The sequence below is a fragment of the Streptomyces sp. Ru72 genome, assembly GCF_002920635.1.
GTDB lineage: Bacteria > Actinomycetota > Actinomycetes > Streptomycetales > Streptomycetaceae > Streptomyces.
The window spans coordinates 57,672-113,443 of record NZ_PQSR01000008.1 but is presented as its reverse complement, the minus strand read 5'-3'; the positions used below and the strand labels follow the sequence as shown (position 1 = coordinate 113,443).

The 55,772-nt window shown below is 71.1% G+C and carries 55 protein-coding genes and 2 pseudogenes (2 of these 57 cut by a window edge); 33 read left to right on the top strand and 24 right to left on the bottom strand.

Translation table 11 applies throughout. The features are described 5' to 3' along the window. Together C3488_RS06310 and C3488_RS06305 are read left to right on the top strand one after the other, a co-directional pair. Positions 1–478, top strand: partial view of a ribonuclease Z gene (locus C3488_RS06310; RefSeq protein ID WP_103838301.1) — the 3' portion only. Its footprint begins 428 nt before the window's first position; the window shows 478 of its 906 coding nt (coding positions 429–906); its start codon lies off the left edge, out of view; its stop codon occupies positions 476–478. Between the two features lie 20 nt (positions 479–498). Further along, positions 499–1,491, top strand: coding sequence for an adenosine deaminase (locus C3488_RS06305; protein WP_181138899.1), 993 nt, complete (start codon positions 499–501; stop codon positions 1,489–1,491). Here the strand turns inward: C3488_RS06305 and C3488_RS06300 are convergent. Next, positions 1,455–2,705, bottom strand: a complete 1,251-nt coding sequence (locus tag C3488_RS06300; RefSeq protein ID WP_258053306.1) for an MFS transporter — start codon at positions 2,703–2,705, stop codon at positions 1,455–1,457. The genes C3488_RS06305 and C3488_RS06300 overlap by 37 nt on opposite strands. A gap of 202 nt (positions 2,706–2,907) precedes the next feature. Next, positions 2,908–3,690: an IclR family transcriptional regulator gene (locus tag C3488_RS06295; RefSeq protein WP_103838300.1), complete on the bottom strand. Its 783-nt coding sequence runs from the start codon at positions 3,688–3,690 to the stop codon at positions 2,908–2,910. A gap of 177 nt (positions 3,691–3,867) precedes the next feature. Between C3488_RS06295 and C3488_RS06290 the strand changes: the two genes are divergently transcribed. From C3488_RS06290 to C3488_RS06280, 3 genes are all read left to right on the top strand, one after another. Further along, positions 3,868–4,764: a 5-dehydro-4-deoxyglucarate dehydratase gene (locus tag C3488_RS06290; RefSeq protein ID WP_258053310.1), complete on the top strand. Its 897-nt coding sequence runs from the start codon at positions 3,868–3,870 to the stop codon at positions 4,762–4,764. Further along, on the top strand, positions 4,761–6,056 hold the full coding sequence (locus tag C3488_RS06285; protein WP_103838298.1) for a glucarate dehydratase family protein: 1,296 nt from the start codon (positions 4,761–4,763) through the stop codon (positions 6,054–6,056). The genes C3488_RS06290 and C3488_RS06285 overlap by 4 nt, the downstream gene beginning before the upstream one ends. A 94-nt stretch (positions 6,057–6,150) precedes the next feature. Next, positions 6,151–7,266 (top strand): carbohydrate kinase family protein, encoded by a 1,116-nt coding sequence (locus tag C3488_RS06280; protein ID WP_181138898.1) that lies wholly within the window; start codon positions 6,151–6,153, stop codon positions 7,264–7,266. Between the two features lie 301 nt (positions 7,267–7,567). On the opposite strand, the gene era is transcribed toward C3488_RS06280, so the two are convergent. Continuing rightward, the gene (era, locus tag C3488_RS06275; RefSeq protein WP_181138897.1) at positions 7,568–8,518 is read right to left on the bottom strand and encodes a GTPase Era; all 951 of its coding nucleotides are present in this window, start codon (positions 8,516–8,518) and stop codon (positions 7,568–7,570) included. Positions 8,519–8,703: 185 nt separating this feature from the next. Here era and C3488_RS06270 point away from each other — a divergent pair, with 185 nt between their 5' ends. Both C3488_RS06270 and C3488_RS06265 read left to right on the top strand, forming a co-directional pair. Next, on the top strand, positions 8,704–10,014 hold the full coding sequence (locus C3488_RS06270; protein ID WP_103838295.1) for an ammonium transporter: 1,311 nt from the start codon (positions 8,704–8,706) through the stop codon (positions 10,012–10,014). Then, positions 10,011–10,349 carry a P-II family nitrogen regulator gene (locus C3488_RS06265; RefSeq protein WP_103838294.1) on the top strand — a complete coding sequence of 113 codons (339 nt, stop codon included), beginning with the start codon at positions 10,011–10,013 and terminating at the stop codon, positions 10,347–10,349. The genes C3488_RS06270 and C3488_RS06265 overlap by 4 nt, the downstream gene beginning before the upstream one ends. 397 nt (positions 10,350–10,746) lie before the next feature. Here the strand turns inward: C3488_RS06265 and C3488_RS06255 are convergent. The 3 genes and pseudogenes from C3488_RS06255 to C3488_RS06245 all read right to left on the bottom strand — a co-directional run. After that, positions 10,747–11,157 (bottom strand): annotated as a pseudogene (locus tag C3488_RS06255) (beta-xylosidase); the annotation flags it as partial. Between the two features lie 145 nt (positions 11,158–11,302). Beyond that, complete coding sequence (locus C3488_RS06250; RefSeq protein WP_103838293.1) at positions 11,303–11,656, bottom strand: cytidine deaminase; 354 nt, start codon at positions 11,654–11,656, stop codon at positions 11,303–11,305. An 82-nt stretch (positions 11,657–11,738) separates the two neighbouring features. Next, entirely contained in the window at positions 11,739–12,608 is an 870-nt protein-coding gene (locus C3488_RS06245; protein WP_103838292.1) for a helix-turn-helix transcriptional regulator, read from the bottom strand. A gap of 90 nt (positions 12,609–12,698) precedes the next feature. Here C3488_RS06245 and C3488_RS06240 point away from each other — a divergent pair, with 90 nt between their 5' ends. Further along, entirely contained in the window at positions 12,699–14,162 is a 1,464-nt protein-coding gene (locus tag C3488_RS06240; protein ID WP_103838291.1) for an MFS transporter, read from the top strand. On the opposite strand, the gene C3488_RS06235 is transcribed toward C3488_RS06240, so the two are convergent. From C3488_RS06235 to C3488_RS06220, 4 genes are read right to left on the bottom strand one after another with little or no spacing between them, the layout of a single operon-like run. Beyond that, positions 14,124–14,483, bottom strand: a complete 360-nt coding sequence (locus tag C3488_RS06235; protein WP_103838290.1) for an MmcQ/YjbR family DNA-binding protein — start codon at positions 14,481–14,483, stop codon at positions 14,124–14,126. The genes C3488_RS06240 and C3488_RS06235 overlap by 39 nt on opposite strands. Then, positions 14,480–15,790 (bottom strand): hemolysin family protein, encoded by a 1,311-nt coding sequence (locus C3488_RS06230; protein ID WP_103838289.1) that lies wholly within the window; start codon positions 15,788–15,790, stop codon positions 14,480–14,482. The genes C3488_RS06235 and C3488_RS06230 overlap by 4 nt, the downstream gene beginning before the upstream one ends. After that, positions 15,787–16,284 (bottom strand): rRNA maturation RNase YbeY, encoded by a 498-nt coding sequence (ybeY, locus tag C3488_RS06225; protein WP_103838288.1) that lies wholly within the window; start codon positions 16,282–16,284, stop codon positions 15,787–15,789. The genes C3488_RS06230 and ybeY overlap by 4 nt, the downstream gene beginning before the upstream one ends. A 14-nt stretch (positions 16,285–16,298) precedes the next feature. Continuing rightward, positions 16,299–17,369, bottom strand: coding sequence for a PhoH family protein (locus C3488_RS06220; protein ID WP_103838287.1), 1,071 nt, complete (start codon positions 17,367–17,369; stop codon positions 16,299–16,301). 280 nt (positions 17,370–17,649) lie between these two features. On the opposite strand from C3488_RS06220, the gene C3488_RS06215 reads away from it, so the two are divergent. The 4 genes from C3488_RS06215 to C3488_RS06200 are packed head-to-tail and all read left to right on the top strand — an operon-like array spanning position 17,650 to position 21,650. Next, entirely contained in the window at positions 17,650–18,720 is a 1,071-nt protein-coding gene (locus tag C3488_RS06215) for a M4 family metallopeptidase (protein WP_103838286.1), read from the top strand. Between the two features lie 21 nt (positions 18,721–18,741). Next, complete coding sequence (locus C3488_RS06210; RefSeq protein WP_103838285.1) at positions 18,742–19,008, top strand: protealysin inhibitor emfourin; 267 nt, start codon at positions 18,742–18,744, stop codon at positions 19,006–19,008. Positions 19,009–19,065: 57 nt separating this feature from the next. After that, a complete protein-coding gene (locus C3488_RS06205) occupies positions 19,066–20,388 on the top strand; it encodes a GH1 family beta-glucosidase (RefSeq protein ID WP_103838284.1) in 1,323 nt (440 codons plus the stop codon). Then, a complete protein-coding gene (locus C3488_RS06200) occupies positions 20,385–21,650 on the top strand; it encodes an MFS transporter (protein ID WP_103838283.1) in 1,266 nt (421 codons plus the stop codon). Before C3488_RS06205 ends, C3488_RS06200 begins: the two co-directional genes overlap by 4 nt. A gap of 15 nt (positions 21,651–21,665) precedes the next feature. Here the strand turns inward: C3488_RS06200 and C3488_RS06195 are convergent, their stop codons facing one another. Further along, the gene (locus tag C3488_RS06195; protein WP_103838282.1) at positions 21,666–22,475 is read right to left on the bottom strand and encodes an SDR family oxidoreductase; all 810 of its coding nucleotides are present in this window, start codon (positions 22,473–22,475) and stop codon (positions 21,666–21,668) included. Between the two features lie 101 nt (positions 22,476–22,576). Then, complete coding sequence (locus tag C3488_RS06190) at positions 22,577–23,431, bottom strand: NAD(P)-dependent oxidoreductase (RefSeq protein ID WP_103838281.1); 855 nt, start codon at positions 23,429–23,431, stop codon at positions 22,577–22,579. 123 nt (positions 23,432–23,554) lie between these two features. Between C3488_RS06190 and C3488_RS06185 the strand changes: the two genes are divergently transcribed. From C3488_RS06185 to C3488_RS06170, 3 genes are all read left to right on the top strand, one after another. Beyond that, positions 23,555–24,415 (top strand): helix-turn-helix transcriptional regulator, encoded by an 861-nt coding sequence (locus tag C3488_RS06185; RefSeq protein WP_103838280.1) that lies wholly within the window; start codon positions 23,555–23,557, stop codon positions 24,413–24,415. 222 nt (positions 24,416–24,637) lie between these two features. Then, a complete protein-coding gene (gene leuA / locus C3488_RS06175; protein WP_103838279.1) occupies positions 24,638–26,359 on the top strand; it encodes a 2-isopropylmalate synthase in 1,722 nt (573 codons plus the stop codon). A 184-nt stretch (positions 26,360–26,543) separates the two neighbouring features. Continuing rightward, a complete protein-coding gene (locus C3488_RS06170) occupies positions 26,544–27,251 on the top strand; it encodes a TerB family tellurite resistance protein (RefSeq protein ID WP_103838278.1) in 708 nt (235 codons plus the stop codon). Positions 27,252–27,312: 61 nt separating this feature from the next. Here C3488_RS06170 and C3488_RS06165 read toward each other — a convergent pair whose 3' ends face one another. Continuing rightward, positions 27,313–28,248, bottom strand: coding sequence for a dihydrodipicolinate synthase family protein (locus C3488_RS06165; RefSeq protein ID WP_103838277.1), 936 nt, complete (start codon positions 28,246–28,248; stop codon positions 27,313–27,315). A 212-nt stretch (positions 28,249–28,460) separates the two neighbouring features. On the opposite strand from C3488_RS06165, the gene C3488_RS06160 reads away from it, so the two are divergent. Beyond that, complete coding sequence (locus C3488_RS06160; RefSeq protein ID WP_103838276.1) at positions 28,461–28,937, top strand: protein-tyrosine phosphatase family protein; 477 nt, start codon at positions 28,461–28,463, stop codon at positions 28,935–28,937. On the opposite strand, the gene C3488_RS06155 is transcribed toward C3488_RS06160, so the two are convergent. Continuing rightward, positions 28,918–29,451 (bottom strand): GNAT family N-acetyltransferase, encoded by a 534-nt coding sequence (locus C3488_RS06155; protein ID WP_103838275.1) that lies wholly within the window; start codon positions 29,449–29,451, stop codon positions 28,918–28,920. The two genes, C3488_RS06160 and C3488_RS06155, sit on opposite strands and share 20 nt — an antisense overlap. A gap of 263 nt (positions 29,452–29,714) precedes the next feature. On the opposite strand from C3488_RS06155, the gene C3488_RS06150 reads away from it, so the two are divergent. The 6 genes from C3488_RS06150 (at position 29,715) to C3488_RS06125 (ending at position 36,342) form a co-directional block, all read left to right on the top strand. Beyond that, positions 29,715–30,518: an SCO2525 family SAM-dependent methyltransferase gene (locus C3488_RS06150; RefSeq protein ID WP_103838274.1), complete on the top strand. Its 804-nt coding sequence runs from the start codon at positions 29,715–29,717 to the stop codon at positions 30,516–30,518. A gap of 72 nt (positions 30,519–30,590) precedes the next feature. Continuing rightward, a complete protein-coding gene (locus C3488_RS06145) occupies positions 30,591–32,429 on the top strand; it encodes an SCO2524 family protein (protein ID WP_103838273.1) in 1,839 nt (612 codons plus the stop codon). A 2-nt stretch (positions 32,430–32,431) separates the two neighbouring features. Further along, the gene (locus C3488_RS06140) at positions 32,432–33,349 is read left to right on the top strand and encodes an SCO2523 family variant P-loop protein (protein WP_103838335.1); all 918 of its coding nucleotides are present in this window, start codon (positions 32,432–32,434) and stop codon (positions 33,347–33,349) included. Further along, positions 33,346–34,329, top strand: a complete 984-nt coding sequence (locus C3488_RS06135) for an SCO2522 family protein (RefSeq protein ID WP_103838272.1) — start codon at positions 33,346–33,348, stop codon at positions 34,327–34,329. Before C3488_RS06140 ends, C3488_RS06135 begins: the two co-directional genes overlap by 4 nt. Position 34,330: 1 nt before the next feature. After that, positions 34,331–35,299, top strand: coding sequence for an SCO2521 family protein (locus tag C3488_RS06130; protein ID WP_103838271.1), 969 nt, complete (start codon positions 34,331–34,333; stop codon positions 35,297–35,299). Between the two features lie 41 nt (positions 35,300–35,340). Continuing rightward, complete coding sequence (locus C3488_RS06125; RefSeq protein ID WP_103838270.1) at positions 35,341–36,342, top strand: DUF6879 family protein; 1,002 nt, start codon at positions 35,341–35,343, stop codon at positions 36,340–36,342. A 41-nt stretch (positions 36,343–36,383) separates the two neighbouring features. Here C3488_RS06125 and C3488_RS06120 read toward each other — a convergent pair. After that, positions 36,384–37,117 (bottom strand): annotated as a pseudogene (locus C3488_RS06120) (dienelactone hydrolase family protein). Positions 37,118–37,727: 610 nt separating this feature from the next. Here C3488_RS06120 and C3488_RS06115 point away from each other — a divergent pair. Continuing rightward, a complete protein-coding gene (locus tag C3488_RS06115) occupies positions 37,728–38,714 on the top strand; it encodes a VCBS repeat-containing protein (RefSeq protein WP_103838334.1) in 987 nt (328 codons plus the stop codon). Between the two features lie 61 nt (positions 38,715–38,775). On the opposite strand, the gene C3488_RS06110 is transcribed toward C3488_RS06115, so the two are convergent. Both C3488_RS06110 and C3488_RS06105 read right to left on the bottom strand, forming a co-directional pair. After that, complete coding sequence (locus C3488_RS06110; RefSeq protein ID WP_103838269.1) at positions 38,776–39,060, bottom strand: DUF397 domain-containing protein; 285 nt, start codon at positions 39,058–39,060, stop codon at positions 38,776–38,778. Continuing rightward, positions 39,042–39,875: a helix-turn-helix transcriptional regulator gene (locus C3488_RS06105; RefSeq protein WP_103838268.1), complete on the bottom strand. Its 834-nt coding sequence runs from the start codon at positions 39,873–39,875 to the stop codon at positions 39,042–39,044. The genes C3488_RS06110 and C3488_RS06105 overlap by 19 nt, the downstream gene beginning before the upstream one ends. 364 nt (positions 39,876–40,239) lie before the next feature. Here C3488_RS06105 and C3488_RS06095 point away from each other — a divergent pair, with 364 nt between their 5' ends. The 5 genes from C3488_RS06095 (at position 40,240) to C3488_RS06075 (ending at position 43,074) form a co-directional block, all read left to right on the top strand. Continuing rightward, the gene (locus C3488_RS06095) at positions 40,240–40,461 is read left to right on the top strand and encodes a hypothetical protein (protein ID WP_103838267.1); all 222 of its coding nucleotides are present in this window, start codon (positions 40,240–40,242) and stop codon (positions 40,459–40,461) included. Positions 40,462–40,505: 44 nt separating this feature from the next. Further along, a complete protein-coding gene (gene recO, locus C3488_RS06090) occupies positions 40,506–41,252 on the top strand; it encodes a DNA repair protein RecO (protein ID WP_103838332.1) in 747 nt (248 codons plus the stop codon). A gap of 86 nt (positions 41,253–41,338) precedes the next feature. Continuing rightward, positions 41,339–42,178, top strand: a complete 840-nt coding sequence (locus C3488_RS06085; protein ID WP_103838266.1) for an isoprenyl transferase — start codon at positions 41,339–41,341, stop codon at positions 42,176–42,178. A gap of 30 nt (positions 42,179–42,208) precedes the next feature. After that, positions 42,209–42,727 (top strand): YcxB family protein, encoded by a 519-nt coding sequence (locus C3488_RS06080; protein WP_258053308.1) that lies wholly within the window; start codon positions 42,209–42,211, stop codon positions 42,725–42,727. After that, complete coding sequence (locus C3488_RS06075) at positions 42,724–43,074, top strand: hypothetical protein (RefSeq protein WP_103838264.1); 351 nt, start codon at positions 42,724–42,726, stop codon at positions 43,072–43,074. Before C3488_RS06080 ends, C3488_RS06075 begins: the two co-directional genes overlap by 4 nt. A 15-nt stretch (positions 43,075–43,089) precedes the next feature. On the opposite strand, the gene C3488_RS06070 is transcribed toward C3488_RS06075, so the two are convergent. From C3488_RS06070 to C3488_RS06055, 4 genes are all read right to left on the bottom strand, one after another. Beyond that, the gene (locus tag C3488_RS06070; RefSeq protein ID WP_103838263.1) at positions 43,090–43,521 is read right to left on the bottom strand and encodes a Fur family transcriptional regulator; all 432 of its coding nucleotides are present in this window, start codon (positions 43,519–43,521) and stop codon (positions 43,090–43,092) included. Between the two features lie 74 nt (positions 43,522–43,595). Continuing rightward, complete coding sequence (locus C3488_RS06065; RefSeq protein WP_103838262.1) at positions 43,596–44,498, bottom strand: metal ABC transporter permease; 903 nt, start codon at positions 44,496–44,498, stop codon at positions 43,596–43,598. Next, complete coding sequence (locus tag C3488_RS06060; RefSeq protein ID WP_258053304.1) at positions 44,498–45,283, bottom strand: metal ABC transporter ATP-binding protein; 786 nt, start codon at positions 45,281–45,283, stop codon at positions 44,498–44,500. Before C3488_RS06060 ends, C3488_RS06065 begins: the two co-directional genes overlap by 1 nt. Before the next feature lie 17 nt (positions 45,284–45,300). After that, positions 45,301–46,260, bottom strand: a complete 960-nt coding sequence (locus tag C3488_RS06055) for a metal ABC transporter substrate-binding protein (protein ID WP_103838261.1) — start codon at positions 46,258–46,260, stop codon at positions 45,301–45,303. A gap of 161 nt (positions 46,261–46,421) precedes the next feature. On the opposite strand from C3488_RS06055, the gene C3488_RS06050 reads away from it, so the two are divergent. The 4 genes from C3488_RS06050 (at position 46,422) to C3488_RS06040 (ending at position 52,066) form a co-directional block, all read left to right on the top strand. Next, entirely contained in the window at positions 46,422–47,804 is a 1,383-nt protein-coding gene (locus tag C3488_RS06050) for a glycine--tRNA ligase (protein WP_103838260.1), read from the top strand. A gap of 173 nt (positions 47,805–47,977) precedes the next feature. After that, positions 47,978–50,380 (top strand): glycosyltransferase, encoded by a 2,403-nt coding sequence (locus C3488_RS06045; protein WP_103838259.1) that lies wholly within the window; start codon positions 47,978–47,980, stop codon positions 50,378–50,380. Positions 50,381–50,564: 184 nt separating this feature from the next. Beyond that, positions 50,565–50,972: a hypothetical protein gene (locus tag C3488_RS40055; protein ID WP_181138896.1), complete on the top strand. Its 408-nt coding sequence runs from the start codon at positions 50,565–50,567 to the stop codon at positions 50,970–50,972. Between the two features lie 122 nt (positions 50,973–51,094). After that, positions 51,095–52,066 carry a glycosyltransferase family A protein gene (locus C3488_RS06040; RefSeq protein ID WP_258053303.1) on the top strand — a complete coding sequence of 324 codons (972 nt, stop codon included), beginning with the start codon at positions 51,095–51,097 and terminating at the stop codon, positions 52,064–52,066. A 51-nt stretch (positions 52,067–52,117) separates the two neighbouring features. Here C3488_RS06040 and C3488_RS06035 read toward each other — a convergent pair whose 3' ends face one another. Both C3488_RS06035 and C3488_RS06030 read right to left on the bottom strand, forming a co-directional pair. Continuing rightward, positions 52,118–52,576: a VOC family protein gene (locus tag C3488_RS06035; RefSeq protein WP_103838329.1), complete on the bottom strand. Its 459-nt coding sequence runs from the start codon at positions 52,574–52,576 to the stop codon at positions 52,118–52,120. Positions 52,577–52,717: 141 nt separating this feature from the next. Further along, entirely contained in the window at positions 52,718–54,145 is a 1,428-nt protein-coding gene (locus C3488_RS06030; protein WP_103838258.1) for an MFS transporter, read from the bottom strand. 101 nt (positions 54,146–54,246) lie between these two features. Between C3488_RS06030 and C3488_RS06025 the strand changes: the two genes are divergently transcribed. Then, positions 54,247–55,167 carry a helix-turn-helix transcriptional regulator gene (locus C3488_RS06025; RefSeq protein ID WP_258053302.1) on the top strand — a complete coding sequence of 307 codons (921 nt, stop codon included), beginning with the start codon at positions 54,247–54,249 and terminating at the stop codon, positions 55,165–55,167. A gap of 13 nt (positions 55,168–55,180) precedes the next feature. On the opposite strand, the gene C3488_RS06020 is transcribed toward C3488_RS06025, so the two are convergent. Continuing rightward, positions 55,181–55,772: the 3' portion of an MFS transporter gene (locus C3488_RS06020; protein ID WP_103838257.1), read on the bottom strand. 854 nt of this gene lie beyond the right edge of the window; the window shows 592 of its 1,446 coding nt (coding positions 855–1,446); its start codon lies off the right edge, out of view — the gene reads right to left on this strand; it ends in the stop codon at positions 55,181–55,183.

The window sequence follows — 55,772 nt, the reverse complement described above, 5'->3', positions numbered from 1 at the left end:
CGAGTCCTACGGCTACCGGATCATCGAGCCGGACGGGCGCCGCATGCTGCCCGGACGGCTCGCGGCCCACGGCATCAAGGGCCCCGACGTCGGGCGGATCCAGCGGGAGGGATCCCTCGGCGGTGTGTCGCTGGAGGAGGTCAGCGAGGTGCGGCGCGGGCAGCGGTTCGCGTTCGTCATGGACACCCGGCTCTGCGACGGCGTCCACGCCCTCGCCGACGGCTGCGACATGCTCGTCATCGAGTCGACCTTCCTGGACGAGGATGCCCGACTCGCCGAGGAGCACGGGCATCTGACGGCCGGGCAGGCCGGACGTGTCGCCGCCGACGCGGGGGTGCGGCATCTCGTCCTGACCCACTTCAGCCAGCGCTACACCGAGCCCGACGAGTTCGAACGACAGGCCCGGGACGCCGGGTTCGAGGGGGAGTTGACCGTGGCGCACGACCTCATGCGGGTGCCGGTTCCGAAACGGCGATAAAACACCCGTACGATGCTTCGATGCCCCTCCCGAAAGCCGAACTGCACCTCCATATCGAAGGCACCCTGGAGCCCGAGCTGGCGTTCGAGCTGGCCGCGCGCAACGGCGTGAAGCTGCCCTACGCCGACACCGACGCACTGCGCGCGGCCTATGCCTTCGAGGACCTCCAGTCCTTCCTGAACCTGTACTACGAGCTGATGGCCGTCCTGCGCACCGAGCAGGACTTCGAAGACCTCGCCAACGCCTACCTCGGGCGCGCCGCCGCGCAGGGCGTGAGGCACGCCGAGATCTTCTTCGACCCGCAGGCCCACACGGCCCGCGGCGTGGACATGGGCACGGTGGTGGAGGGGCTGTGGCGCGCGCTCGGCCACAGCGAGCGGAACCACGGCGTGTCGACCCAGCTGATCATGTGCTTCCTGCGCGACGAGTCCGCGGAGTCGGCGATGCAGACCCTGGAAGCGGCGCGGCCGTACCTCGACCGGATCACCGGCGTCGGTCTCGACTCCGCCGAGGTCGGACACCCGCCGGTCACGTTCCGCGAGGTGTACGAGGCCGCCGCCGCCCTGGGCCTCAGGCGCGTGGCGCACGCAGGTGAGGAGGGGCCGCCGGAGTACATCACCGAGGCCCTCGACGTGCTCGGTGTCGAGCGCGTCGACCACGGGCTGCGATGCATGGAAGACCCGGCGCTGGTCGAGCGGCTCGTGAGGGAGCGGATCCCGCTGACCCTGTGCCCCCTGTCGAACGTCCGCCTGCGAGCCGTCGACGTCCTGGCGGACCACCCCCTGCCGGCCATGCTCGACGCCGGGCTGCTGTGCACCGTCAACTCCGACGACCCCGCCTACTTCGGCGGCTACGCCGGCGACAACTTCGACGCCGTCCGCACGTCCCTGGGGCTCGGTGAGGAGCGGCTGCGCGAACTGGCCCGCAACTCCTTCCTCGCGTCCTTCCTGGAGCACGACGAGGAGCGGCGGGCGCGCTACCTCGCCGAGGTGGACGCGTACACGTTCTCGTAGGCGTCGGGTACGTCCACGACCGGTGCGCCGCCCCCGAGCCCTTCGAGCGGGGAGGATCCCCAGCCCCGGCGCACCGGCGCCGGCCGCGGCGTGCGGCCCCCGGTGCGCAGGGCGACCGCGGTCAGCGGGCACGCGATGGCGAGCAGCCCGGCGGCGAGGATCGCGCCCATCGCGGGGAAGCCCGCCTGCGCGGACAGCACACTGCCGGTCAGAGGGCCCGCCGCCGTGCCGAGCGAGGACGCGGAGCCGACGAGGACGGCCCACCGGCCGCGCCCGTCGAGGGAGGCGGCCAGGCCGATCAGATACGACAGCACGATCGGGTAGAGCGTGTTCCAGGCGATCTCGCCGGTGGCGAAGGTACCGAGCCCGGTGGCGGACGCGCTGACCGCGATGCAGCCGGCGATGAGCGCGGTGCCCGCGCCGATGGGCACGGCACGGCCGAGGCGCGGGCCGAGCGCGCCCGCGCCCAGCACGCCGAGCAGCCCGGCGCCGAGCGCGACCGCGAAGACGGCGCCGACGGTGACCTCCGTCAGGTGCGCCTGGGTGAGGCCGATGCGCCCGCTGACGCCCCACAGGGAGTTCTGGGCGAGGGACCAGCACAGGATGCCGACGGCCAGGACCAGCCCCGAGCGCGGATGCGGCAGCCGGCCGCCCTCGAGGGTGGCCTCGGTGGCCGGGCCGTCGGAGGTGAGGCGACCGGTCGCGGGCCACACCAGCAGCGCGGTGAGGGCGATCGCGGCGAGCGGCAGGCCGTGGCCGGGGCCGAGGTGAGGGACCGTCAGATAGACGGCACCGGCCAGCGCGGACACCCCGAGCAGGCCGAGCGTGGAGGCGCGGTGGGGGTCCGGCTGGGCTGCGATGCCGGTTGCGGCGACGGTGGTGACCGTCCCCGAGCCGAATCCGCCGAGGACCGCCCCCGCGACGACCACGGGGATGCTGTGGCTCAGCGCGGCCGTGCCGTAGCCGGCGGCGGCGCACAGGAGCCCGGCGCGGGCGAGGCGGCGGGGGCCGATGCGCCGGACGTGCGCGGCGAGCAGGAACCCGGCGGTGGCCGAACTCAGCAGAAGGGCACTGCCGATGGAACCGGCCTCGGTGGCGGAGAGTGGAAGACCGGAGTCGAGCCTGCCGACGGTGGTGGGCAGCAGGTAGGAGGCCAGGTACCCGGCCGTGAAAAGGGCGACGAGAGGCCAGGGCGGGGCGGTGCGGGGGGACACGGGCGTTCCAGGGCGTGCGAGAAGAGCGGCTCAGAAAAAAAAGGGGGGTGGGGCGCCGTCCGTCGAACGACAGGAACGTGCAGGGAATTTGTATCAAGCACGCGGTTCGAGAAGAAGCGGAGAATGTGTGATGTGAGTCACTTCGAGTTTGGCTCAGGGGAGGTCGGGTAGTAGTTGCTGCTCTGTTTGTCGTCCGTAGCCCTCAGCGCCAGTGCGGAGCGCCCGCGCCGCCCACCGTGACACCTTCGATCCTGGCCCGGATCTCCCGCATCACCGCGACGATCCGCTCCTCGTGACTCGGCGTCAGCCGGGCCACCGGTACCGAGCAGCTGATGGCGTCCTGTGCCGGGGTGTCGTAGCGCAGGGCGAAGCCGAAGCCCGCGATGCCGACGACGCTCTCCTCCCGGTCGATGGAATAGCCCCGCTCGCGCGTGGCGGCGAGGTCCGCCAGCAGGGACTCCCGCGTCGTGTGCGTGTTCGCGGTCAGGGGCTCGAACGGCCCCTGCGGCACCGCCTCGTCCGGCTGCTGCGCCAGCAGTGCCTTGCCGAGCGCGCCCGCATGCGCGGGCAGTCGCCGGCCCACGCGGCTGATCGTGCGCAGGTATTCGTGCGACTCGCGCGTCGCCAGATACGCCACGTCCCTGCCGTCCAGCCGTCCCAGGTGGATCGTCTCGCCGAGCGCCTCCGACGCCTCGTCCAGGTAGGGGCGGACGATGCGCACGCGCGGGTCGGAATCCAGGTAGCCCGTGCCCGTCAGCAGCGCGTGGATGCCGATGCCGTACAGCGAGCCGGTGACGTCCGTCCGCACCCAGCCCCGTGAGATCAGGGTCTGCAGCAGGGCGTACATCGAGCTGCGCGGTACGCCGAGCTCGTCGGCCAGCTCCTGCAGACGTGCCGGACGGTCGCCGCGCGCGGCGAGCACCTCGAGCAGCTCCACCGTGCGTGCGGCCGACTTGACCTCGCGGACGCCCCCTGTGTCGGACATGCGGCGATGGTAATGCGGCGGGCGGTGCGGCACTCCTGCCGCACTCCGGGGCATTGACGGCCTCTGTTCGCGTATCTAACCTTCATCTTCATACGTGGATGACATCTAGCCAGGGAGACGACCAGGGTGAGCGGCGGTTCGGACACGGAGGCCGTGGCACGGCGGCTGCGGGACGGTATGGCGCGCGGGATCCTGTCATTCCCGCTCACGAGCTTCCACGACGACGGCTCTCTCGACCTCGACGGCTTCCGCGCCCATGTCGCGGCCCAGCTCGCCACCGGCCCCGGCGCCGTCTTCCCCGCCTGCGGCACCGGTGAGTTCTTCTCGCTGGACGAGGACGAGTACGGGCAGGTCGTCGCCGCGGCGGTGGAGGCCGCCGGAGGTGCCGTGCCCGTCGTCGCCGGCGTCGGACACGGCTGGGCGCAGGCCGTGCGGTTCGCGCGGATCGCCGAGGACGCGGGCGCCGACGCGCTGCTCGTCCTGCCGCACTACCTGGTCGCGGCCCCGCAGGACGGGCTCGTAGCCCAGCTCGAGCACATCGCCGCCCGCACCCGGCTGCCGCTGATCGCCTACCAGCGCGGTCAGGTCGACTACGGACTGCGGGCGTTCCGGCGCATCACCGAGATCCCCGGCGTCATCGGCCTCAAGGACGGCCACAGCGACCTCGACCGGCTGCAACGGCTCACCCTCGCCGCGCCCGAGGGCTTCCTGTTCTTCAACGGCGCCGCCACCGCGGAGGTCCAGGCCCGCGCGTACGCCGCTGTGGGCGTACCCGCCTACTCCTCCGCCGTCCACGCCTTCGCCCCCGAGATCGCGGGCGCCTTCTTCACCGCGCTGCGCGCCGGGGACGACGCGACGGTGGACAAGCTGCTGCGCGACTTCTACGTCCCGTTCGTCGACCTGCGCGACCGGGTGCCCGGATACGCCGTGTCGCTGGTCAAGGCCGCCGCCCGGCTGCGCGGCCGCCCGGTGGGACCGGTGCGCGCCCCGCTCACCGAGCCGTCCGCCGCCGATCTGGCCGACCTGAAGGACCTGCTGACCACCGGACTCGACCTCGTAGGAGCCGCCCTGTGAGCCGCGACCTGACCGTCTCCGAGGTACGGCTGACCCCGATCCTGGTCGCCGACCCGCCCCTGCTGAACACCCAGGGCGTCCACCAGCCGTACACGCCCAGGCTGATCGTGGAGGTGGTGACGGCCGACGGCACCAGCGGCGTCGGCGAGACCTACGGCGACACCAAGTACCTGGAACTCGCCCGGCCCCTCGCCGACAAGCTGGTGGGCCGTCAGGTGTCCGACCTGAACGTCCTGTTCACGCTCGCGGAGGAGGTGGCCGTCGACGGCGCCCGGGCCTCCGACCGGCTCGACGTCGGCGGGCTGCGCGGCGTCCAGACCGGCGACAAGCTGCGCCTGTCCGTCCTCTCCGCCTTCGAGGTCGCCTGCCTCGACGCGCTCGGCAAGGCGCTCGGCCTGCCCGTGCACGCGCTGCTCGGCGGCAAGCTGCGCGACGAGGTCGAGTACAGCGCGTACCTGTTCTACAAGTACGCCGCTCACCCCGAGGGCGTGGCGGGCGAGCAGGACGACTGGGGTGCCGCACTCGACCCGGCGGGGGTCGTCGCCCAGGCGCGCAGGTTCAAGGAGCGGCACGGCTTCACGTCCTTCAAGCTCAAGGGCGGGGTCTTCCCGCCGGACCAGGAGATCGCCGCGATCCGCGCGCTCGCGGAGGCGTTCCCCGGGCATCCGCTGCGCCTGGACCCCAACGGTGCCTGGTCGGTGGAGACCTCGGTGAAGGTGGCCGAGGAACTGCGCGACGTGCTCGAGTACCTGGAGGACCCGGCCCTCGGCACACCCGCCATGGCGGAGGTCGCCGCGCGGACCGGGGTGCCGCTCGCCACCAACATGTGCGTGACCACGTTCGGCGAGATCAAGGAGGCGTTCACTCGGGGCGCCGTGCAGGTGGTGCTCTCCGACCACCACTACTGGGGCGGGCTGCGCAACACGCGCGAACTGGCCGCGATCTGCCGCGCGTTCGGAGTCGGGGTGTCCATGCACTCCAACACCCACCTCGGTATCTCGCTGGCCGCGATGACCCATGTCGCCTCCACGGTGCCGGGTCTGCACCACGCCTGCGACACCCACTACCCGTGGCAGTCCGAGGACGTCATCACCGAGCGCATCGCCTTCACCGGCGGCCGGGTCGCCGTCCCCGACGCGCCCGGGCTCGGCGTCACACTGGACCGCGATCGGCTGGCCGCGCTGCACGAGCGCTGGCTCGCCGACGACGGCGGCCTTCGCGACCGCGACGACGCGGCGGCGATGCGGGTCGCGGACCCGGGGTGGGTGACGCCGACGGTGCCCCGCTGGTAGCGCCCCGCGACCCCGGCGGGCGCGGGCGACCGGCCCGCCCGGCGCGACACTTGGTGCACACTGGCTGGATCAGCACCACGCCAGGGAGCGCACCGTGACCGCGTCCATCGGAGAGGGACCACACCGCCACCACGCCCACGTCGACCCCCTTGCCGCGCTGCGCGCGCCCGGCGACCCGCCCTGGGACGTCTACCTCACGGGGACCGTCTTCCTCGACATCATCTTCACCGGCCTCGACTCCGCCCCGGTGCGCGGCACCGAGTCCTGGGCGCGGGGCATGGGGTCGAGCCCCGGCGGCGTCGCCAACATGGCCACCGCGCTGGCCCGCCTCGGCCTGCGGACGTGCCTGGCGGCGGCCTTCGGTGACGACCACTACGGCGAGTACTGCTGGGACGAGTTGAAGGAGGGCGAGGGCATCGACCTCTCGCCGTCCCGCAAGGTCTCCGGCTGGCACTCCCCGGTGACCGTCTCCATGGCCTACGAGGGCGAGCGCACCATGGTGTCCCACGGTCACGAGCCGCCGCCGGAGGAGCCTGCCCCGGACTGCCCGCCGCGCGCCCGGGCCGCGGTCGCCTCGCTGACGCCTGGCAGGCGCGAGCCGTGGATCGCGGAGGCCGCGAAGCAGGGCACACGGATCTTCGCCGACGTCGGCTGGGACGAGACCGGGGCGTGGGACCCGGCGGGGCTGGCCGACCTCGAACACTGCGAGGCGTTCCTGCCGAACGCCGAGGAGGCCATGCGGTACACGCGCACGGACTGCCCGCGCGCCGCCGCGCACGCGCTTACCGAGTACGTGCCGCTGGCCGTGGTCACCCTCGGCGCGGAGGGTGCGTACGCCGTGGACGGGCGTACCGGGGAGAGCGCGGGTGTGCCGGCGATCGCCGTGGAGGCGCTGGATCCCACGGGGGCGGGTGACGTCTTCGTGGCGGGGTTCGTGACCGGAACGCTGGCGGAGTGGCCGCTGGCCGACCGTCTCGCCTTCGCCGGCCTGACGGCGGCGCTGTCCGTCCAGGAGTTCGGCGGTTCGCTGTCGGCGCCCGACTGGTCGGAGATCGGGGCGTGGTGGCGCAAGGTCCAGTCCTACGAGAACCAGGACCCGGCGGCCCTGACCCGCTACGCGTTCCTGGAGGGCCTGGTCCCGGAGGAGGACATCGAAGCCTGGCCACGCCGCCGCGCCGTCCCGACGATCGGCTTCCGCCGACCGGGGTGACGTCGGCCGCCGGGGGCCGCGCAAGATGCGTTGCGCCCCCGCCGCCCCTCCCCGTCCCGGACCTGGGGGCTGCGCGCCCAGACTCCCCTTCGGCCTGAACGGCCTCGTCCTCAAACTCTCCCAAGCTCTTCGAGCAGGGGGGGACCCCCAGACGGGCTGAAAATTCAGCCCCTCCGGCGTCTGAGGAGCGGGGGGTCCGGGGGCCGGCCCCCGAACGGGGTCTGGGGCGGGGCCCCGGCGGGGTCGAAGGGGCGGAGCCCCTGGAGGACGGGAAGGGTAGGCGGCGGGGGCGAAAAACCTCTCAGAAGCCCAGGCGTCGCAGCTGCTTCGGGTCCCGCTGCCAGTCCTTCGCCACCTTCACATGGAGGTCCAGGAACACCGGCGTCCCCAGCAGCGCCTCGATGTGCTTGCGGGACTTGATGCCGACCTCCTTCAGCCGCCTGCCCTTGGGCCCGATGATGATGCCCTTCTGGCTCGGCCGCTCGATGTAGACGTTCGCGTGGATGTCCAGCAGCGGCTTGTCCGCCGGACGGTCCTCGCGCGGCAGCATCTCCTCCACCACCACCGCGATCGAGTGCGGCAGCTCGTCCCGGACGCCCTCCAGTGCCGCCTCACGGATCAGCTCCGCCACCATGACCTGCTCCGGCTCGTCCGTCAGATCGCCCTCGGGATACAGCGCCGGCCCCTCCGGCAGCAGCGGGATCAACAGATCCGCCAGCAGGTCCACCTGCTTGTTCGCGGTCGCCGACACCGGGACGATCTCCGCCCACTCGATCCCCAGCTCCTCACCCAGCCGGTCGATCGCGATGAGCTGCTCGGCCAGGGCCTTGGAGTCCACCAGGTCCGTCTTCGTGACGATCGCGACCTTCGGGGTCTTCCTGATCCCCGCCAGTTCCTTCGCGATGAAGCGGTCCCCGGGGCCGATCTTCTGGTCGGCGGGCAGGCAGAAGCCGATCACGTCGACCTCCGCCCACGTCGTGCGCACCACGTCGTTCAGACGCTCGCCCAGCAGCGTGCGCGGCTTGTGCAGACCCGGTGTGTCCACCAGGATCAGCTGCGCGTCCGGCCGGTGCACGATGCCCCGCACCGTGTGCCGCGTCGTCTGCGGCCGGTTCGAGGTGATCGCCACCTTCTGCCCGACCAGAGCGTTCGTCAGGGTGGACTTGCCCGCATTGGGACGGCCCACGAAACAGGCGAAGCCCGCCCGGTGGACGGCCTCGGTGGGCTCGGATGGCTGGGTGCGCACGCTCATGGCGCCCATTCTCCCTGATCCACGGAGCCCCTCCGCACGCCCGGCCGCGCCCCGGTCCCCGCACACACCCCGGTGAGATTCCGGAAACCTTCCCGCAACACGAAACGTCACGGAAACACACCTGTACGCAACAGGAAACGAGCGCCGGTGACCCTCGGACGAGCCCCCGGACCGTAGGAGAGCCCGTGACCCTGGCCGCGTCCCACATCAACCCCGGCGACACCGCCTGGCTGCTCGCCGCCACCGCCCTCGTGCTGCTGATGACCCCCGGCCTCGCCCTCTTCTACGGCGGCATGGTCCGCACGAAAAGCGTGCTCAACATGCTGATGATGAGCTTCGTGTCGATCGCCCTGGTCACGGTGGTGTGGCTGGCCTGCGGCTACTCCCTCGCCTTCGGCGACGACGCGTTCGCCGGTCTCATCGGCGGGCTGAAGCACTCGGGCATGGCGGGTCTCGGCCCGGACAGCGTCCACGGCACCGTCCCAACTCTCCTCTTCGCCACCTTCCAGCTCACCTTCGCGATCATCACCGCCGCCCTGATCAGCGGGGCGATCGCGGACCGCGCGAAGTTCGGCGCCTGGCTGGTCTTCGTGCCCGTCTGGGCCCTGCTCGTATACGTTCCCGTCACCCACTGGGTGTGGGGCCCGGGTGGCTGGATCCTGGACAGGCTCGGCGCCCTCGACTTCGCGGGCGGCCTGCCCGTCGAGATCACCTCCGGCGCGTCCGGACTGGCGTTGTGCCTGGTCCTCGGCCCGCGGCTGGGCTTCAAGAAGGACGCCATGCGTCCCCACAACCTGCCCATGGTGGTGCTCGGCGCCGGTCTGCTGTGGTTCGGCTGGTTCGGCTTCAACGCCGGTTCGGCCCTCGGCGCGAACGGCCTCGCCGCGGCCGCCTTCCTCAACACCCTCGCCGCCGGCTGCACCGGTCTGCTCGGCTGGCTCTTCGTCGAGCAGAAGCGCGACGGGCACCCGACCACGCTGGGTGCCGCCTCCGGCGCGGTCGCGGGCCTCGTCGCGATCACGCCCTCGTGCGGCACGGTGTCCCTGCTCGGCGCGCTGGTCGTCGGCCTCGCCGCCGGCGTCGTCTGCTCGTACGCGGTGAGCTGGAAGTTCAAGCTGGACTACGACGACTCGCTCGACGTCGTCGGCGTCCACCTGGTCGGCGGCGTCATCGGCACCCTCCTCATCGGACTGTTCGCCGTGAAGGAGATGACCGGCGGGGCCGAGGGCCTCCTCTACGGCGGCGGGATCGCCCAGCTCGGCAAGCAGCTCCTCGCGGTGGTCGCCGTGGCGCTGTACGCCTTCGCCGTGACGTACGGCATCGGCAGGCTGATCGACAGGACGATGGGCTTCCGCGCGAGCGAGGAGCAGGAGCACACCGGGCTGGACCTTACGGTGCACGCCGAGACCGCTTACGATCACGGGGTCCTGGGCCACGGCGCCCCGGTCGCCCACTCCGTCCCCGCAAGCACCCAGAAGGTCACGACCCAGGCATGAAGCTCATCACCGCGATCGTCAAGCCGTTCCGTCTCGACACGGTCAAGACGGCCCTGCAGGAACTCGGCGTGCACGGCCTGACCGTGACCGAGGCCAGCGGCTACGGCCGCCAGCGCGGCCACACCGAGGTGTACCGGGGGGCCGAGTACCGGGTCGATCTCGTGCCCAAGGTCCGGATCGAGGTCGTGGTCGAGGACGCGGACGCCGACGCCGTCATCGACGCGATCGTGAAGGCCGCGCAGACGGGGAAGATCGGAGACGGGAAGGTCTGGGCACTGCCGGTCGAGACGGTCGTGCGCGTACGGACGGGCGAGCGCGGCCCCGACGCACTCTGACCGCCGACGCTCCCGCCACGACCCCCGCGACGAACACGGCCGCGACCGCCGGCCACGGCAGCGCCAGGAACGAGGCGCTCGCCGACTCACGCGTGTCCCTCGCGCTCGCCGTCAACGTGACGTCGCCCCAGTCGAACCGGGGCGCGTCCCGCCATGGTTCGGACAGCCGCACGCGCTGACCGGGCAGCAGCTCGGAGGGGGTCCGCGACAGGGAGCGCGTCAGGAGCGTCCGGCCGAACAGGCCCGTCGCCCGCAGCTCCACCTTCGGGTCGAGGGTGACGACCAGCCCCTGGTCCTCGGACTCGGCGACAGCACGGCGACCGTCTCCTACACCCTGCACAACACCGGCTCTCCGCCGACCCCGGCCAGACCCTCAGCGACAAGGTCGCCGTCCAGAGGAGAAGGACGGGAAGGCCGCTTTCCCCGGCACCGGCGGGTTCTTCTTCGGCCCGGCGACGGTGACGTCACCGGTCTGAGCGCCACCGAGGGACACCTTCCCGGTCGGGGTCATGATGTCGGCGGGCAGCGCCAGGTCGGTCGGATTGCTCGCGGCGGCCGTGACCACCGTGTAGGTCACGGTGACCGTGTCACCGACCTTCGCACCGGCCTTGTCCGCCGTGATCTTCGCGGTGGTCGTGCCGTCGATCGGGGGGATGCCCGCGACCGCGGGCGGGATGCAGTGGGTGGGGAAGTCCACCTGCTGCGGGGTGGCGCCGGCCGGACAGGCCAGGGCACCCCCGCCGGCGACTGCGAGGGCGGTCACCGTGAGCACCGAGGCCCAGCGGCGTCTTCGAGTCGGTAAAGCCATGACGGCCCCCTCGTGTGGTTGCGGGCGCAGCGGCTCTTCTGCGCCGACAGGGGGCCATCGACGTGCGGGTTGTGTGAGAAGTCAATGGAGATGCGGCAAGTGGACTGACGGGCCGTCAGTTTCTGCCGCTCGACCGTGCCGGCCCTCAGCCCGCGGTCACCGTGACGCGGACCGTCCCGTCCGGCCCGGCCACCAGCACAGGCGTCTGAGGCCCGCCGAGGTCCCGTACGGCCGCACGGTCCTCGGCGGACGCGCCCTCGGCCTCCGTGACGACCGCCGCCGCCTCCAGCGACTTGGCACCCGACGCCACCGCCATCGCCACCGCCGTCTGCAGGGCACTCAGCTTGAGGGAGTCCAGGGCGACGGTGCCGGCGACGTACGTCCGTCCGGTCTCGTCCCGTACCGCGGCCCCCTCGGGCACGCCGTTGCGCGCCCGCGCGGAACGGGCCAGGGTGACGATCTTGCGGTCCTCGGGATCGAGCGCGTTGCTGTCGGTCATGCTCCGAGCATACGGAGAACCGCCGAGGTCATCCCGCAACGGGGTACCGACGAGGTCAGCCCGTGCCGGAACAACGCCGAGGTCATCCCGCCACGGGATACATCGCCCCGCGCCTGCCCTGCGCCGACGCCAGCCACTCCAGCTTCGCCGTGGTGTTCGCCTCGTCGAGCGGGGTGTGCAGGACGATCGTCAGGTCGGGCCGCGCCGGCACCTTCAGTGCCGTCGACTCGACGCACAGCAGACCCACCAGCGGATGGTCCAGCTCCTTGCGGATCACCCCGGCGTCCTTGATGTCCCGCCGCTCCCACAGCTCGGTGAACTCCGGGCTCACCGACCTCAGTTCGGCCAGCACCGCCCGGAACCCCTCGTCGTCGGGGCTGGCCGAGCACATCGCCCGGAACTGTGCGACGACCGTGTGCGCGTTCTGCTCCCAGCTGTGGGAGCGGGAGCGGTACAGCGGGTCGGTGAAGAAGTCGACGATGCAGTTCTGCGTGATCTCGGGCCGCATCCCGAGCACCCAGCCCGCCGCATCGTTGTACATCACGCAGTTGTAGTACCGGTCCATGATGTGGGCCGGATACGGCATCCAGGCGTCGATCAGCCGCCGCATGCCCTCACAGCCGTGGTCGGGCGCCGGTTCCGGCGCGGGCGGGTTCAGCCCGGCCAGGACGTACAGATGCCGGCGCTCGGCGTTGCTGAGCCGCAGCACCCGCGCCACCGCGTCCAGGACCTGCGGGGAGACGGAGATGTCCCGCCCCTGCTCCAGCCACTGGTACCAGGAGATGCCCACCCCGGCGAGTACGGCGACCTCCTCGCGGCGCAGCCCCGGCGTACGGCGCCGCGGCCCGCCCGCGGGCAGTCCGGCCTCCGCCGGGCTGACCCGGGCTCGCCTGCTCATCAGGAACTCGCGCAACTCCCGCAGCCGATGGCTCTTCAGCGCGTCCTCGGGCACGTACGGATCCCCCCGTCCTGTCTGGTGGTGCCACCACCACCATAAGTGCCGACTCCCCAGGGATGTTCCCGTCGCACGAGGCTCTTTCCCATGGCGATCGACACCACCACCTCCACCGCTTCGACCACTCCCGCACGCGAACCGCTCGACAACCCCCGGCTGTCGACGCGCGACAAACTCGTCCTCTTCGTGCTGTGCGCGGCCCAGTTCATGGTCGCGCTGGACTTCTCCGTCCTGAACGTGGCGCTCCCCGTCCTCGGCGACGACCTGGGAATGAGCCGTTCCGCCCTTCAGTGGGCGGTCACCGCGTTCGCCCTGCCGTCCGGTGGCTTCCTGCTCCTGTTCGGCCGGATCGGCGACCTCTACGGGCGCCGCAGGCTGTTCCTGACCGGCCTCGCCCTGTTCGGCGCCGCCTCGCTGCTCGCGACGTTCGCCTGGGACCCGACGTCGTTCCTGGCCGGCCGCGCCCTTCAGGGCCTAGGCGCGGCGGCGATCGTGCCCACCGGGATGTCGCTGCTCACCACCACCTTCCCCGAGGGCCCGGCCCGCGACCGCGCCCTCGGCATCTCCGGCACGCTGCTGTCGCTGGGCTTCACGGTCGGCATGGTCGCGGGCGGCGTCCTCACCGACGCCCTCGGCTGGCGCTCCACGATGGGTCTGCTCTCGGTCTTCGCGCTGATCGTGCTCCCGCTCGCGCCCGGCCTGCTGCCCGAGTCCCGCACCCCGGACCGCCCGCGCCTGGACGTCCCCGGCGCGATCACCGTCACCGGCGGCCTGCTCTCCTTGATCTACGCCCTCTCGACGGCCGCCGACCACGGCTTCGGGCGTGCGGACGTCATCGCGACGCTGGTCGTCGGCGCCCTGCTGCTGACGGCGTTCGCCCTGGTCGAGTCCCGCACCGCGCAGCCCCTGGTGTCGCTGCCCATGCTGCGCCGCCGGACGGTGGCGTGGGGCAACCTGGGCGGCCTGGTCACCTTCTCGATGATGTCGACGGTGATCTTCGTGCTGACCCTCTACCTGCAAGAGGTGCTGCGTCTGTCCGCCTTCGAGACCGGTCTGGTCTTCGGCTTCCAGGGGGTCCTGTCGGCGGTGGCGGGCACATACGCCCCCAAGGTCATCGGCCGCTTCGGCGCCCGCCGCACGCTGGTCGGCTCGCTCGCCGGGCAGGGCGCGCTGATCGCCGCCCTGCTGGGCCTGAACAGCCACGCCTGGTCGGTGTGGCTCGCCACGGCCGCCGTCTCCCTGGCCAGCATGTGCCACTTGGGCGCGATCATCTCCTACGGCCTGACCGTCACCTCGGGCGTCCCCGACGAGGAGCAGGGCCTGGCCACCGGCCTGGTCACCTCCACCCAGCAGGTCGGCATCACCGTGGGCATCCCGATCCTCGGTGTCCTTGCCACCACCTCGACGGACCTGCTGTCGGGCCTGCACACGGTGATCGCGCTGGACGCGGCGATCGTCCTGGCGACGGCGGCGCTGCTGGCGCTGGGCCTGCGCACCCGGCGTGCGGGCGGCTCAGGGCCGGTCGAGGCGGAGGCGGTCGGCGCGCGGTAGGCCGGCGACGACCAGGTCGTACGAGTCCTCGACGAGCTCCCGGACCAGGCGGTCCGGGAGCCCGCCGTCGACCGTGACCGTGTTCCAGTGGCGCTTGTTCATGTGCCAGCCGGGGACGATCAGGCCCTCGTAGTCGCGGCGGAGGCGCACCGCGTCGTCCGGGTCGCACTTGAGGTTGACCTTCAGGGGCCGCGCCTGAAGGGCCGTCAGCGCGAAGAGCCTGCCCTGCACCTTGAAGACCGAGGTCTCCGGGTTGAACGGGAAGTCCTCCACCGCCGCGTTGAACGACAGACAGAAGGCGCGCAGCTCCTGAGGCGTCACTCGGGCTTCTTCTCGTCGTCCTCGGCGGGATCCACCGGGCGCACCGGCTCCACCAGCACCGTCACGATCTTGTTGCGGCGGCCCGCCGCGGCCTCCGCCGTCAGGCGCAGTTCCCGGCCGTCCGGAAGCTCCACCACGGACGACGCCCCGGCGATGGGCACCCGGCCGAGGGCCTTGGCGAGCAGACCGCCGACGGTCTCCACATCCTCGTCGTCGAACGCCTCGAGCCCGTACAGCTCGCCCAGGTCGCCGATGTCCAGCCGGGCGGTGACCCGGTAGCGGTCGTCGCCCAGCTCCTCCACCGGCGGCAGCTCGCGGTCGTACTCGTCGGTGATCTCGCCGACGATCTCCTCGAGGATGTCCTCGATGGTGACGATGCCGGCCGTGCCGCCGTACTCGTCGATGACGACGGCGACGTGGTTGCGCTCCTTCTGCATCTCGCGCAGCAGGTCGCCCGCGTTCTTGGTGTCGGGCACGAAGGCGGCCGGCCGCATGGCGGTGGACACCAGCTCCGACTCGGCGTCCCGGCTGATGTGCGTCTTGCGGACCAGGTCTTTCAGGTACACGATCCCGACGACGTCGTCCTCGCTCTCCCCGGTGACCGGGATGCGTGAGAAGCCGGAGCGCAGGGCGAGGGTGAGGGCCTGGCGGATCGTCTTGAAGCGCTCGATGGTGACCAGGTCCGTCCTCGGCACCATCACCTCCCGCACGAGGGTGTCGCCCAGCTCGAACACCGAGTGCACCATGCGGCGCTCCTCGGCCTCGATCAGGGAGTCCTTCTCGGCGAGGTCGACGAGGGCGCGCAGCTCCGCCTCGGAGGCGAACGGGCCGCGGCGGAAGCCCTTGCCAGGGGTGAGCGCGTTACCGATGAGGATCAGGAGGGACGGGATCGGGCCCATGATCCGGGCCAGCGGCAGCAGGACGTACGCCGCCACCGTGGCCGTGTTCAGCGGGTGCTGGCGGCCGATCGTGCGCGGGGACACACCCACGGCGACGTACGACACCAGCACCATGACCGCGATCGCCACCAGCAGGGCCTCGGCGGTCCCGGGGAGCTCCTTCAGGCAGGCGTAGGTGACCAGCGCGGCGGCGGCCATCTCGCAGGCGACCCGGACCAGCAGCGCCACGTTCAGATAGCGGGTTGGGTCCTCGGCGACCTGGGCGAGCTTGGCGCTGCCGCGCCGGCCCGCCCTGACGGCCTCCTCGGCGCGGAAGCTGGAGACGCGCGCCAGGCCCGCCTCCGCGCAGGCGGCGAGCCAGGCGACGACGACCAGGGCGATCGCGCCGACGACGATCTGGGGGCTCATGACACGGTGGGGGCCGGGGACGGGCCGGTCAGGCCCCTCTCCGCGCGCCAGCCGTCCACGATGGCGGCCTGCAGACCGAACATCTCGGCCTTCTCGTCCGGTTCCTCGTGGTCGTAGCCCAGCAGGTGCAGCACCCCGTGGACGGTCAGCAGTTGCAGCTCCTCGTCCATGGAGTGCTGCGTCGGGGCCTCGGCGCCCTGCTTGGCGGCGACCTCGGGGCACAGCACGATGTCGCCGAGCAGGCCCTGCGGGGGCTCGTCGTCGTCCTTGGACGGCGGCCGCAGCTCGTCCATCGGGAAGGACATGACGTCCGTGGGCCCCGGCAGGTCCATCCACTGCACGTGCAGCTGCTCCATGGCGTCGGCGTCCACGACGATCACCGAGAGCTCGGAGAGCGGGTGGATGCGCATCCGCGCGAGCGCGTAGCGGGCGATGTCGAGGATCGCCTGCTCGTCGACCTCGGTTCCGGACTCGTTGTTGACGTCGATCGACATGTGGTGCTCGGTCTCTACTTCCCCTTGTGCCCGGCCTTGCCCCGGCTCTGCCCCTTGTGCGCGCCGTTCTGGGTGCCGTGCCTGCTGTCGTACTGCTCGTACGCGTCGACGATACGGCCGACCAGCTTGTGCCGTACGACATCGTGCGACGACAGCCGGGAGAAGTGGACGTCCTCGACGCCCTCCAGGATCTCCTGGACCTGGCGCAGACCGCTCTTGGTGCCGTCCGGGAGGTCGACCTGGGTGACGTCACCCGTGATCACGATCTTCGAGTCGAAGCCGAGGCGGGTGAGGAACATCTTCATCTGCTCGGGGCTCGTGTTCTGGGCCTCGTCCAGGATGATGAAGGCGTCGTTGAGCGTGCGACCGCGCATGTACGCGAGCGGGGCGACCTCGATCGTGCCCGCCGCCATCAGCCGGGGGATCGAGTCGGGGTCGAGCATGTCGTGCAGCGCGTCGTACAGCGGGCGCAGGTAGGGGTCGATCTTCTCGTAGAGGGTGCCGGGCAGGAAGCCGAGGCGCTCGCCCGCCTCCACCGCGGGGCGGGTCAGGATGATGCGGTTGACCTGCTTGGACTGCAGGGCCTGCACCGCCTTCGCCATGGCGAGGTAGGTCTTGCCCGTACCCGCGGGCCCGATGCCGAAGACGATCGTGTGCTTGTCGATCGCGTCCACGTACCGCTTCTGGTTGAGCGTCTTCGGGCGGATCGTGCGGCCGCGTGACGACAGGATGTTCTGCGTCAGCACCTGCGCCGGGGTCTCCTGCGCGCCCTCGCCGTTCTCGCCCGCCCGGAGCATGGCGATCGAGCGTTCCACTGCGTCCTCCGTCATCGGCTGCCCGGTGCGGAGCACCAGCATCATCTCGGCGAACAGGCGCTGGATCAGGGCGACCTCCGTCGCGTCGCCGACCGCGCTGATCTCGTTGCCCCGGACATGGATGTCGACCCCGGGGAAGGCCGTCTCGATCACGCGCAGCAGGGAGTCGCCGGAACCCAGCACCATCACCATCGGGTGCTGGGCGGGGACGGTGATCTGTGCACTCGCCTGCCCCTGCGCGGGGGTGTGAGCTGTGGGTGTCTGAGTCATGGGCCGGCTCTGTAGGCCTGCGATTCCTCCTCGGTACGGCCGCGCGACTGACGGCGGCCTCGCGACTTCAAGAGTACGACGCGGGGCTGACAGAGCCGTAGGGCTTTTCCTTGCGGTCTTGCACCGCCGCTCGGGTGACGTCACCGCGGGTCGCGACGGTGACATCAGGCGCGGAGACCCATACCACTTCGTCCCGGAACGCATCGCTCCGTATCCGCCTTTTCACCAATCATGGTTGCGGGGGGTGACAGGGTGGTGACTCAGTGCAATGGTGCCGTGCATGACCAGTCACGGGGGCCACGGGCCCGTCTTCTGTACCATCGTTCCACCGCATGTCCTCGACAAGCTCGCCCAGCACGAGGACACCGCGCTCGCCACTCCCGCGCGCCGCACCCTGGAGCGCGACGCCCTCGAGCGCACCCGCCGCCGGCTGACGACGGTCATCGGCGCACCCACGGCGGCCCCGCCCCAGGACACCGCCGCCCAGCCGCACCGCACCATCTACGACGCCGGGCACCGCCAGACGCTGCCGGGGAAGAAAGTCCGCGGCGAGGGAGACGAGCCCGGCAGGGACGCCACCGTCAACCGGGCCTACGCGGGCCTCGGCGCCACCTTCGAGCTGTACCGGACGGTGTACGGCCGCGACTCCATCGACGGCAAGGGCCTCCCGCTGGACGCCAGCGTGCACTTCGGCGAGGACTACGACAACGCCTTCTGGAACGGCGAGCAGATGGTGTTCGGCGACGGGGACGGCAGGGTCTTCCTCGACTTCACCCTCCCGGTGGACGTCATCGGGCACGAACTCACCCACGGCGTCACCCAGTACACGGCGAACCTGGCCTACTTCGGCCAGTCGGGTGCCCTCAACGAGTCGGTCTCGGACGTCTTCGGCTCGCTGATCAAGCAGTACACCCTCGGCCAGACCGCCGACCGGGCCGACTGGCTGATCGGCGCCGGACTCCTCGCCCCGCACGTGAACGGCACGGCGCTGCGCTCCATGAAGGCGCCGGGCACCGCGTACGACGACCCGGCGCTCGGCAAGGACCCGCAACCCGCGACCATGGCCGGGTACGTGAGGACCAGCCAGGACAACGGCGGCGTGCACATCAACTCCGGCATCCCCAACCACGCCTTCTACCTGGTCGCCACCGCGCTCGGTGGACATGCCTGGGAGCGGGCCGGGCAGATCTGGTACGACGTGCTCACCGGCGGCGAACTCCAGCAGGACGCGACCTTCGCGGAGTTCGCGAAGCTGACCGCGGCGGCCGCCAAGTCCCGCTACGGCGCCACCGGCCAGGAACAGGAGGCGGTGCTCAAGGCCTGGGAGGAGGTGGGGGTGCCGACCGCGTAGATCTGTACTACACAGACACCCATGCGTATTCACGTCAGGCGCACGGGCGGTTTCGCGGGTATCGAGCGGCAGGCCGAGGTGGACACCTCGGGGCGGCCCGACGCACCCGAGTGGCATGACCTGGCCGAGCGCGCGCTCGCGGCCGGCCAGGGCACGCCCCCCGCGGGGGTTCCCGACGGTTTCGGCTACCAGATCACCGTGGACGGCAGGACGGTGTACGCCGCCGATCCCCGGCTGACCGAGGAGCAGCGGCAGCTGGTCTCGCGGGTGCTCGAGGAAGGGGCCTGACTGCTTGTTCCCGCCTGCCCGTTGACTTCTGTTACCGACGGTAAGGATGATCCGCGCATGGCGACAGACGAGCGCATGGCGACGGACCCGATACCTCAGTTCCCGCCCGGCTTCCTGTGGGGCGTGTCCACCTCGGCCCACCAGATCGAGGGGGCGGCCGACGAGCGCGAGCCCTCGGTGTGGGACGCCTTCACCGCCGAGCCCGGCCGGGTGAAGGACGGCTCGACCGCGGAGGTGGCCTGCGACCACTACCACCGCTACCGCGAGGACGTGGCGCTGCTGGCCGGTCTGGGCGTGGACGCGTACCGCTTCTCCGTCTCCTGGCCCCGGGTGAACACCCCTGGCGGCCTCGACTTCTACGACCGCCTGGTCGACGAGCTGTGCGCGGCGGGCGTACGCCCGGTCGCGACCCTCTTCCACTGGGACCTGCCGGTCACGCTGGACTGGCTCCAGAGGGACACGGCGTCGCGTTTCGCCGAGTACGTGTCGGTGGTGGCCGGCCGTCTCGGCGACCGCGTGCACAAGTGGATCACGCTCAACGAACCCGCCGAGCACACGCTGCTGGGCCACGCCCTGGGGGCGCACGCCCCCGGCAGGCAGCTGATGTTCGACGCCCTGCCGGTGGCCCACCACCAGTTGCTGGCCCACGGCCTGGCCGTACGGGCGCTGCGCGCGGCCGGGATGACGGACATCGGGATCGCCAACTCCCACGGCCCGACGTGGCCGGCGTCCGGGGAACAGGAGGACGTGGAGGCGGCGGAGTTCTACGACGTCCTGCTGAACCGGTTGTTCTCCGACCCGCTGCTGCTCGGCCGCTACCCCGACGGAATAGGCGAGTTGATGCCGGGCGACGTGCACTGCGACCTGAAGGTGATCGCGGAGCCGGTCGACTGGTACGGGATCAACTACTACGCCCCTACACGGGTGGGCGCCCCGAAGGGCGCGGAGATCGAGTTCGGCGGCCTGACACTGCCCGCCGGACTGCCGTTCTCCGTCCGGGAGATCGAGGGCCACCCGGTCACCGACTTCGGCTGGCCGGTGGTCCCCGAGGCGCTCACCGAGCTGCTGACCGGCTTTCGCGCACGCTACGGCGACCGGCTGCCGCCCGTGGTCATCACCGAGAACGGCTGCTCCTACGAGGGCGTCGACGATCAGGAGCGCATCGCCTACCTGGACGGGCACATCCGGGCCCTGCACCGGGCGCTGGAGGCCGGTGTCGACGTGCGGGGCTACTTCGTCTGGTCGCTGCTGGACAACTTCGAGTGGGCCGAGGGGTACGCGCGCCGGTTCGGGCTGGTGCACGTGGACTACAAGACGCTGGAGAGGACCCCGAAGGCGTCGTACGGCTGGCTCCGGGACCTTCTGCGGGCGCGGGGATGACGACGGCCGACCGGGCCCTGCCCGCCGTCGACGCCCTCGCCGAGCCCGTCGAACGTGTCGGCCGGGCCTGGACCTCCGCCCTGTCGCTGGCCAACGGGGCGATCTGGGTCGGCTGGTACGGCCCGTTGCAGATCCTGCTGGCCTCCCAGGCGAAGGACTTCGCGCCCGGCTCCGCACTGTCCAAGGAGTCGATGCTGGCCTGGGTGACGGGCGCGGGCGCTGTGGTGTCGCTGGTCTCCAACCCGGTCTTCGGGGCGCTGTCGGACCGCACGACGGCGCGCTGGGGCCGCCGCACGCCGTGGATCGTGGCCGGTACCGCGGGCGGCGCGCTCTCGCTGCTGCTGCTCGCGGGCGCGGGCGGTCCCTGGACCATGGCGCTCGGCTGGTGCCTGGTGCAGCTGACGCTGAACGCGGCCTTCGCGGCGGTGACGGCGGCGGTGCCGGACCGGGTGCCCCGGCCGCAGCGGGGTTCGGTGGGCGGCTGGCTGGGGGCGGCGCAGATCCTCGGCGTGGTCGGCGGCACCGGCCTGGCCACGGTGGCCGGGGGCATCGGGGCGGGCTATGCCGCGTGCGCGGTGTTCACGGGGGCGGGCGTCCTGCCGTACGTGCTCGGCCACCGGGACCTGCGGCTACCCGTGGCGGCCCGGCCGCCCTGGTCCTGGCGGGGCTTTCTGGCCGGCTTCTGGCTGAGCCCTCGCCGCCACCCGGATCTGGGCTGGGCCTGGCTGACCCGCTTCCTGATCAACCTCAGCAACGCCCTGGTCCTGCTGTACCTGCTCTACTACCTGCGGGACCGCCTCCATTACCAGGACCCGGACCAGGGCGTCCTGATCCTCACGGCGGTGAACGGGGTGACGCTGCTGGCGACGGTGGTGGTCGGCGGGGTCTGGTCGGACCGGGTGGGCCGCCGCAAGCCGTTCGTGATCTGGTCCGGGGTGCTGATGGCGGTGGCGACGGCCGCCCTGTCGGTCTGGCAGACGTGGCCCGGGGCGATCGTGGCGGCGGCGGTGCTCGGCGTCGGCTTCGGGGTGTTCACGTCGGTGGACTTCGCCCTGATGACGGATGTCCTGCCGAAGGCCCTGGACAGGGGCAAGGACCTTGGGGTCATCAACGTCGCCAACGCCCTGCCCCAGGTCGCGGCCCCCGCGCTGGCGGCACCCATCGTCACCCACCTCGGCGGGTACCGGGTCCTGTACGTGGTGGCGGCGCTGGTCGGGATGGCGGGGGCGGCGCTGGTGGGCCGGATTCGCGGGGTGGACTGAGCCCGTCCCCTCCCTTCACGGGCGCCGCCAGTCGTCCCCGGCCATGTGCGAGCCGGCCATCGGCCCCATCCGCAGCATCCCGCCGTCCACGCTCCAGGAGGCCCCGGTGACGTAGGACGCGTCGGGGCCGGCGAGGAAGGCGATCACGGCCGCGACCTCGCGGGCGTCGCCCGGGCGCCCCAGCGGAACGCCGGGGCGGCGCTCGGTGCGCACGTCCGTGTCCTCCTGCCCGGTCATGGGCGTGGCGATCTCGCCGGGCGCCACCGCGTTGACGGTGATGCCGTGCTCGGCCAGCTCCAGGGCCATGACCTGGGTGAGCAGCCCGAGACCGCCCTTGGCCGCGCAGTACGGGGCCGCCCCCACCCGCGGCTGGTGCTCGTGCACGGAGGTCACGTTGACGATCCGGCCGCCGTCGCCCTGCCGGATCATCCTGCGTGCCGCGCGCTGACCGCACAGGAACGGGCCGAGCAGGTCGACGTCCAGGACCTGGCGCACGTCGTCGAGGCCCAGGTCCAGGAACGGGGTCATGGTGCCCGTACCGGCGTTGTTGACCAGGACGTCGATGCGGCCGAGCTCCTCGCACAGTGCGTCGACCCTGTCCGCGGCCTCGGGAAGCCGGGTGAGGTCCACCTGGGCCACGGCGGCCCGCCGCCCCGTCCCGCGGACCTCCTCGGCGGTCTGCTCGGCGCCTTTCTGGTCGCTGTGCCAGGTGATGCCGATGTCCATCCCCGCCTCGGCCAGGCGGACGGCGGTGGCGCGGCCGATACCGGAGTCGGATCCGGTGATCACGGCCACCCTGGACGCGGACGGGCTGGGGGCGGGCATACGGGCCTCCCGTGGGGTGTGCGGTCCTGGACGAGGGGTCGACGAGGGATCGCAGTACCCGGGGACGTACCGGGCAAACGGAGGCCGGTTCCTGGCCGGTACTACAGCGCGCCGGCGTCGCGGGCGGCCCACACGGTCGGGTAGTGGGGCCGGAAGCCGAGGTCCCGGCGGATCCGCTCGGTGGACATGATCCCGAACCACGGGTCGGGATCCGTACGCGCGTGGAGTTCGGCGGGCACCTCGACACCGTTGAGCTGGTGCAGGTCGACCGCCGTCACCGGGGCGTCGTCGGCGATGTTGTAGACCGGTGAGCCGACCGCCGGCGCGTGGAGCAGGCGCAGCAGCCCCTGGGCGACGTCCGCGTGGTGCCCCATGTGCAGCCGCTGGGTCGCCGCCCAGGTCGCCGCCCACCTCAGGGACTGGGCGAGGTGTGGATCGCCCTCGCCGTACACGAAGGGGAGCCGACCGATCCGCACCTCCACGCCCTCCAGCGCGAGCAGCTGCCGCTCGGCCTCGGCCTTGGACTCCGCGTAGGCGCCCCACATCGCGCCGCCGGGCCGTACCTCGTCGTCCTCGGTCAGCGGGCGGCCCCGCCCGACGCCGTACACCAGCCCCGTGCTGACCTGCACGAAGCGGCGCACGCCCGAGGACAGGGCGGCCCGGCCCAGTTCCACGGCCGCGTCCCGGTTGACGGCCCACGCCTCCTCGTCCGGCACCCCGCGGAAGGCCGCCGCGACGTTCACGACCGCGTCCGCCCCGGCCACCGCCTTGCCGAGCGCCTCCGCGTCCCGCAGGTCGCCCACCACGATCTCGGCGCCGAGCTCCGCGAAGCGCTCGCCGCGCGCCGCGTCGCGCACCAGGACCCGTACCTCCTCGCCCGGCCGCCGCTGCGCCAGCAGCCTCGGGACGAAGCGCCGGCCGACCTGTCCCGTCGTGCCCGTCACCAGTGTCAACATGATCTGCTCCTCTCGGTCCGGTGCCACCAGCCTCGGGGAGTGCCGCGCCGGCCGGGAGAGACCCGTCGATCGGGGGATCGGCAGTCCCTGGATAAGCCGGCCGGGCTGCCGCAGTCTTGAGGGGTGAACCGAGCCGAACTCGCCGACTTCCTGCGCCGCAGCCGGGCCCGTCTCGAGCCGTCCGACGTCGGCCTCCCCCCGGGAGCCCGGCGCCGCACCCCGGGCCTGCGCCGGGAGGAGGTGGCGGGGCTCGCCGGCATGTCGGTCGACTACTACACGCGCCTGGAGCAGTCCCGGGGGCCGCGCCCGTCCCGTCAGATGCTCACCGCGCTGGCGAGGGCGCTGCGCCTGACGGACGACGAACGCGACCACCTCTTCCACCTGACGGGCGAGGAGCCGCCGCGCCGCGAGACGGCGTCGAGGCATGTCCGCCCCGGGCTGCTGCTGGTCCTGGACCGGCTGCACGACACACCGGCACAGGTGGTCACCGACTGCTCCGAGGTGCTGGCGCAGAACGCGATGGCCAGGGCACTGGTCGGCGACGTGATGTCCCGCCCGCCGGGCGAGCGCAACCTGACCCGCCGGTTCTTCCTGGACCCGGCCGCCCGGGGGCTGTTCCCGCCCGAGGACCGGCCCGACCACGCCCGCGCGCACGTGGCGAGCCTGCGCGCGGTCGCCGCCGCCCGCCCCGACGACCCGGAACCGGCCGCCCTGGCCGCCGAACTCCGCTCGGCGAGCGCGGAGTTCGCCCGCCTCTGGGACGAACACGAGGTCTCCTCGCGGCACCGGAGCACCAAGCGCTTCCAGCACCCCGTGGTCGGCCTGCTGGAACTGGACTGCGAGGCGCTGCTCAGCCACGAGCACCATCAGCTGCTGATCGTCCACACGGCTCGCCCCGGCACGGAGTCGTTCGAGCGCCTCCAGTTGCTGCGGGTGGTGGGACTGCAGGACCTGGCTCCGAGTGGGGCCATGCGGAATATGTGACTTTAGGTACTTTTTGTCCGAAAGTCGCCTCCGGTCCCGCATACTGATACAGGCCTTCGCATCCGGCGCGCCTCGGCTAGCATGCGGAGCATCATGCGTTTCGGGCTGCTTCTTCTTAGCTGCCGCGGCGAGGGCCTGTAGTCGAGGCCGACTCCCTCCCCGCGGAGCTTGGCGTTGCGTCGTCGGCCGTCCTTTCCGGACCTCTTGAGGAGCCCACGCACCATGGCGAACCGCCAGCAGCCCACCTCCATGCCGATCCACAAGTACCGGCCTTACGAGCAGGTCGACATCCCCGACCGCACCTGGCCCGACCAGCGGATCACCAAGGCCCCGCGCTGGCTCTCCACCGACCTGCGCGACGGCAACCAGGCCCTGATCGACCCCATGTCGCCGGTGCGCAAGCGCGCCATGTTCGACCTGCTGGTGAAGATGGGCTACAAGGAGATCGAGATCGGCTTCCCGGCCTCCGGCCAGACCGACTTCGACTTCGTGCGCTCCATCATCGAGGAAGAGGGCGCGATCCCCGAGGACGTGACGATCTCCGTCCTGACCCAGGCCCGTGAGGACCTGATCGAGCGGACCGTGGAGTCCCTGAAGGGCGCCCGGCGCGCCAACGTCCACCTGTACAACGCGACCGCCCCGGTCTTCCGCCGGGTCGTCTTCCGCGGCTCCAAGGACGACATCAAGCAGATCGCCGTCGACGGCACCCGGCTGGTGATGGAGTACGCGGAGAAGCTGCTGGGCCCCGAGACCGAGTTCGGCTACCAGTACAGCCCCGAGATCTTCACCGACACCGAGCTGGACTTCGCCCTGGAGGTCTGCGAGTCGGTCATGGACGTCTGGCAGCCCGGCCCGGACCGCGAGATCATCCTCAACCTGCCGGCCACCGTGGAGCGTTCGACCCCGTCCACGCACGCGGACCGCTTCGAGTGGATGCACCGCAACCTCTCCCGCCGCGAGTTCGTCTGCCTGTCGGTCCACCCGCACAACGACCGCGGTACGGCCGTGGCGGCGGCCGAGCTGGCCCTGATGGCGGGCGCCGACCGCGTCGAGGGCTGCCTGTTCGGCCAGGGCGAGCGCACCGGCAACGTCGACCTGGTCACCCTGGGCATGAACCTCTTCTCCCAGGGCGTCGACCCGCAGATCGACTTCTCCCACATCGACGAGATCCGCCGTACCTGGGAGTACTGCAACCAGATGGAGGTCCACCCGCGCCACCCCTACATCGGGGACCTCGTCTACACGTCCTTCTCCGGCTCCCACCAGGACGCCATCAAGAAGGGCTTCGACGCCATGGAGGCCGAGGCCGAGGCCAAGGGCGTCACCGTCGACGACATCGAGTGGGCGGTGCCCTACCTGCCGATCGACCCCAAGGACGTCGGTCGGTCCTACGAGGCGGTCATCCGCGTCAACTCGCAGTCCGGCAAGGGCGGCATCTCCTACGTCCTGAAGAACGACCACAAGCTGGACCTGCCGCGCCGGATGCAGATCGAGTTCTCGAAGATCATCCAGGCGAAGACGGACGCCGAGGGCGGCGAGATCACGCCGAAGGAGATCTGGGACGTCTTCCAGGACGAGTACCTGCCGAACCCGGACAACCCGTGGGGCCGCATCCAGGTCAGGACGGGTCAGACGACCACCGACAAGGACGGCGTCGACACCCTGACGGTCGAGGCCACCGTCGACGGCGACGACACGGTCCTGACCGGCACCGGCAACGGCCCGATCTCCGCGTTCTTCGACGCCCTGCAGTCCATCGGCATCGACGTACGCCTGCTGGACTACCAGGAGCACACGATGAGCGAGGGCGCCTCCGCGCAGGCCGCCTCGTACATCGAATGCGCGATCGACGGAAAGGTCCTGTGGGGGATCGGCATCGACGCGAATACGACACGTGCCTCGCTGAAGGCGGTCGTCTCCGCGGTCAACCGAGCCGCCCGCTGACCCTCTGACCTCCGGGTTCACGGCCCCGTCCGCCTCCTGAGGCGGACGGGGCCGCGTCGTGCACCGGCCATTTCGGCCGAAGATCACGAGGAGGTCTCGTCCGGGGTACTGACTCCGCCTCAACAATGTGGCTAACATCACGCCAGCAGCGGCGATGTTGCCGCGGCGAGGACGGAGGTGCGACGTGCTGCCAGGACGGGGACGCAACGGCCCGGAAGCCCGCAAGGGCCGCATTTCGCAGGTCCTCGGCGTCCGCATCGCGTGGACCACCGTCGGCGACGGCGAGTTCTTCTGCCCCGGCTGCGGGGGCGACCGCAACTACCAGCGCCTCACCGGACGCCGCCGCCTCACCCTCGCCGGCCTGCCGGTCGTGCCGCGCGGGGAGACGGGTCCGGTCGTGGAGTGCGCGGCCTGCGGCCACCACTACGGCACGGACGTCCTCGACCACCCGACCACCACCCGCTTCGCCGCGATGCTCCGCGACGCCGTCCACACCGTGGCCCTGGCGGTCCTCGCCGCAGGAGGCACCTGCTCCCGTACGTCCCTGGAGACGGCCGCCGCCGCCGTCCGCTCCGCCGGCTTCGACGACTGCACGGCGGACGGGCTCAGCGCCCTGGTCGACGCCGTGGCCGCCGACACCGGCCGGGTCTGCGGCGAACCGGGCGGCGGCGCGAGTCTGGCCATAGAGCTGCACGAGGCCCTGGACCCGCTCGCCCCGCACCTCGCCCCCGCCGGCCGGGAGTCCATCCTCCTCCAGGGCGCTCGCATCGCCCTGGCCGACGGCCCGTACACCCCTGCGGAACGCGACGTCCTGGCCACGGTGGGCGCGGCCCTGACGATCTGCTCGCAGGACGTGACCCGCCTGCTCGCGGCGGCCCGCACGGTGTCGTAATCGCAACGACGGGGCACCGGTCACTCGGTCCGGCTCCGGCCCTGACCGGCCCGAGTTACCGTCACAGCAGCCCGGCCGCCGCGAGACACTTCCCGACCTCCTCCCGCTCCTCCTGCGTGAGCGGCACCTGTGGCTCCGCCGTCACCGGACACGCGATCACCCCGCGCAGATGCAACGCCGCCTTGAACGCGCCCAGCGCCGACGAACTCCCGCCCATCCGGGCCGGGTCCCCGACACCGACCATGCCGTACAGCGCGCACAGCCGCTCCTGTTCGGCCCGCGCCGCCTCCCAGTCGCCCGCGCGGCACAGCCGGTCCAGCCGGACATAGCCCTCCGGGTCCACGTTGGCCAGCCCGGGCACCGCCCCGTCGGCGCCGAGCGCCAGGGCCGAGTCGACGACCAGCTCCGAACCCGTCAGCGCGCTGAACCCCAAGAGCGCGGGACGCGACCGCACCCCCGTCACGACCGCACGCAGACCGGCCAGGTCACCGCTGGAGTCCTTCAGCCCGGCCAGCGTCCTGTCCGCCGCCAGTTCCAGCACCAGCTCCCAGCCCAGCTTCACGTGCACGGACACGGGGATGTCGTAGGCCACGACCGGCACGGGGGAGTGCTGTGCGACCAGCCGGTAGTGCCGGGCGATCTCCGCGGGGTGCGTCCGTGTGTAGAAGGGCGCCGTCACGACGACCGCGTCCGCGCCCGCCCGTGTCACAGAGGTCACGTGGTCCAGCACCCGGGGTGTCGTCATGTCGATGGCCCCGGCCAGTACCGGCACCTGCCCGGCGACATGGGCCACCACCGACTCGACCACGGCGGCCCGTTGACGGTCCGTGAGGTGGGCGGCCTCGGAGGAGGACCCGAGCACGAACAGGGCGTCCACCCCGCCGTTCAGCAGATGGTCCACCAGCCGCAGAAGAGAGGGCACATCCACCTCGCGGTCCGGTGTCAAGGGGGTGCAGACGGGCGGGATCACTCCGGTCAGCGGGGCGGGGAAGGGCATCGGGGCTCCCGGACGTGTTCTTGTTCGTGGCGCCGCGCCCGCCATGGCGGTGGCCGTGGAGGGCCGGGACGGCCGACGTGTTCGGCTCGGAGGCGGCTCGCCCCCTCCCCGGGATGGTGGCAGCGGGAGCGGTGGCGGACGGCCGCCGACGCGCCCGTCCGCCACCCGCGAAACGGCCCGCCCCCGCGGGGCCACCGGCCGACACTGGACCGATGAGCGATCACGAACCGGACGACGGCAGCAGGGCCGACGGCGGAGGCTGGGACCCCGGGACTCCCGGCGTCCTGCGACTGCCGTCCGGACGGCTGGTGCGCGGGCGGGGCCTGCGGCGGCCCGTGCCGGACGGGCCCGCGCCCACGTACGGGCTGTATCTGCTCGGCAAGCGGCCCCCGGACGTGTCCTGGGACTCCGACTGGCTGCGGTGGCCCGACTTCGGGTTGCCCAGCAGCCGTGGCGAGGCCCGGCGGCTGCTGACCGAGGCATGGGAGCGCGCCGCGCGCGGGCGCGTCGAGGTCGCCTGCGGCGGCGGACGTGGCCGTACCGGTACCGCTCTCGCCTGCCTCGCCGTACTGGACGGCGTACCGCCGGAGCGGGCCGTGGCCTATGTGCGCGCCCACTACGACCGGCACGCCGCGGAAACGCCCTGGCAGCGGCGGTACGTACGGCGCTTCACAGGCCGAGCGTCATGATGAGCCGGTCCTCCCCGGCCCCGAAGTAGTCCTTGCGCACCCCCTCGTCGGACGAGAACCCCAGCGACCGGTAGAGCATGATCGCAGCCGCGTTCGCCGGCTCCACCGTCAGCCGTACCTCGCGCACCTCCTCGGCCCGCAGCCGGCGCAGCACCTCCAGCATCAGCCGCCGCCCGAGCCCGCGCCCCCGCTGGTCCCTGGTCACACCGAGGCTGACGATCCAACTCCGGTAGCGGTCCGGCGTGGTGACGTAGAGGACGTATCCGTGCAGGCCCTGCCCGTCGTCGAGCACCAGCAGACAGTCCCCGTGCAGGTCGAACAGCTGGCGCAGCACGAAGTAGGGGTACGGCTCGTCGGGGAACGCCTCCCTGTCCACCCGCACCAGTTCGGGCAGGTCGTCCTCCGTGACCCCCCGCATCGTCAGGGGGCGGTCGACGAACGCCCGGTCGTGGAACAGAGCCGGTCCGGTGGACCCGCCACGGGAAGGGAAACGTTCCTCTGGAAACACAGTCATGCCGCCCCCCTGCGGAATGGAGTCAAGCGCGGGTGACCATCCGTACGGGTGGTACGAGTGGGACGCGCGCTGTCTGCCGTTCGGGTATGTTCGACAGATTTCCGACCATCTTGAGCGGGACGATCCAGCCCGTTCAAGGCAGGATCAGGTCCAATAAGTCATTCGCCCCGATGCGCCCCCGGTGCGCCCCGAGTGGCCCAACTGCGTCGCCCGGTTGGCCCAGGGGGGATCCCGCCCGGTCTTCCGATTGGTACGCTCGACCAATGACCTTCAGATCGCCGGGGGATGTACAGCTGAATGCGGACGTATCATGGGCCGCATTCGACCCCATTGCCTACGTCGAGCACAATTACCGCGGCCTGCAGGCGGAGGACGCGGAGATCCTTCAGATCGTAGGCGATCATTTCGGCGATCATTTCCAGGGACGTGACACCGCCCGCGTTTCGGGCATCGATGTCGGGGCCGGTGCGAACCTCTACCCGGCGCTCGCCATGCTCCCCTGGTGCGACGAGATCACCCTCTACGAGCGCTCGCCGTCGAACGTCCGCTACCTCGAGAGCCAGGTCGCCTCCTACGACGGGAACTGGGACCAGTTCTGGGACCTCCTGCGCAAGAACGAGGCTTACGGCTCACTGGAGTTGGACCCGCGCGCCAGGTTCCGGGACGTGGTCCGGGTCCAGTCGGGCAACCTCTTCGACCTGGTGCGGTACCAGGGTCGCTGGTCCATGGGGACCATGTTCTTCGTCGCGGAGTCGATGACCACCTCGCACGCGGAGTTCGCCCGCGCCGTCGAGTGCTTCCTGCGCGCCCTGGCCCCCGGTGCCCCCTTCGCCGCCGCGTTCATGGAACATTCGTCCGGTTATCACGCGGGCAAGCATTTCTTCCCGGCGTGCGACGTGGGAGAGTTGGAGGTGTACGAGAGTCTCGTGCCTTTCGCGGGCGAGTTCAAGACCATGCGTCTCAAGGCTTCGGCCGCCGTGCGTGAAGGCTATTCGGGAATGATCGTCGCCTACGGCTGGACGAATTCGGAGTCCGACATTCCGGAGTCCGATATTCCGGCCGTTTGAGGACCGCATCGTCACAACAGAAGACGGCACGTCCTCCAATGACGGCAGCGCGGCCTGTGTGAGGGGCATGGGATGCAGATCAAGCCACGCCAGCATCTGCTGGACATCTGGCAGGCGATCGCCCGCCACTCGTTCGACGGCGGGGAGTGGACCTGGGGCAAACGGGGTGGGGAGAGCAGCGTCGCCGACGCCGAGCGCCTGCTCTGCATCCTGTACCCGGCCACCGAGATCCCCGCCTTCCGCCTGGACGACCCGGACACCACACAGGACGACGTCCAGAGGGTGATGAAGCGGGCCGGCGGGCGCCTGGAGATCCCCGCGAACCTCGTCACGGCGACCGCCGAGTTCATGCGCAGGCACACCGACGAGAAGAGACCCACGTTCGCCGGCGGCCACTACTTCGTGTCCGGGGACAAGGACCGGGACCTCACCCAGGAACAGCGCGACCTCGGAGTCGTCGACTCGTACTCCATGTCGATCACCCTGTGCCTGGCCACCCTCGGCTTCCTCAAGATCTACGAGTCGAAGACCCGGCGCGGGGACATCCTGGAGACCATCCAGGAGGTGCGCGCCGCCACCAGCAACCGCCTCACCGCGGCCATGGTGAGCCTGCTGCGCTCCTTCACCATCAACGTCTTCGACACCGACTCCTCCCAGGGGCGCACACTGTGCGAACTCCTCGGCCAGGGACGGCTGTCGCAGCGGCACGTGCTGCGCAGGTTCCAGGACCGCTTCGAGGCCCTGCGCGCCGCCATCGTCGAGAGCTTCGTCCTCGGTGTCGACGTCGAGGAAGGCCTCAAGGACCCGAACCAGCTCTTCGAATGCGGCTGGGGCTGGAGCATCGTCAGGGACGCGCCCGAGGTCGCGACCGAAGAACCCATCGGGCCGCAGCCCCAGGGCGTCGCCAACCCGGTGCCGTACCTCTACTTCACCGTCGTCGCCCTCGACGGTATCCAGGACCTGTTCTCCGACCGCACCCTCACCCTCGGCCTGCTCAACCCCGAACAGCAGCGGCTCGCCGAGGCGTTACGACTGCGCTGGGAGATCACCCAGCAGTTCTGGTCCGGCATCGCGCGCTTCGGCGGCGACCGCTGGCCCCTCGAGGACATCCCCTGGCGCACCACGGGCCAGAAGCTCGAATCCGAGTACTTCTCCCTCTCCGTCGCCGCCATCCTCGTCCACGACCTGATGCGTCGCCGCGCCACCGACGACGACCTGACCCGCACCGTCAGCGTCATGGAACGCCTCGCCGAACGCGGACGCATCACCAGCCGCATGACCCGCGACGACCCCATGGTCCGGCTGCACCACCCCGGCGTCACCCTGCCGTTGCAGGGCAGCGAGAGCGTCGGACCGCCCATGCAGTGGATCATGAGCGACTTCTCCGCTCAGCTGCTCAAGCGGACCATCCAGCTGTGCACACTGTCCCGCAACCTGGGCTCGCACGACCGGCTGCTCCGGCTCGCCGAGGACATCTTCGACCACCTGTGGCGGCGCCGGATCGGCGACGGCGAGGGCACCGGCCTGTGGGACAACGTCCACGCCGCCTACCCCGACACCCCGCCGTACGAGGGGCAGGTGTCCTGGAGCGTCACCGAGCGCGTCACCGAGGTGATGGTCCAGGTCCACCAGATGTACAAGCAGCCCCCCATCCGCAGCTCCGAACTGACCGTGCTGGCCCGCGCGTTGCTGAGCGAGTCGACCCACCTCCTCGGCAACGAGCAGATGGAGCCCGCGCCGGCCTCCGAGGGAAACCGCGGCATGGAACTCAGGAGCATCGAGGTCAAGTTGCGCCGCGCCCGCAAGCTCGTGGACGAACAACCCGGCACCGCCTGCTCGTTGACCCTCGACGTCCTCGGACAGCTCGACGCCCTCGCCCGGGCCCGCGAAGCCGCGGCCCAGGGGGTGTGACCGTGCTCGTCTTCGCGGCCTCCGACAAGGGAGGCACGGGCCGCTCCGTCACCAGCGCCAACCTGGCATACCACCGGGCGCTGGCCGGCGACGACGTCTGCTACCTGGACTTCGACTTCGGCTCGCCCACCGCGGCGGCCGTCTTCGACGTGCCCGACGCCCGCCGGGCCGCCGAGGACCGCGGCCTGCACTCCTACCTGACCGGCGAGGTCGGCGAACCGGCCCGCATCGACGTCTGGGCCGAGACCGAACACCCGGTGCTGCGCAACCGGCCCCCCGGCTCGGGCAGCCTGGTGCTGATGCCCGGCGACGTCAGCGGCGGCGAGTTCGCCACCACCGACGACACCCTGCGCCGCTGCGTCGACCTCCTGCTGCGGCTCAACGGCGAGTTCGACATCATCGTCGTCGACCTCAGCGCCGGCCGCAGCTACGCCGTCGACATGGCCCTGGAGGCCACCTCCCAGCGCGAGCTGCGCGGTGTCCTGGCCCGCTGGCTGGTCTTCCACCGCTGGACCCGGCAGCACGTGGGTGCCGCGGCGAGCCTGGTCTACGGCAAGCGCGGCATCGTCGCCGGCGGGGTGGCCCGCGGCCACGACGAGGAGGCGCTGCGCAACGTCATCCGGTTCGTCCGGGCCGCCGTACCCGACCCCGAGTCCGCGCTGTGGTCGCAGGTGTCGGCGACCCAGTCGGCGTGGATGCGCGCCTGCGACCGCGACCTGAAGCAGATGTCCTCCACCCTCGGCATCGGATACGCCCAGGTCCTCGGCTCGGTGCCGCTGGAGCCCGTCCTGCAGTGGCGCGAGCAGCTCATCACCGACGAGGACGTCCTCGACAGCCAGATCGCCAACCGGGAGACATGGGAGGCACTGAGCGAACTGGCGAACCGGCTGACCGACGACAAGTACTGGGAGCAGCCGTGACGGAAGCCGTGTTCCGCGAGACCACCGCAGAGCCCCGCACCCAGTCCGTACCGCTCGCCCACCTCTCCCTCGAACTCGGCCACCTCTACATGGAGGACTTCGAGGCCGGGCCCGAGCGGCTGCGCGAGCACTTCGCGGAGGTGCGCGTCTGGGTGGACGCCGCCCGGGCCGCCGCCGCCCGCCGCACCGGCGGCAAACGGCCCCGCATCAGCACCTGCTTCCTCATCGACGACTACTTCACCCGCTTCTCCACCCCCGCCGAACTCGTCCCCGTGGTGCTTCAGGAGGCCGAGCGGGCCGGCCTCGTCATCGACTACCTGGCCCGCGAGTCGGGCTGCGCCGTCGCGGACAAGATCGAGCTCGCCGAGGCCGTGATGCACCGCCTCGTCGAGTCGCCCCCGCCGGGCAGCCACGGCTCCCGCCCGCCCGTCAGCCAGACCGGCTGGCTCGCCAACGGGCAGCGCAGCCCCGGCTCGCGCAGCGCCATGGGCGAGATCACCGGCTGGCAGCCGCCGCAGGAGACCGCCGCCCGCAACCACTCCGTGTTCATGGACGTCGAGCTGTGGTCGGAGAAGGACGGACAGCGGCTGTGGTCCTGCCCGTTCCTCGCCGCCGTCTGGCAGCTCGCCCGCCTCGGCCTGCTGCGCCACCTCGGCGAACCCGTCCTCGTACCGCGCCCCTGGAACGGCCGCGACTTCCCCCACGAGTGGGACCGGCTGCCGCCGCTGATCCAGCTCAACCCGACGGCGGCACCGTTCAGCGCGTACCGCACCTGCACCCTGATGCCCAACCGCTTCCTCGCCGTCGAGGACGCCGTACGGCTCGTCCTCGACCAGATAGACGTGGACTCGGGCGCGCTCAAGCAGGTCGCCGAGCGCTCCGCCCGCGAGGGCGCGGCGGTGCCGGACGCGGTCGCGCAGCGCGCCACGTACGTCTTCTACGAGGAGCCCGCCGGCGCCTTCACCGCCGAGGGGAGCTGAGATGCCGGCCGTGGGACAGTCGGCGCGCCCGGTGCTCGCCTGCGGTGAGGTGCGGACCTGTCTGCTGCCGTCCTTCCACGCGCTGGACGGCCGGGCCGCCGCCCAGCTGCTGAGGCTGCGCGCCGACGAACACGTCCGGGTCTCCGAGCGGCCCAACCTGTACGCCCTGTCCCCGGACGTCCTCACCGGCGTGGACTGCCGGCTGCCCACCTCCAACGGCGCCAAGGTACGCGCCGTCGGCACGGTGGCCGCCCGCGCCGCACTCACCGAGGGCCGCGTCCTGCAGGCCACCGCCTACTTCAGCGCCCCGGCCGCCGGCCCCGACACGCGCCGGCCCTGGGGCCACTACCTGGTCAGGCCCGGCCTGGTCGAACCCTTCGGGAAGCTCCCCGAACAGGCCACCGCCGAAGGCGTCCTGCGCGGCGGCGCACGCGGCGAACTCGACCTCGGAATGATCGCCGAGGGACTGCTCGCCCAACTGCTGCGCCACCCGCTGCTCGACCACAAGGCGCCCTTCAAGTCCCGGCGCACCCATCTGCGCTGGGCCGCGCGACGAGCCCCCGAGGGCGAGGGGCCGTCGCTTCAGCGCTTCACCCTCGCCGAGCACGGGCTGCGGACCGTGGAACTGAGGCTTCCGGAGGACGTCCCGGCCGCCGCGGCCGCGGGCCTGTGCGAGGACCTCGCCCTGCACGACTGGCTGCTGACGACCGTCGTGCACATGCTGGACAGCAGCCGGCTCGGTGCGGCGGACGGCCCCTCGGCCGTCCTCGCGCTGCGCCCGGCCGTCGATCACCTGCTGCATCTGTGGATGCCGCGCGCACACGTGGACCGCACCCTGGGTCACCTGTGGGACGTGCTGGAACGGGAGCCGGGGTTCACCCGTCAGTGGCAGACCCTGGTCCAGCGCATCCGTGACCAACTGGCCGTCCAGGCCATTCCGTTGCTGCACGAGGCACTGAGCACACGCTGAAGGGCGGCACGAACCGACAATCGCGACGGGGGAGAGGCGACATGACCGGAACGTCAGGAGCGTCATCAGGGGAAGCACGCGGGGCGTCGAGGAGCGAGGAGGGGCAGCGCTCACCGAACCTGTTACGGAAGACACTGGTCACGGCGGTGGTGGCCGCCGCCACCTACCTGCTGACCAACGTCCTCAACCAGGACAAGAACCAGGTGTGGCAGCTGACCGTGTCCGTCGTCCTCGGTGGCGCGGCACTGATCATCCAGTACCTCGTGGACTTCGAGCAGCGGCTGAACTCGATGGAGCAGGGCCTGGACAAGTACCACCTGGAGATGCGACGGGAGGTCGAGGGGGCATTCGCCCGGATCAGTGAGGCGACCGAACTGTTCAGCGAGGTGGACCGCTCGGTGCTGCGGTCCGACGGCGTGGCCCGGCTGGCCCGCGCCTACACACATGTGGGCCGCCAGGAGTCACAGCTGGTGAAGGACTTCGCCCAGGACCGCATCGCCCAGCTCGCGTCCACGATGGAGAGCCTCAGCCGTGGGAGCACGGACTGTCCGGGCGAGGAGCACGACTGGCTGATCGCCCTCACCGCGTGCTGCACCCGCACCCTCGAGGCCACCAGCACCCCCGTGGACCGCGACTTCTGGACCAGCGAGCCCGCCAACCGCTATCTGAAGGCACAGGAGGAGGCCGTCAAGCGGGGAGTGCGGGTACGACGGCTGTTCCTCGTGAAGAATCCGCTGGAACGCACCGAGGAACTGGAGGAACTCTGCCGCAGCCAGCGGGACCTCGGCATCGACGCACGCATCGCGGTCCGCTCGGAACTGCCGCAGCGGGCCCGCCTGACGCTCACGAACGACTTCATCGTCTTCGACGGGCAGCTTTGCTACGAGATAGAGCCGGACGTGGACGTGGTGCCGGCCAAGACCCTCCTGAAGATGACACCCGCACACGTCCAGGAGCGCATGAAGCGGTTCAACGTCCTGTGGGAGGCGACCGAACCCACCGGGCCCGACCCCCTGCCGGCACCGACCGCCGCGTCTGGCTGAGCGTACGCCGGGCGTCGGAGGTCGGTTTCGGAGCCGGAGCCTCAACTGTTGGTCAGGGCGCGGTCCAGGAGAGAGAGCAGGCGGTCCCAGTGGCGCTTCAGCCCGGAGGCGCTGAAAGCGTCGGTGTCGGACATGGTGAAGCCGTGGACGGTGCCGGGGTAGATCTCGGAGGTGTAGCCGACACCTGCGGCATCCAGGGCCTGGTTGAGCTCGCCGAGGGCCTCGGGTGTCATGTCGCCTTCGGCGTGGCGAGGTGGACCTCGGCGGTGAGCTTGGAGAGGAGATCGCGCCCGCCGGCGCCCACGGGGCCGTGGAATCCGGCGACGGCGGCGACCTGGCCGGGGTGGGCCGCGGCGGTGCGGATCGCCAGGAGGCCGCCTATGCAGTAGCCGGTCACCGCGACCGGACCGGCGCCGACCTCGGGCTGGGTGGTGAGGAACCTGAGGTAGGCGTCGGCGTCGCTCAGAACACGTTCGGGGGTGTGCGCCTCGATCAAGGGCATCAGCTGGGCGAAGACCGCAGGCCGGACCTCTTCTCCGATGTGCTCGGGAAGTTCGATCACCGGTGCCGGGCCGTGCCGGTAGAAGGGGTTGGGGAGAAGCACGTAATACCCGTGCCCGGCCAGTTCCCGGGCCATCTCCCGCAGCACGGGCCGGATGCCGAAGCCGTCCGCGTACATCAGCACCCCCGGATGCCGCTCGCCGTGGTCGGGGAAGGCGGCGAATGCGTCAGCCTGACCGTCCGCGGTGGGAATCTGGAGCGTCTTGGTGGGCATGAATACTCCTGTCGTGGTTGATGTGTCGAACCTCTGATCAACACGACGGAGGCGGAGCTCGCGCGGCAACGCAAGATCCTCGATCGGAAAAGGGGCCCGCACCGGCCCGCACGGCGCTCAGAAGCGCACCGGGTCACCAATCCGTGTGTGGCGCAATGCCGTCCCGGTATTCATCCCCACAACGTAGCCCGCCGAACAAGGCCGACGCCAGCACCCCCAAGCGCCGCAGCGGTTCTCCGCTCCGGCCTCGCGGGCACCTTGGACAGCCCTTATCGAACCGGTAGCGATCGCAGCCCGCTCTCGGGGGCTGTCGAGGCATCACGGTGGGAGGGGCCTGGGCCGGCTCGGGCATAGCCCTTACTCATCCCCGTGAGCAGCACCCGGCTGGCGTTCGCCATGCTGGAGGAGTCGCCCGAGGACTGAAGGCCCTCCCGGCAGCACGTCGGGCTCGGTCTCCCGCGCGAGTGAAGATCGAGGGGTTGGGGCCGCCTTCATGCCCCGTGCCAACGGCCCTGCGTCGAAGGGGATTGAGATCCTCGCCCGCAAGCCCGTGGAATTCGAGCGAGTCATGTGAGGCTCCTGTGAGAAGCTGCCGATGACCATGTGGCACATGACATGTGCCGTTCAGTACCTCGCAGGGGGAATCTTCGTGATCAACGCTCGACGCCGGCGTGCGTTCCGGGGTGCGCTGGCGGCCACCGCCGTCACGGCCGCGCTGGCCGCCACGGCCGGTACGGCCTTCGCCTCCGGCGACCCGGCCGGGGCCGCCCGGATGCGTGCCGTGGCCGGGGCGCAGCAGCAGGCACGGGCCGCCCAGAGCCTGGGACCGCGCGCCCGCGTGGCCGGGACGGTGGAAACGCCCAGCTTCGCGATGACCGCCGTGCACAAGCAAACCGCCGAGCTGTACCTGTACTTCACGGACCGCAAGGGCGGCTTCGAGCCCCGCGAAGATGTGGGGGTCACTTTCGAAGCCATCGCCGACTCGATCGACGTCGACAACGACAAGGACGGGTGGAGCGACGGCACCTGGTACCTCGGCAAGGACGGGAAGCTGGACTACGACTGGATCGACGACCAACTCGGCTACCACACCCAGCGCGTCGGCACGGGCTGGAACATCTACACCACGGTTCTCTCGCCCGGGAACCTCGGCGGTGCCAAGGAGGCCGACCTCATCGCCGTCGACATGGCCGGTGTCCTGTGGGAGTACCTCGCCTACCCGGACGGCACCCTCACCTCGCGGAAACGTGTCGGCACAGGCTGGGGCCAGTACACCCAGATCGCCGGCCAGGGTGATCTGACCGGTGACGGCAAGGCCGACATCGTCGCCCGCGACAAGTCCGGCGTCCTGTGGCTGTACAAGGGAACCGGCGACTACAAGGCCCCGTTCGCCCCGCGTACGAGGATCGGCGGCGGCTGGAACATGTACGACCGGCTGCTGTCGGTCGGCGACCTCGACGCCGACGGAAAGCCGGACCTGATCGCCCGCAAGCCGAACGGCGACCTGCTCCGGTACTCGGGCACCGGCAACACCCAGTCCGTGTTCCAGAAGCCGGTCGAGATCGGCAGCGGGTTCCAGGCCTACAACCTGCTGTAGCGGTACGTATCGACGAGACGGGCTGACGGGTCGCTGTCTGCGGCCCGTCGGCCGGGCGGTGTCAACTCGTGCGCGAGACCAGCGGTCCGCGCACGAACGCCGTCCAGGCGGCCGTGCCCACGAGCACCACGGGACCTCCGGGCACCTTGCTGTCCCGGACGGGGACGACACCGGGGACTCCGTCGGCTACCTCGACACAGCTGCCGCCGTTGTCGTCGCTGTAGCTGCTCTTGCGCCAGCGGGCGGCGCCGGGGAAGTCGTACGCGACTTCGACGCAGTCACCGCCGTTGTCGTCGCTATAGCTGCTTTTGCGCCAGCGGGCGTTGCTCAGGTCGTACCCGCGCATCGTCTGTGGTCCTCCGCCGCCGACTGGATCAGGGCGAGGGACGCCTTCGGCGGCAGTGCGGCGGCCCTGAGCAGATCGTATGCTCCCTGCACACGCTTCACCAGGGCCGGATCGTCGAGCAGGTTTCCCGAATACACCGCCTCTGTATAGACAGTTGGCGGCGCTTCCTCGAACTCGAAGAGTCTGACCATGCGGCCCATGAGCGGGTAGGCGCCCGCGCTCGTCGGCAGCACCTGCACCAGGACCCTGCGCTCCCCGGCCAGTTCCGCGATGTGGTCCAACTGTGCCGCCATCTCGGCCTCGCCACCGACCGGGATGCGTACCACGTGCTCATGCAGGATCACCCAATACACGGGCCGTGCAGCGCCCGCCAGGACCTGTGCACGCTCCACACGAGCCGTGACCCTCTCCTGGATGCACTCCTCGGCGACGAACGGGTTGCTCGCCAGGGTCACCGCTCGGGTGTACTCCGCCGTCTGCAACAACCCCGGCACCAACGTAGGCGCGAACTCGCAGATCTTCGTCGCCGTCCGCTCGAGCTCCACCACCTGCGCGAAATAATCCGCATACCTCGCGTCATCAATGAGCTTTCGCCACGTGCGCTCGAAAAAGCCCTCGGTTTGCAAGGCCTCGTCGATGCGCTGTGCCACGTCCAACTGAGGTTTGCGAATCGCCTGTTCGAATTGGCCGATGTAGCCGCCCGAGACGAAAACACGCGTTCCCAGCGCCGCCTGGGTGAATCCCGCGTTCTCCCGCCGCCGCTTCAGTTCGGCACCGAAGAACTCCCAAGCAGCCTGCCGCGCACCGTTGGCCATGGCTCAACGCACCCCCACTGCCTCGCACTTGTAGGGCACAGACACCTGTCGAGTGTAGATGCAGAGCGTCACCATGGAGATGCGAAGCGTGAAATTGCATGGGGAAGGGGAGCACGGTGACTGCAGTACACGTATCACTCGGGGGACGAGACTCGGCGCACCGCGTCGAAGAGGCGGAGGAGACTGTGGAGGAATTGCGGGCTGCGCTCGCGAGCGTCGGAATCACATTGCCGTCGCTCCGGCTCGACCCGGCAAGCCTGGCGCGGGAGACACCCTGTCCGCTGGTGGAATTGGGCGGCTGTTCCGCCGAGGTCGCCGCCCGGCTCGCGGCGGCGCTGCGGGCGCGGCCGGCGGCGGAGGTGCGATGAAGAAGAAGCCGCCGATCGGGTCGTACGCCGTCGACACCCGCAGCGGGAGGGTGGGCATCGTCATGGGGCACGAGGGCCCGTACGTACAGCTGAGACCGTACGGCGGGGGCAAGGAGTGGGACGTCGAACCGGAGGCCGTGCGCCCGGCGACCCAGGCCGAGCGCCTGCGGGCCGCCACGGCGTACGCCAACGCACGCAGCCGCGGTGAGGTCCCTTGAGGACCCCGCCCGAGGCGGGCCCGTCGTAGGCGAGAATGGACCCCATGAGTCTGTTCCGCGACGACGGCATCGTGCTGCGCACCCAGAAGCTGGGTGAGGCGGACCGGATCATCACGTTGCTCACGCGGGGTCACGGACGTGTACGCGCCGTGGCCCGCGGGGTGCGCCGGACGAAGTCGAAGTTCGGGGCCAGGCTGGAGCCGTTCTCGCACGTGGACGTGCAGTTCTTCGCGCGCGGGAGCGAGCTGGTCGGGCGCGGGCTGCCGCTGTGCACGCAGAGCGAGACCATCGCCCCCTACGGCGGTGGCATCGTCACCGACTACGCCCGGTACACAGCCGGGACCGCCATGCTGGAGACCGCCGAGCGGTTCACCGACCATGAGGGGGAGCCGGCCGTCCAGCAGTATCTGCTGCTGGTCGGGGGCCTGAGGACGCTCGCCCGTGGTGAGCACGCGCCGCACCTCGTCCTGGACGCCTTCCTCCTGCGCTCCCTCGCCGTCAACGGCTACGCGCCCAGCTTCAGCGACTGCGCGAAGTGCGGCATGCCCGGGCCGAACCGCTTCTTCTCGGTCGCCTCGGGCGGGTCCGTGTGCGCCGACTGCCGGGTGCCCGGCAGCGTCGTACCCTCGCCGCAGGCCCTGGAACTGCTCGGCGCGCTGCTGACGGGAGACTGGGAGACGGCGGACGCGTGCGAGGCGCGGTACGTCCGGGAGGGCAGCGGACTCGTGTCGGCGTATCTGCACTGGCACCTGGAGCGGGGGCTGCGCTCGCTCCGGTACGTGGAACAGTAGAGCGACGCGGCGTCACAGCTGTCAGAGCGGCAGACCGGCGCAGCGGCGCAGCGAACAAGACCGAAGAACCGAGGAGCGAGAAGCACATGGCCGTACGCGGGTTTCTGGGGCGCCAGCGCCGGGAGTACAGGACGCCGGAGCCGCACCCGTCCGGCGCGCGGCCGCCGAAGCTCCCCGGGGAGCTGATCCCGAACCACGTGGCGATCGTCATGGACGGGAACGGGCGGTGGGCCAAGCAGCGCGGGCTGCCGCGCACCGAGGGGCACAAGGTCGGTGCCGAGCGGGTGCTGGACGTGCTGCAGGGCGCGATCGAGATGGGTGTCGGGAGCATCTCGCTGTACGCCTTCTCCACCGAGAACTGGAAGCGTTCGCCCGACGAGGTCCGCTTCCTGATGAACTTCAACCGCGACTTCATCCGCAAGACCCGCGACCAGCTCGACGAACTGGGCGTGCGGGTGCGCTGGGTGGGCCGTATGCCCCGGCTGTGGAAGTCCGTCGCCAAGGAGCTCCAGGTCGCCCAGGAGCAGACCAAGGGCAACGACCGGCTGACGCTGTACTTCTGCATGAACTACGGCGGCCGCGCGGAGATCGCGGACGCGGTGCAGGCCATCGCGGAGGAGGTCAAGGCCGGCCGGCTCGACCCGTCGAAGATCTCCGAGAAGACGGTGGCGAAGCACCTGTACTACCCGGACATGCCGGACGTCGACCTGTTCCTGCGCCCGAGCGGCGAGCAGCGGACCTCCAACTACCTGCTGTGGCAGAGCGCCTACGCCGAGATGGTCTTCCAGGACGTGCTGTGGCCGGACTTCGACCGGCGCGACCTGTGGCGGGCGTGCGTCGAGTACGCCTCCCGCGACCGCCGCTTCGGCGGCGCGATCCCGAACGAGGAGCTGCTGGCGATGGAGGGCCGCACCGAGGGCAGCTGATCAAGGGAGGTACGATCCCGCCTCGTGGTCATGGACACGGGGCGGGACCAAGCCGGACAGGGAGCGGTGGAGTTGGCCTACCGGCCGACGCGGAGGGACTTTCTGGCGGCTGTCGTGGTGCGCGAGCGCAGACGGCGGCTGCACCTGCTCCGATGGTGCCTCGCCGCGGTCTTCCTCGCCCTCGCCGCGCAGGCCGCGACCTCCGAGAACATGTCGGCGTTCTCGGTGGGGACAGGGGTTTTCTGCGCTGCCGTGATCTGGGCGGTCCCGCATCTCCAGGCCCACCACGCCCTGCGCACGGTCGCCTGGCAGGGGGAGTACCGCACGGCCGTGACGGGGGCCGGGGTCGCGGTCGAGACCGCGCACACGAGGCTCCTGCAGCGCTGGTCGCTCTTCCGCGGCTATCGCGAGACACGCGACCACATGGTGTTGTTCAGCCGCGACCCGAACATCCTGCTCGTGGAGGTGCTGCCCAAGCGCGGACTGGGCTCCCCGCAGGACGTGGGCCGGCTGCGCGCGCTGCTCGACCGGCACCTGTCCCGCGTATGAGCGCCGTCCGCAGCTGTCTGGCCGTCGTCGTCTTCGCCTGTGCGGGGCTTGCCGTGGGCTTCGCATTCCTCGTCACGGCCGGCATGGACTCGCCCGGTTGGCAGGACAACACGGCGCCGATGGCTGTCGCCCTGTCGGTGGTCGCGGCGCTGCTGTCCGCCGGAGGACTGGCGCTCGCCGGGCGGCCGTACGGCGGATGGTGGGTGGTCGTCGCCGCCCTCGGCGCCCTCATCGCGCTGCGGATGTGGACGCTCGCCCCGGCGCTGCACTGCTGGTCGTACGACAGCGTGGGGCGGAACGACGACGGGTCCTACTCCTGCGGGAACCGCTACGACGGGGACCCCTGAGCCCCAATCGGTCCGTCAGCCCCCGGGGGCGGCGTCCGCGCACTGCGCGCACTCCGCGCACGTGCCGAAGATCTCCACCGTGTGGGCGACGTTGACGAAGCCGTGCTCTGCCGCGATCGCCTCCGCCCACTTCTCCACCGCCGGGCCCTCGACTTCGACGGCCTTGCCGCAGACGCGGCAGACCAGGTGGTGGTGGTGTTCGCCGGTCGAGCAGCGTCGGTAGACGGACTCGCCGTCGGAGGTGCGCAGGACGTCGACCTCGCCGGCGTCGGCGAGGGACTGCAGGGTGCGGTAGACCGTCGTCAGGCCCACCGAGTCGCCCTTGTGCTTGAGCATGTCGTGGAGCTCCTGCGCGCTGCGGAACTCGTCGACCTCGTCGAGGGCCGCCGCGACAGCGGCACGCTGCCGGGTGGCGCGGCCCTTCACGGGCGGTCCTGCGGTGGTCACCGGTTGCCTCCCCTTTGATGGCAGCTTATGTCTGCGTCTTGCCGGGCCATTGTGCCAGCCCGGCCTGTGCGGGGTCAGACTCCGACCTCGTCGCCTGCCCCCCGGGTGGCCGGAATCGCGCACTCTGCGGGGTCCCCGGAGGGCTGCGCGGCGGCGAGCGCCCGCGCGCGTCGCCGGGCCAGCGGAGTGGCGAGGGCGGTGAGTGCGATGAACGCGGCGATGGTCAGCAGCACGATCGTCGCGCCGGGCGGCACGTCCTGGTAGTACGACGTGATCGTGCCGCCGAGGGTGACGGTCACGCCGATCGCGACCGCGATCGCGAACGTCGCCGCGAAGCTGCGGCCGAGCTGCTGCGCGGCCGCCACCGGGACCACCATCAGCGCGGAGACCAGGAGGAGACCGACCACCCGCATGGCGACGGTCACGGTCACGGCCGCCGTGACCGCCGTCAGCAGGTTCAGGGCGCGCACCGGCAGGCCCGTCACCCGGGCGAACTCCTCGTCCTGGCTGACCGCGAAGAGCTGGCGGCGCAGGCCGAGCGTGACCAGGACGACGAAGGCGGCGAGCAGGCAGATCGCCACCACGTCGGACTGCGAGACGGTGGACAGCGAGCCGAACAGGTACGACGTCAGGTTCGCGTTGGAGCCGCCCGGTGCGAGGTTGATGAACATCACGCCGCCGGCCATGCCGCCGTAGAAGAGCATCGCGAGCGCGATGTCACCGCGTGTCTTGCCGTACCAGCGGATCAGTTCCATGAGGACCGAACCGAGGACGGAGACGGCCGTCGCCATCCACACGGGGGAGGTGGACAGGAGGAAGCCGAGGCCGACGCCCGTCATCGCCACGTGGCCGATGCCGTCGCCCATCAGGGCCTGGCGGCGCTGGACGAGGTAGATGCCGACGGCGGGGGCCGTGACGCCGACCAGGACGGCGGCGAGCAGGGCCCGCTGCATGAAGGCGTAGTTCAGGAAGTCCATCAGCTCAGCAGTCCCGTGCGGATCGGTTCGGTGCCCGCGGCGTCGTGCGGGTGGACATGGTCGTGGCCGGGCAGGGCGTGCTGGCCCACCGCCTTCGGGGGCGGGCCGTCGTGCAGTACGCAGCCGTCGCGCAGGACGACCGCCCGGTCGATCAGGGGCTCCAGCGGGCCGAGTTCGTGGAGCACCAGCAGGACGGTGGCGCCGGAGGCCACCTGGTCCTTCAGCGTCCGGGCGAGTACTTCCTGGCTCGCCAGGTCGACGCCCGCCATCGGCTCGTCCATGATCAGCAGCTCGGGCTCGGAGGCGAGCGCGCGGGCGATCAGCACGCGCTGGTGCTGGCCGCCGGACAGGGCGTTCACGGAGTCCTTGGCCCGGTCGGCCATGCCGACGAGGTCCAGGGCGTGGCGCACGGCCTCGTGGTCGGCCTTGCGCAGGATGCCGAAGCGCGCCCGGGACAGGCGGCCCGCGGAGACCACCTCGGTCACCGTGGCGGGCACGCCGCCCGCGGCGGTGGTGCGCTGCGGCACGTACCCGACGCGCCGCCAGTCGCGGAAGGCGCGCCGCGGGGTGCCGAAGAGTGCGATCTCCCCGGTGCTCACCGGCACCTGGCCGATGATGCTCCGCACGGCGGTCGACTTGCCCGAGCCGTTCGCCCCGAGCAGCGCGACCACCTCACCGCGGTGCACGGTGAGGTCGATACCGCGCAGGACGGGGCGCGAGCCCAGGTCGGCGCGTACGCCGCGCAGCGATATGACGGGCTCACCCATCGCGTCCATGCCGTCCATGCCGTCCTCCGTAGCGATCACTTGGTGCCCAAAGCGGACCGCAGTGCCTTGAGGTTGGACTCCATGACCTGGAAGTAGTCGCGGCCGCGGGACTTCGGCGTGATGCCCTCGAGCGGGTCGAGGACGTCCGTCTTCAGGTTCGCGTCCTCGGCGATGGTCTTCGCGGTCTTGTCGCTGACGAGCGTCTCGTAGAAGACCGTGGAGACGCCGTCGGCCTTGGCCATCTTCTCCAGGTCGCGGACGCGTGCGGCGCTGGGCTCGGACTCGGGGTCCAGGCCGTTGATGGCCTCCTCGGTGAGACCGTAGCGCTCGGCGAGGTAGCCGAAGGCGGCGTGCGTGGTGATGAAGACCTTGGTCTTCGTGTTCCTCAGACCTTCCGCGTACCGGGTGTTCAGGTCGCCGAGCTTCTTGACCAGCGCGTCGGTGTTCTTCTTGTACGTGTCCGCGTGCTCGGCGTCCGCCTTCTCGAAAGCGGCGCCGACGCCCTTGGCGACCTGGGCGTAGCGCACCGGGTCGAGCCAGATGTGGGGGTCCTTGCCGCTGGACTCCTCGCCCTGGTGGGTGTCGTGGGCGGCCGCGTGCCCGCCGACCTCGTTGCCGTGCTCCTCCTCGGAGGTCAGGGAGGCGGCGTCGATCTTCGTCTTGATCTCGGACTGGGCCACCGCGTCGTCGACGGAGGGTTGCAGGCCCTTGAGGTAGAGGACCGCGTCGGACTCCTGGAGCTGCGCGGTCTGCTTGGCGCTGATCTCCAGGTCGTGCGGCTCCTGGCCGGGCTGGGTCAGACTGGTGACATGCACGTACGACCCGCCGATCTGCTCGGCGAGGAAGGCCAGCGGGTAGAACGACGCCACGACGTCGAACTTGCCGCTGTCGCCCCCCGCCGCGTCGGCCGAGGAGCAGGCGGAGAGGGCTCCGAGGCCGAGGGCGGTGGCCGCCGCGACCGCGGCCCCGGTTATGAGGCGTCGTCGTACGTTCATGACAGTCATTTTCATCAAATATGGAAACCGTTGTCAACAAGCTCCGGCGTGGGCTCGTGCACGGAACCGATTTGATTGCAGGGGAGCCACCGCCGGTACCCTGAAGCATTCGCTTAGAAGCGTCTCGCTTCGTCGCCCGTCGTCGTAATGAAGAGAGCACCGTGGCCGCCGACAAGATCGACACCATCGTCAGCCTGAGCAAGCGCCGTGGCTTCGTATTCCCCTGCAGCGAGATCTACGGTGGTCAGCGTGCCGCCTGGGACTACGGGCCGCTGGGTGTCGAGCTCAAGGAGAACATCAAGCGCCAGTGGTGGCGCTACATGGTGACGTCGCGCGAGGACGTGGTCGGTATCGACTCGTCCGTGATCCTGGCCCCCGAGGTCTGGGTCGCCTCCGGCCACGTCGCCACCTTCACGGACCCGCTGACCGAGTGCACCTCCTGTCACAAGCGGTTCCGCGCCGACCACCTGGAGGAGGCCTACGAGGCCAAGCACGGCCGCCTCCCGGAGAACGGCCTCGCGGACGTCAACTGCCCGAACTGCGGCAACAAGGGCCAGTTCACCGAGCCCAAGCAGTTCTCCGGCCTGCTCTCCACCCACCTCGGCCCGACCCAGGACTCCGGCTCCATCGCCTACCTGCGTCCCGAGACCGCGCAGGGTATCTTCACCAACTTCGCCCAGGTGCAGACCGCTTCGCGTAAGAAGCCCCCCTTCGGCATCGCGCAGATGGGCAAGTCCTTCCGCAACGAGATCACGCCGGGCAACTTCATCTTCCGCACCCGCGAGTTCGAGCAGATGGAGATGGAGTTCTTCGTCAAGCCGGGCGAGGACGAGAAGTGGCAGGAGTACTGGATGGAGCAGCGCTGGAACTGGTACACCGGTCTCGGCCTGCGCGAGGAGAACATGCGGTGGTACGAGCACCCGAAGGAGAAGCTCTCCCACTACTCCAAGCGCACCGCCGACATCGAGTACCGCTTCCAGTTCGGCGGCAACGAGTGGGGTGAGCTGGAGGGCGTCGCCAACCGCACCGACTACGACCTCACCGCGCACTCCAAGGCCTCCGGCCAGGACCTCGTCTACTTCGACCAGGAGGCCGGCGAGCGCTGGACGCCGTACGTCATCGAGCCCGCGGCGGGTGTCGGGCGCACCATGCTGGCGTTCCTGCTCGACGCGTACGTCGAGGACGAGGCGCCCAACGCCAAGGGCAAGATGGAGAAGCGCACGGTGCTGCGCCTCGACCACCGTCTGGCCCCCGTGAAGGTCGCGGTGCTGCCGCTGTCCCGCAACCCGGAGCTGTCGCCGAAGGCCAAGGGCCTCGCGCAGGCGCTGCGCAAGCACTGGAACATCGAGTTCGACGACGCGGGCGCGATCGGCCGCCGCTACCGCCGCCAGGACGAGATCGGTACGCCGTACTGCGTGACGGTGGACTTCGACACGCTGGAGGACAACGCGGTGACGGTGCGTGAGCGGGACTCCATGAAGCAGGAGCGGGTGTCTCTCGACCAGATCGAGGGGTACCTGGCCGGGCGGCTCCTGGGCTGCTAGGCGCCGGGCGCTCCGCGCGCGACCGCGGGACGAGGACGCCGGGCGGGCTGGATGGTTTCCAGCCCGCCCGGCGTCTTCTGTTCGGACTCCCGGAGGTGCCGCCCGGGTGAATGCCCGGTGGGCAGGTCCTGCCGGAGCCGCCAGAAAGCAAAAAAGATCTTCATACTGCGTGCATGCGGACACAGGAGAAGATTCCCGCCCTGATCCACCAGACCTGGAAAGACACCGACGTACCCGAGAAGTGGCGCAAGTGGGTCGATTCCTGGCGTCTGCATCACCCCGGCTGGGGATACCGGCTGTGGACCGACGCGGACAACCGCGCCTTCCTCCAGGAGCACTATCCCTGGTTCCTGCCGATCTACGACGGCTACCCCGAAGCGATCATGCGGGCCGACGCGATCCGCTACTTCCTGCTCGATCATTTCGGCGGGCTCTATGTGGACATGGACTTCGAGTGCCTGAAGCCGGTCGACGCACTCCTCGACGGGCGCGAACTCGTCCTCGGCTGCGAACCCGAGGCTCACACGCGTCTGCTGCTGGCCCGCCGGAGCGGATTCGGCCGCATCGTCGGCAACGCGTTCATCGCGTCACGGCCGGGCCACCCCTTCTGGGCCCATGTGCACCGGCAGCTGGTCGGCGCTCACCGGGCGCCCGGTGCTCTGGAGGCCACAGGCCCCTTCTTCCTCACCAGGGCCGTCGACAGCGCCCCGGAGCCCGCCTCGGTCACGGTCCTCGGGTCGGAAGTCCTCTATCCCGAGGTGAGCCCTTACGCGGCAGAGCTGTTCGGCCCTCAGAAAACCGACTGCGAGGGTGCGTACGCCGTGCACCACTGGTCCGGCAGCTGGGTGCGGGACGACTCCGATGCAGTGCGGATCTCGGCCGGCAGGCGGTTCCGCTTCTGGGCGAGCCAGGGACTTCAACCGCTCGCCGACGGTCAGCTCGGTCTTGACGCCCAGCGGCGCCGCTGGGCCTCGGGCGCGCCCGCGCCCACGGTGTCGTGCCTGATGGTGACGAAGGGCCGCCTGGCGATGGCGAGCCGCGCGATCGCCTGCTTCGGTGCGCAGACGTACCGCGCACTGGAGCTGGTCGTCGTGGACGACGGCGCCGACGACGCCCTCGAGCGGTTCATCCGGGAGCTGGGCGACCCGCGGATCCGCCATCACCGGCTCCCCCCGGAGGGGCGGACGCTCGGCGAACTGCGCAACGAGGCGGTGGACCGGGCCACCGGGCCCTACGTATGCCAGTGGGACGACGACGACCTGTACGACCCGGAGCGGGTCGAGTCGCAGATGGCGGCGATTCTCGCCCTCGGCGCGGATGCCTGTTTCCTCGCCCGTGAACGCCTGTGGTGGCCCGCTCGCCACAAGCTCGCGATCTCCTGCGCGCGGGTCTGGGAAGGATCGATGATCTGCGCCAAGGACCGGATGCCCCGCTACCCGGCACAACGCCGGGGCGAGGACACACCGGTGGCGGAAGAGGTGGTCCGCACCTGCCGGGTCGTCTCCATCGACGCGCCGGAGCTGTACACCTACGTCTGCCACGGCGGCAACACGTTCGAGGAGTCGCATTTCGCCGAGCACTTCGAGGTGGCGACCCAGGTCTGGGCCGAACCCGGCGCGTACGCCGAGCGGTTGCTGGCCATGGCGACCCGGCTGCCGATCGAGCCGCGGGACATCGCCCACGCCGAGACCGGCGCCGCCGCCGCGGGAGCGGCCGACGAACGACCGCGCACGGCTGCCGAACCGGCTCCGGGCCCGGCGAGCGAGCGGCCCCTCGTGCTGGTGCTCACGCCCCTGAAGGACGCGGCCGCGCACCTGCCCGGCTATCTGGAGAAACTGCGCTCCCTGGACTATCCGCGTGAGGCGATCTCCCTGGGGCTGCTGGAGGGCGACAGCGAGGACTCGACGCCGGAACTGCTGCGGCAGGTCCTGCCCGGCCTCGAGGCGGAGTACCGGCGGGTCACCCTCGTCCACCGCGACTTCGGCCTCCACGTCGCCGGGCCGCGCTGGGAGCCGGGCCTCCAGCGCCGGCGCCGGTCGGTGCTGGCCAAGGTGCGCAACCACCTGCTCACCCGGGCCCTTGCCGACGAGGAGTGGGTGCTGTGGCTCGATGTGGACGTCACCGACTACCCGGCCGACCTGATCCAGCGGCTGCTCGGGGCGCGCAAGGACATCGTCGTCCCGCACTGCGCCACCACGGCCGGGGGACCCACGTACGACCTCAACACCTTCGTCCTCCACCCCGGCGCCGGCACGCTCGACTGGTCCCGGTGGCTTCGCGACGGCATTCTGCAGCCGCCCAAGGGGTTCGGCCGGATCTACCTCGACGAGCTGCGCGGCAAAGGGCTTGTCCGGGTGGACTCGGTCGGTGGCACCGTGCTGCTGGTCCGCGCCGACCTGCACCGCGACGGCCTGATCTTTCCGCCCTTCCCGTACCGGTACCTCATCGAGACCGAGGGCCTGGCCGCGATGGCCCGGGACATGGGCACCGCCTGCTGGGCGCTGCCGGATCTGGAAGTGCTGCATCCGCTGCCCGTCCCGGATCCGGCCGACACCGCGGTGCTGTCCCCGTCCTGAACGGAGCGGTGCCGCTGCGTGGGGCCCTGCCCCTCGCATTGCCGCCTCGGTCCCCCCCCCGCCACTCGCACGGTGTAATCGTTTTGCCACGCACGGTATGCAAATCCTACGGTGGCGCTGCTGTCCCTGCCGTGTAGGTCGCCGGCCGTCGGGGCAGCTCCCTCCCCGAAAGGAAGGCACCACCGTGAAAGCTCGTGTCATGTCCTCCCTGGCTCTGCCGGCCGCACTCGCAACCGCTGGACTGCTCAACACCGCGGAGGCCGCCTTCGCCGCAACCCTCGGCCAGGAGACGCTCACGGCGTCGGCCCCGTACGCGCACCAAGGGCAGCCGACGAGCGGCGACGTCACCCTCATACCGGGGGAGGACCACCCCTGCAAGAACCTGGCGAACGTCACGATCAGCGACTACGGCCACTGCTGCCCGCCCATCGCCAACGTCACCATCAGCGACTACTGCTGCGCACCCGTGGCCAACCTGACCATCTGTGACTACGGTCACCACCACGATCACCACGGCTCCGGCCACTACTCCGACTACGCCGACCGCGACTACGCCGACCGCGACCACGCGCGCACCCTCGGCATCGGCTAGCACGTGATCGGCGGGTCCGCTGCGACGTGGCCCTGACGCAGGGCCGGGGGGGCGCCCGCGCCGGACACCCGTGGTTCCGGGCCTCTCGTCCCTTCCCTTCCGTTCCGAGCGAAAGACGGCTCATGCCCCACGGCTTCGACCCTGTGGTCTCGGTGGTCATCCCCTGCCACGACTACGCCCGCTATCTGCCCGACGCGGTGTCCAGCGTCGTCGCCCAGACGTTCCGTGACTGGGAACTCGTCATCGTCGACGACGGCAGCACAGACGACACCGCCGAGGTGGCGAAGGGCCTGATCGCCCGCCACCCCGACCGGCGCATCCGGCTGCTCCGGCAGGCCAACGCCGGAGTCTCCGCCGCCCGCAACACCGGGATCGAGGCGGCGGCCGGCCGCTACATCCTTCCGCTCGACGCCGACGACGTGATCGCGCCCACGATGCTGGAGAAGACCGTCGCGGTCCTGGACGGCGACCCCGGCATCGCCATCGCGTCGACGGACGTCTTCACCTTCACCGACGACGACCTGCCCCCGCAGGCGGTGCCCCTCCCCGCCTACAGCCGGGAACTGATGCTCCAGCGGCTGATCATGTTCTACTGCTCGCTGTACCGCCGTGAGGCCTGGCAGGCCGTGGGCGGGTACGACGAGAGCATGAGGGCGGGCGAGGACTGGGACTTCTGGATCGGCTGCGTCGAGCACGGCTTCGACGCCCACCACATCCATGAGCCGCTGTTCGGGGCGCGCAACAAGGACACCGGACTGCATCTGGAAGCCGCCGAGAACGATCTCGCCATCCGGGCACGGATCGTGGTCAAACACCCGGGCCTGTACAAGCCGGTCACGCGTGGCTGGGCGCACGCCGTACTGGCGCAGGACGCGGAAGCCTGCCTGCGGGACGAGAACGTACCCGACGACATCCTCACCCGGGCCGCCGAGATGGACCAGTTCCTCGGAGCGGTCATGGCCCTGCAGCGCACCACGCGCGTGCAGTACTACCACATCCGTCGCCTGGAGAAGGCGCTGGCCGCGCACACGGGCACCGCCGCCCCGCCCACGCGGGAGGGCGCCCCCGCCGCGACGGCTGCCGCCGTGCCCTAGGCCGCCGCCAGGCGGCCGACAGGTCCATACGAGGCTGCCGCTGGGCCACTACTAGGCCACGCAGAACTCGTTGCCCTCCGGGTCCCGCATGACCCACCAGTGGCCGGCCGGGCCCTTGTCCACCTCCTCGACGCGACGCGCGCCCAGGGACTCCAGGCGGGCGACCGTCGCCTCGCGGGCGTCCGGGCCGGCGTGCACGTCGAGGTGGAGGCGGTTCTTGGCGGTCTTCGGCTCCGGGACGTCCTGGAAAAGGATGCGGCGGCCCCGGCCGACGCCCGTCTCCTTGTCGTACGGGTCGTCCGGGTGCCGGACGGCGGCGAAACCCCGGAAGATCCGCGTGCCGTTGTGCTCGGCGACCGCCTCCTCCGGGAGCTGACCTGCCGTCAGCAACCGGTTGATCAACGCACCGTTGTCCTCCACCTCGTACCCCAGCGCCGCCGCCCAGAAGTCCGCGAGGGCAGGGGCGTCGTGCGTGTCGACGACCAGTTTCCAGTCCAGTGCTGCTGCCATGCAGCCACTGTCCCGGACGGCGCCGACGCCTGTCCCGGAGATCACGAAAAGGACGCGGCCGCGGCGCGGGAGCACACGGCGGCCCCGCACCCGTGTCACCGGGGTGCGGGGCCGCATCCCCCACTGAGCGGGCGAGGGGCCTCAGCCGATCGTGCGCGGCAGGCGCAGGCTCAGCGCCGCCGTCAGCGCGATGCCGGCCAGCTGGACCAGCAGCGTCGTCACCAGGGCGTCGCGCATGCCCATGCCCGGAACCAGCGTCAGGAACAGCGTGCCGAGCGTCGCCACGCCCAGCGCAAGCGCCGACTGCTGCGTCGTCACCATGACACCGCTGCCGACGCCCGCCCGCGCCGTCGGTACCTCGGAAAGGACGATCCGCATCACGATGGGGAGCTGGAGCGCCTGGCCCGCGCCCGCCACCGCCGCGCCCGGCAGCAGCTCCCACACTCCCAGGTGCGGCCAGGAGCGCCAGGCGGTCAGGACCAGCAGCCCGATGCCGACCGCCTGGATCAGCCCCCCGGCGGTCACCACCCGGGTGCCGAAGCGGGCGACCAGCCGCGGCCCGTACAGCGAGACCACGAAGAACGCCACCGCCATCGGCGTCAGCGCCAGGCCGGCGGGGACCGGCCCGAGCCCCGCGCCCTGCTGCAGCGACACCGCGATCACGAACATGAACCCGCTGAACCCGATCGAGAACGGCACCATCATCACCAGCCCGCGCCGCAGCGACGTGAGCGCGAACAGGCTCGGCGGCACCAGCGGCGTACGGCCCTGCCGGTCCGCGCGGCGCTCCACCGCGTAGAACGCCCACGCCGCGAACGGGAACGCGGCCAGTGCCAGCCAGGTCCACAGCGGCCAGCCCGCGGCCCGGCCCTCGGTCAGCGGCGCCAGCAGGGTCAGCAGTGAGACGGCGAGCAGCACCGTGCCAGGCCCGTCCACCGGCTCCGGGTGCTGTGAGCGGGTCTCCGGCACCGCCCGCGCCCCCAGGAACAGGCCGACCACCACGACCGGCACGTTGACGAGGAACACCGAACGCCAGCCGGTGCCCCAGATGTCCGCCGCCACCAGCACTCCGCCGAGGATCTGCCCGGCCACCATGGACAGACCGGCCGTCGCGCCGTACAGGCCCATCGCCTTGGCGCGGCGCTGCCCGCTGGTCGCCGCCTGGATCGTGGCGAGCACCTGCGGCAGCATCGCCGCGGCCGCCGCGCCCTGCGCGACCCGCGCCGCCACCAGCGTCCAGGCCGTCGGGGCGAGCCCGCACGCCAGCGAGGTCACACCGAAGGCGGCCATCCCGTAGAGGAAGAACTCACGCCGGCCGAACAGGTCGCCCAGCCGGCCACCGAGCACCAGCAGCACGGCGTACGACACCCCGTACCCGGCGACGACCAGTTCGAGGACGGACTCGCCCGCGTGCAGGTCCCTGCCGATCGTCGGGAGGGCGACGTTGACGATGAAGAAGTCGATGAGGGGCAGTGCCGCGCCCAGCAGCACCGTGAACAGTCCGAGCCCGCCGAGCCGTGGGGTCGCCACCGGCGAGCGGACGGTAGGGGAAGTGAGAGTCTCGGTCACACCAGCAAGGCTCCGCCGCCCCTCAGCGTGGTACCAGAGTGTCTTTATCCTGGTACCAGGACTACCTGGAAACAGGCTCCGCGGAGCGGCAGGCTGGGGGCATGGCGACGATGGTGCAGGAGACGGTGGCGGTCCGCGAGACACGGACGGACCGGGAGGCGGAGGCGCCCGATCGGCGCGCATCCGAGATCCGGCGGCATGAACTGGCCGCGTTCCTGCGGCACCGCCGCGAGCACATCACCCCCGAGCAGGTCGGGCTGCCCCGCGGCCGGCGCCGCCGCACCCCGGGGCTGCGCCGTGAGGAGGTCGCGCAGCTCGCCGCGGTCGGTGTCACCTGGTACACGTGGCTCGAGCAGGCCCGGGACATCCAGGTGTCCGTCCAGGTCCTCGACGCCCTGGCCCGCACGCTGCTGCTCGACGCCAGCGAGCGGGCCCATCTGTTCAACCTGGCCGGTGCCGTCGACCCGGCACCCGGCGCGCACTGCCCGTCCGTCACCGAGGCCCAGCGCATCCTGCTGGAACAGCTCGAGCCGCTCCCGGCCTGCATCTCCAACAGCCGGTACGACATCCTCGCCTACAACCGCACCTACGGGCTGCTGATGTGCGACCTCGACGCCGTCCCGCCGGCGGACCGCAACTGCATGGTGCTGTGCTACACGCACCCGGACTGGCGGGCGGCGATCGTCGAGCACGAGGCGACCATGCGGCTGATGGCCGCCAAGTTCCGCGCCAACATGGCCGACCACCTCGGTGAGCCCGCCTGGAAGATGCTGCTCAACCGGCTGATGACCGAGTCCGCCGAGTTCCGCGAGGCCTGGGAGCTGCACGAGGTGGTCGGCGCCCGCAGCAAGCGCAAGCAGTTCCGCAACGCCCACGTGGGCCTGCTGACTCTCGACCACACCGATCTGTGGCTCGGGCCGCACAACGGGCCCCGGATGGTGACCTACGCGCCGGCGGACCGGGAGTCGCGGGAGCGGCTGGAGAAGCTGCAGGCGATCGCGTTGGAGCGGAGCGCCGCGTGAGCCGTGGGAGGCGCTAGGCGGAGACGCCGGAGGCCTCACGAACCTCGGGGGACTCGAGCCGGTCGGCCGTGCGCTCGGCCGTCCCCCTGGCCCACCGGCCCGTGGTGAGCGCCCCGAGTATCAGCACGGCCGCACCGCAGGCGACGAGGATCCACCAGCCGGGGCGGGCCGCCGAGACGAAGGTCTGCCTGTACGCCGACGCCGTCACACCGGAGGCCAGCACCGCGCCGACCACCGCCACGCCGAGGGTCTGGCCGAGCTGGCGGCTGGTGGAGGCGACCGCCGCGGCGACGCCGGCCTGGGCACGGGGCATGCCGGAGACGGCGGTGTTGGTGATGGGGGCGTTGACGAAGCCGAAGCCGATGCCGAACAGGACGTAGCCGACGAGCAGCGTGGTGTTCGACGTCTCCGCCTCGAAGGCCGCGAACAGCACCGCGCTCGCGGTCATCGCGCAGCCCGCCACCAGCAGCGGCAGGCGCGGCCCGCGGTTGCCGACCAGGCGGCCGGACAGCGGGGCGCACAGCATCGTCGGGGCCGCCAGCGCCAGCATCCACAGACCCGCGTGCAGCGCGTCCAGTCCGCGTACGTTCTGCAGGTAGAGCGTG

What these genes read in the sequence shown, in the direction of transcription:
- C3488_RS06305 (WP_181138899.1), top strand. Translation starts at nt 499, where the DNA reads ATGCCCCTCCCGAAAGCCGAACTGCACCTCCATATCGAAGGCACCCTG.
- C3488_RS06295 (WP_103838300.1), bottom strand. Translation starts at nt 3,690, where the DNA reads ATGTCCGACACAGGGGGCGTCCGCGAGGTCAAGTCGGCCGCACGCACG.
- C3488_RS06290 (WP_258053310.1), top strand. Translation starts at nt 3,868, where the DNA reads ATGGCGCGCGGGATCCTGTCATTCCCGCTCACGAGCTTCCACGACGAC.
- era (WP_181138897.1), bottom strand. Translation starts at nt 8,518, where the DNA reads ATGAGCGTGCGCACCCAGCCATCCGAGCCCACCGAGGCCGTCCACCGG.
- C3488_RS06265 (WP_103838294.1), top strand. Translation starts at nt 10,011, where the DNA reads ATGAAGCTCATCACCGCGATCGTCAAGCCGTTCCGTCTCGACACGGTC.
- C3488_RS06250 (WP_103838293.1), bottom strand. Translation starts at nt 11,656, where the DNA reads ATGACCGACAGCAACGCGCTCGATCCCGAGGACCGCAAGATCGTCACC.
- C3488_RS06240 (WP_103838291.1), top strand. Translation starts at nt 12,699, where the DNA reads ATGGCGATCGACACCACCACCTCCACCGCTTCGACCACTCCCGCACGC.
- C3488_RS06230 (WP_103838289.1), bottom strand. Translation starts at nt 15,790, where the DNA reads ATGAGCCCCCAGATCGTCGTCGGCGCGATCGCCCTGGTCGTCGTCGCC.
- ybeY (WP_103838288.1), bottom strand. Translation starts at nt 16,284, where the DNA reads ATGTCGATCGACGTCAACAACGAGTCCGGAACCGAGGTCGACGAGCAG.
- C3488_RS06220 (WP_103838287.1), bottom strand. Translation starts at nt 17,369, where the DNA reads ATGACTCAGACACCCACAGCTCACACCCCCGCGCAGGGGCAGGCGAGT.
- C3488_RS06215 (WP_103838286.1), top strand. Translation starts at nt 17,650, where the DNA reads ATGACCAGTCACGGGGGCCACGGGCCCGTCTTCTGTACCATCGTTCCA.
- C3488_RS06210 (WP_103838285.1), top strand. Translation starts at nt 18,742, where the DNA reads ATGCGTATTCACGTCAGGCGCACGGGCGGTTTCGCGGGTATCGAGCGG.
- C3488_RS06205 (WP_103838284.1), top strand. Translation starts at nt 19,066, where the DNA reads ATGGCGACAGACGAGCGCATGGCGACGGACCCGATACCTCAGTTCCCG.
- C3488_RS06200 (WP_103838283.1), top strand. Translation starts at nt 20,385, where the DNA reads ATGACGACGGCCGACCGGGCCCTGCCCGCCGTCGACGCCCTCGCCGAG.
- C3488_RS06195 (WP_103838282.1), bottom strand. Translation starts at nt 22,475, where the DNA reads ATGCCCGCCCCCAGCCCGTCCGCGTCCAGGGTGGCCGTGATCACCGGA.
- C3488_RS06190 (WP_103838281.1), bottom strand. Translation starts at nt 23,431, where the DNA reads ATGTTGACACTGGTGACGGGCACGACGGGACAGGTCGGCCGGCGCTTC.
- leuA (WP_103838279.1), top strand. Translation starts at nt 24,638, where the DNA reads ATGGCGAACCGCCAGCAGCCCACCTCCATGCCGATCCACAAGTACCGG.
- C3488_RS06165 (WP_103838277.1), bottom strand. Translation starts at nt 28,248, where the DNA reads ATGCCCTTCCCCGCCCCGCTGACCGGAGTGATCCCGCCCGTCTGCACC.
- C3488_RS06160 (WP_103838276.1), top strand. Translation starts at nt 28,461, where the DNA reads ATGAGCGATCACGAACCGGACGACGGCAGCAGGGCCGACGGCGGAGGC.
- C3488_RS06155 (WP_103838275.1), bottom strand. Translation starts at nt 29,451, where the DNA reads ATGACTGTGTTTCCAGAGGAACGTTTCCCTTCCCGTGGCGGGTCCACC.
- C3488_RS06150 (WP_103838274.1), top strand. Translation starts at nt 29,715, where the DNA reads ATGACCTTCAGATCGCCGGGGGATGTACAGCTGAATGCGGACGTATCA.
- C3488_RS06145 (WP_103838273.1), top strand. Translation starts at nt 30,591, where the DNA reads ATGCAGATCAAGCCACGCCAGCATCTGCTGGACATCTGGCAGGCGATC.
- C3488_RS06130 (WP_103838271.1), top strand. Translation starts at nt 34,331, where the DNA reads ATGCCGGCCGTGGGACAGTCGGCGCGCCCGGTGCTCGCCTGCGGTGAG.
- C3488_RS06125 (WP_103838270.1), top strand. Translation starts at nt 35,341, where the DNA reads ATGACCGGAACGTCAGGAGCGTCATCAGGGGAAGCACGCGGGGCGTCG.
- C3488_RS06115 (WP_103838334.1), top strand. Translation starts at nt 37,728, where the DNA reads ATGACATGTGCCGTTCAGTACCTCGCAGGGGGAATCTTCGTGATCAAC.
- C3488_RS06110 (WP_103838269.1), bottom strand. Translation starts at nt 39,060, where the DNA reads ATGCGCGGGTACGACCTGAGCAACGCCCGCTGGCGCAAAAGCAGCTAT.
- C3488_RS06105 (WP_103838268.1), bottom strand. Translation starts at nt 39,875, where the DNA reads ATGGCCAACGGTGCGCGGCAGGCTGCTTGGGAGTTCTTCGGTGCCGAA.
- C3488_RS06095 (WP_103838267.1), top strand. Translation starts at nt 40,240, where the DNA reads ATGAAGAAGAAGCCGCCGATCGGGTCGTACGCCGTCGACACCCGCAGC.
- recO (WP_103838332.1), top strand. Translation starts at nt 40,506, where the DNA reads ATGAGTCTGTTCCGCGACGACGGCATCGTGCTGCGCACCCAGAAGCTG.
- C3488_RS06085 (WP_103838266.1), top strand. Translation starts at nt 41,339, where the DNA reads ATGGCCGTACGCGGGTTTCTGGGGCGCCAGCGCCGGGAGTACAGGACG.
- C3488_RS06080 (WP_258053308.1), top strand. Translation starts at nt 42,209, where the DNA reads ATGGACACGGGGCGGGACCAAGCCGGACAGGGAGCGGTGGAGTTGGCC.
- C3488_RS06075 (WP_103838264.1), top strand. Translation starts at nt 42,724, where the DNA reads ATGAGCGCCGTCCGCAGCTGTCTGGCCGTCGTCGTCTTCGCCTGTGCG.
- C3488_RS06065 (WP_103838262.1), bottom strand. Translation starts at nt 44,498, where the DNA reads ATGGACTTCCTGAACTACGCCTTCATGCAGCGGGCCCTGCTCGCCGCC.
- C3488_RS06060 (WP_258053304.1), bottom strand. Translation starts at nt 45,283, where the DNA reads ATGGACGGCATGGACGCGATGGGTGAGCCCGTCATATCGCTGCGCGGC.
- C3488_RS06055 (WP_103838261.1), bottom strand. Translation starts at nt 46,260, where the DNA reads ATGAACGTACGACGACGCCTCATAACCGGGGCCGCGGTCGCGGCGGCC.
- C3488_RS06045 (WP_103838259.1), top strand. Translation starts at nt 47,978, where the DNA reads ATGCGGACACAGGAGAAGATTCCCGCCCTGATCCACCAGACCTGGAAA.
- C3488_RS06040 (WP_258053303.1), top strand. Translation starts at nt 51,095, where the DNA reads ATGCCCCACGGCTTCGACCCTGTGGTCTCGGTGGTCATCCCCTGCCAC.
- C3488_RS06035 (WP_103838329.1), bottom strand. Translation starts at nt 52,576, where the DNA reads ATGGCAGCAGCACTGGACTGGAAACTGGTCGTCGACACGCACGACGCC.
- C3488_RS06025 (WP_258053302.1), top strand. Translation starts at nt 54,247, where the DNA reads ATGGCGACGATGGTGCAGGAGACGGTGGCGGTCCGCGAGACACGGACG.